This window comes from Niabella pedocola, from assembly GCF_021044425.1.
Lineage (GTDB): Bacteria > Bacteroidota > Bacteroidia > Chitinophagales > Chitinophagaceae > Niabella > Niabella pedocola.
In genome coordinates, this window is the sequence record NZ_JAJNEC010000005.1 from 2,537,178 (window position 1) to 2,594,848 (window position 57,671).

The window sequence follows — 57,671 nt, forward strand, 5'->3', positions numbered from 1 at the left end:
CAGATCTGGCGCGACTGCGTCCGGATGATATTGCCAGTTTTTCTATTATGAAAGATGCCGCATCAACTTCACTATACGGGGCAAGGGGTGCAAATGGAGTGATCCTGGTAACTACAAAACGAGGAAAAACAGGCGCTGCAAAAATTGCGGCAAACTATGAAACCTCCATTTCTCAACCTACTGAAAATTTAAAATTAGTAAGCCCGATAGATTATATGCGATACTACAATGAAGCGGTTTACACCCGGAATCCATTGGGTGATGCAACACTTTACCCTGACGACAAGATTGAAAATACGGCCAATGGAGGGAATCCTTATGTTTATCCGGCTAACGACTGGTTAAAATTGCTCTTTAAAAAACAGGCCGTCAACCAAAGAGGCAATTTGAATGTGAGCGGGGGGGGATCGGTAGCACGCTATTTTATCTCGGCTTCTTTTACACAGGATAATGGTATATTAAAGGTAGATCGAATTAATAACTTTAATAATAACATCAACCTGAAAAGCTACACATTACGTTCCAATATTGACGTGGATCTTACAAAAACGACGTTAATCCAGCTGAACTTTTCGGGGAACTTTGATGATTATACCGGCCCATTACAGGGTGCTACGGATGTATACCAGGATCTGATGCATTCGAACCCCGTTGCCTTTCCGGCATATTTCCCTACTCCGGCATCTATGTCATATCTGAAACACACCTTGTTTGGAAATGCGGGTCCGCCGTATTTATTAAATCCCTACGCAGACATGGTAAAGGGATATAAGAATGAATCTCGTTCCTTTATGTCTGCCCAGGGGCAAATTAAACAAAATCTGAACTTCCTTCTGAATGGTCTGAGCTTCAGGTCCATGGTTAACATTAACAGAACCTCGAATTTTAATGTTACGAGGCAGTTTATTCCTTTCTGGTACTCAGTTGCAGGGTATGATAAATCCACAGATACCTACCAGTTGGTAAATTTGAACCCTTCCGGAACAGGAGCCGGAACAGAATATTTAAACTATGTACCCGGACCAAGAACCTTAAGCGCTTCTTTTTATCTGGAAAACCAATTACTGTATAATCAACGGTTTGGCAGCAAGCATGATTTTAGCCAGATGCTGATCTACACCATGCGAAACAATATCAATGGAAGCAACGAGAATACTACATTGCAGGAATCTTTACCATCCCGGAACCTGGGATTATCCGGCAGGACTACCTATAATTATGATAGCAGGTATTCCTTTGAGTTTGACTTTGGTTACAACGGAACAGAGAAGTTTTATAAAAATGACCGTTTTGGATTTTTCCCTTCTGTAGGTGCAGCCTGGCAGGTCTCCAATGAAGCATTTATGAAAGGCCTGGAAAAGGTAATCAGCGGACTGAAATTGAGAGGTACCTATGGTCTGGTGGGCAATGATGCCATTGGTGATGCATCTGACCGTTTCTTTTATCTTTCTACCACCGATCCGAATAATACATCAAGGGGAGCTGTATTTGGCCGGGATAATACGTATTCAAGACCCGGGTATTTGGTAAGCAGGTATTCAAATCTGAATATCACCTGGGAGAAATCGTATCAAATGAACCTCGGGGTAGAGCTGGAGTTGTTTAATAAACTGAATATTGTTGGAGAGTATTACACAAATGATCGCACGGATATCTTAATGACCCGTCCTGATTTTTCTACAATGGGACTGTCTGCTGCTACCAGAGCGAACCTGGGAAGGGCAAAAAGTAATGGGGTGGATCTTTCAATGGATTACTCCGATCAGCTGAGTAAAGACTTTAGTATTTCAGGCCGTGCAAACTTTACATATGCCAAAAGCAAATTTGTTACCTACGAAGAACCGGATTACTTAGAGACGTATCGCTCGCATGTTGGATATTCCATCAGTCAGCAATGGGGCTATATTGCGGAGCGGCTGTTCGTAGATGACAACGAAGCGGCGAACGCTCCAAAACAGAGCTTTGGTTCTGTTTACGGCGGTGGCGACATCAAATATTTGGATGTGAACAGGGATGGGCAAATAACAGAAGCAGATCAGGTGCCCATAGGCTATCCCACGTCTCCCCAGATTGTTTATGGATTTGGCTTTACGCTCCGGTACAAGGCATTTGATATCGGTACCTTTTTCCAGGGACTGGCCCAGGAATCGTTTTGGTTAAATGTTACACGATACAATTCAAGCACCAACAAGGGATCTACCTTGCCCTTCTTGGATCAGGGCGCTTTTTTACAGGAGTATGCAGATAGTCACTGGTCGCTGGAAAATCAGAACGTATATGCCATTTGGCCCAGGCTTAGCCCCACGCTGATAGAGAACAATGCGGTCAGAAGCACCTGGTTTATGCGCGACGGGGCTTTTCTCCGGCTAAAACAGACAGAAATAGGATACTCCCTGCCTGCAAGTGTGTTACGGAGGATACACAGCTCTGCTTGCCGGGTATACGTGAACGGCTCTAATCTGCTTACATTTTCCAAGTTTAAAATGTGGGATGTGGAACAGGGTGGAAATGGATTTAACTATCCCATTCAGCGGGTGTTTAACATCGGATTGAGAATAAATTTTGACTAAGCGAGCGAATTTAAAACAGCATAGAATGAAAACAAGAAATTGTATTCTTATACTTACAGTGATGATGGTTATTTCTTCCTGTAAGAAATACCTGGATATTATTCCGGATAATATTGCCACACTTGAAAATGCATTTGCATTAAGGAATGAGGCGGAAAAATATTTGTTTACCTGTTACTCTTATCTTCCCAGTCATGGCATCATTACAGGTAATCCCGCCTTTACGGCCGGAGATGAATTGTCGTTAATATATCCTGTTCCGCCAGGTGCAAACTTTACTTCAAACGGATATGAAATTGCGAGAGGGAATCAGAATATAATAAACCCGCACATGAACTTTTGGGATGGTGCCAACCAGGGGAAGGATTTTTTTGGTGCACTGAGAGATTGTAATATCTTTTTGGATAATATAGAGCGGGTCCCGGATATGACACCGGATGAAAAAACACGTTGGAGGGCAGAAGTCAAAGTATTAAAGGCGTATTATCATTTTTATTTAGTGCGCATGTATGGGCCAATTCCCATAATAAAAACAAATTTACCGGTAGATGCTGGTGTGGATGCCGCTAAGGTATATAGAGATCCGGTAGATAGTTGTTTTACGTACATTACCCAACTGCTGGATGAGGCAAAAGACAGCCTGCCCTTAATTTTGGATAACCCAACAGATGAGTTGGGGCGCATTACCCAGCCGGTTGCATATATGCTAAAAGCAAAAGTGTTGGTTACTGCGGCTAGCCCGCTTTTTAATGGCAACCCGGATTATGCAAGTTTCAAAGATGCCCGTGGCACCGCATTATTTAACGCCGTTGTTGATAATGCTAAATGGGAAAAGGCAGCCAATGCCTGCAAGGAAGCCATCGATATTTGCACCGCTTCAGGTGCGCAGTTATATTACTTTGTGCCAGACATTACCCAGGGAAGTCTGTCGGCACAAACCAAAACCCAGATGAACATCCGCAATTCAATAAATTTAAAATGGAATCCTGAAATTGTTTGGGGCTTTACAAATAGTATGACCAGTGATCTGCAACGTTATTCTATCCCCCGGGGCCTGGACCCGGCGTTGCTTTCCAACACGTCTCCGGCGGGGCAGTTGGCACCACCTTTAAAAATGGCAGAATTGTTTTACTCCAAGAACGGAGTTCCGATTACAGAGGACAAAACCTGGGACTACAATAGCCGGTATAATCTCCGGACCGGTACGGCTAATGAGAAATATTTTATCAGCCAGGGATATACAACGGCACAACTTAACTTCGACCGTGAGCCACGCTACTATGCAGATCTGGGCTTTGACGGGGGCGTATGGTATGGTCAGGGCAAATATGATGACAATTCACCTTTAGTGGTAATGGCTAAATTGGGACAAGCTGCAAGCGCGGTAACCATTACTGCTTTTTCCACCACGGGATACTGGACAAAAAAATACGTTCATTATCAGGACGTAATTGGTTCGGGCAGCACCCTCACCATTACCAATTATCCCTGGCCTGAAATGCGATTGGCCGATCTTTACCTTTTATATGCCGAGGCTTTGAATGAAGCAAAGGGACCTGTTGATGAGGCTTTAACGTATATTAACATGGTGCGGCAAAGGGCCGGAATTCCTACGGTTCAAGATGCATGGACGCAGTTCTCAACAAGCCCGTCTGCATATACAACGAAAGAAGGACTAAGAACAATCATACACAGAGAGCGGTCAATTGAACTGGCATTTGAGGGATCACGTTTATGGGATTTGAAAAGATGGAAAGAGGCAGCCGTGGCTCTGAACCAGCCAATTTTGGGGTGGACCACCGACCAGCAATCTGCACAGGGATACTATCAGCCTCGCTTGATTTTTGTGCAACGGTTTAGTAACAAGGATTATCTATGGCCAATACGGGATAACAATATTGTTATAAACAGAAATCTGGTACAAAATCCTGGCTGGTAAGGCATGCTTTAACTTTAATAACATTCAACAAAAGAACTATGGCTCAGAATTTCATCCTTGCCCGGAATATAATCATTGTGATAGGTATTGCACTTGTTGCGGTGCAGTGTAAGCGTGAGGATATGTTGTTATTTTCCGATAGTAATACACCGCCACCTGCTACAGTCAGCGATCTTAAAGTAAATAATCAGCCGGGCGGGGCCATTATTACTTATAAACTCCCCAATGATGAACGCTTATTATATGTAAAAGCGGTTTATGAATTACAGCCCGGCCAAAAAGCTGAAACCAAAACCACCTACTATTCAGATACGCTGAAGGTTGAAGGGTTTGGAGATACCAGTGTGCACGATATTCAGATCATTTCGGTAGGGAAAAACGGAAAAGAATCATCGCCGCAAACGATTGCCATCCGCCCCCTTACGCCGCCGGTTTTAAAGACATTTCAGTCATTGAAACTTGCTGAAACATTTGGTGGTGCAGTGGTAAAATTTCATAATGACGCTAATGCAAATCTGGCCTTAGTACTTTTGGCTGATTCTACGGGAAGAAACGACTGGTATACGGTAAACACCTTTTTTACCAAGGCCGATTCAGGCAACTTCTCGGCAAGAGGCTTTCCGCCTGCCCCCAAGAATTTTGCTGTATACGTAAGGGATCGTTGGAACAATAAATCAGATACAATTTTAAGGAACCTGATTCCCCTGGAAGAATCCTTGTTACCCAAGCCGTTTACCGAAATCCGCCTGCCTACAGATAACTGGCAGGGTCATACATTTAGCAGCGTCTTGCATCCAATGCCGATGCTTTGGGATAATATCGTAAATAACTCTGCTAACTGCTTCCATACGGTTCCCGGTTCAGGAGTACCTTCCTGGTTTACTTTTGACCTTAAAAATAAATTTATATTGAGTCGCTTTAAGCTCTACCATAGAGGGGGATCGGGTTTGTATTATGCCAATGCAGATATAAAGACCTTCGAAATATGGGGAAGCAATAATCCCAACTCGGACGGGACCTGGGCCAGCTGGGATTCTATAGCAACGTTTAATTCGTATAAGCCGTCGGGTTTACCCCTGGGGCAGGTAAATACAGATGATAACCAGTTTGCCGTTGTAAATGGAGAGGACTTTGATATGCCACTGGGAATTTCGGGGTACCGATATCTGCGGTTCAAAATTGTACAGGTATGGGGCGCCGTTCAGATGATGTATATTTCTGAGTTAACCTTTTGGGGTAAACAAATACAATGATTTAATAGCAGTTTAAACAAAGGATATGTTGAACAAAAAAAAATCTTTTCTGATTGCATCGGCGATTGCCTTTTTAGCGGTTTTGGCAGCCTGTCAAAAAATGGATGACACCTACCGGCAGTTTGTAGTACCGGATGGCTTAGTTTACGTTGGTAAAGCAGATCCCATATTTTTAAATTCTGGTCAGCGCCGGGTAAAAATCAGCTGGTTAAGAGGGACTGATCAGAAGGCGGTTATGGCACGGATATACTGGAACAACAAAGCCGACTCCATTGATGTTCCCATCAATGTTACCAATGCACGGGATACAGTATCGGTTATAATCAACAATCTGGAGGAAGGCTCCTACACGTTTAACATTTATACCCGGGATGCCAATAACAATACATCTATAAGGGTGGATGCGCAAACTTCTTCTTACGACTCTACGTATACAAAATCGCTGCTGAACCGGGTAATTACCGGGATAAAGAAAAGTGTGGATACTGCTGTGGTTACCATGGTACCGGCCAGTATAACAGTAATCGGTACCCGGTTCTCTTATATTAATAAGCAGGGCGGGCGAACTGATACACTCGTTACCGGGGATGTGCTGGACGCAAAACTGTTAAACATGAATAAGGATACGGTATTCAGCTACATAACATTGTACAAACCTGACACAACCTGCCTGGATTTGTTTTATTCACCACTGAAAAATTATCCGCGTTAAATAGCCGCCTAGTACTCCAGGTCCTCATCCCCGGTTAAGCCTTCCTTCCACATAGGAGGTGGCAATAAGCCTAGCTTGAACCGTTCATATGATTTTTTGATATACTCGTGAAAGGTATAATCATTTACCCGGTTGGTAAAAAGATAGCTGGGCTGATACAGCGCCATAAAACTATTGATGACGCTGTCTTCTGTCATGCCCGTAATGCGGCGGATGAGCGCCTTGCTGAACCGGTAACGGATATAGGCATCCTGTTCGTCGGCAATTAGTTTATCGCGGAACCGGGTCAGCTTCCGGGTTCGCCCAAAGCGGAAGGCATTGATGATCCCATCCAGGTCAAAAGCTGCACCAAAGCCGTCCGTTACCGTCATGGTGGAAAGCCCCGGTTTCTGGAAATCGAAATACTTCCGGTAAGTCTCCCGGTTGTCCAGCGAATCCAGGCGATAGTCGCGGTTGCGGACCTTTACCTCCGGAAGGTCCGGGATGCTGATGCGCAGCGAAATATCAAACGCATAGGGGATGGTGATACCGGACACCGGAAATTTCCGGGTTGGCTTATTCAGGTAACTGAACCAAATAGAGTCCTGCGGACGTACCTGGATGCTGTAACTTCCGTCGGGGCCGGTCATGGTGCCGGTTCCGGAACTGGTCAATACAGAAACCAGCGGTACGGGAGTCCGGCCCAAACTGTCATAAACATTCCCTTTGATCTGTATCTGCGCTTCTGAGCTAAGAAATGCAGGTAACAGCCCCAATATAAATATGGCCCTTAAAGTATTCAATGCTTACATTTATGACAATTGTGACTACCGGTTGGTTGGACGGCAAAGCAAGGAAAGAATTTGCAAAAACTATGGTAAAGTCTTTTTGTGAACGAATGCTAAATAGCGGATAGTAAATAAGCGGCTGGTGCTGCGTTGCACGTTTAAGGATTGAACCCCGTTTACTGCTTTGGTGACTGTGAACTACTTTTCCCGGCTCCCTATTCCGCTGGCCCGTACTTTATAACTCTTTCAGGATCAAACGCTCCACCACCGGTGCAAAATGCTGGTGTTCCAGGAAATGAACTTTCTGCGCCAGGGACTCCGGAGTGTCAGACCCGGATATCAGGCAGGTGGTTTGAAAAATAGTGGCACCATGATCATAATGCTCATCTACAAAATGGATCGTGATCCCGCTTTCCTTTTCTTTGGCTGCAATAACGGCTTCGTGTACAAAATGGCCGTACATGCCCTTACCGCCGTATTTAGGTAAAAGCGCCGGGTGTATATTAATAATATGTTGCGGAAAGGCTTCGATCAGGGTTGTGGGTATTTTTAACAGAAAACCGGCCAAAACGATAAAATCAATGCCTTTTTCTCGCAATTTTTGCGGAAATTCCGCTGATTGGAGCGATAAACGGTCTGTGAGCAGCAGCTCGATCCCCTCGGCTCCGGCAATGTTGGTAACTCCTGCCCCGGGTTTATTACATACAATTAAGGAAACCCGGGCAAATGCATGATCCCGGAAATAGTCAATCAGCTTTTGTGCATTGGAACCCGCACCGCTGGCAAAAATGGCGATCTTCTTTTTCATATTAAAGGATCAAATATTTTACAATTTACGGAGTTCACCAAAAAACCTTTGCAAATAGCCGGCAACAGGTCGCAAATGCACGGATATTTTTAAAAATGAGTAAAAAAAGACCGGATGAGGACCTTTTTGTAAACGACGGTTGTTTACGACCGCCAAAACTGTTGCAAAACAGGAGGCTACGGGGAGCATGGCCTGTTCGTGCCGCTTAAACGGTTCTAAATCCGTAGATTAATTACAGTCGTTTGTATGTAAGGTTCAAAAGTTGATGCAGATCAAGAATGGTGCTAGACAGACTGGATGTGAACAACTCAGCTGCATGATAAACCGATGACTTTTTAATGACAAAGATTTTTTCAATTGAAAAAAATACACCTGAAAATCGGCTGAAACACAGTCTGGTAGCGGGTTTAAAAAATTTATAAAATGTTGTTGTTTTGTTAAGCACGACCCTTATTTTTGCAGTTGATCAGAGACATTTATCCACATTTTTAGATTTAATGCGTTTATGACTATTTCTAAGTATATAATTAACCGATTCTTCTTAATTATACTAACGCTTTTCACTCTTTCCTGGTTTAATTCAATTGCTGCACAAGACGCTGATGGTAAACAGTTGTTTCTCGCCAAGTGCGCCTCTTGTCATGCTCCTGATATGAAGTCAAATAGTACAGGTCCTGCGCTGTTTGGAATCGAAGGCCAGTGGGAAGATAAAGGCAAACTGCATGAATGGATCCGGAATAACCAGAAACTGATTGCTTCCGGCTATCCGAAGGCTGTAGAAACATCTAAATTGACGGCCAGTGTGATGCAGACGTTTCCGGATCTTACTGATCCTCAAATAGATGCGATCTTAAAATACATCGATGACAAAGGAAGTGGCAAACTGGATGCAGGAAAAGGCGAAGGCGCCGGTGCAGCAGGTGCTGCAGCCGGAGATAGCGGTTCCAGCCAGCACCCCTTATTATATGGTATCATTACCCTGATCCTTGCCCTGGCGGCACTCATCCTGATCTTTGTAAACAAGAACCTGAGAAAGATCTCTGATGATACTGAAGGCAAAAAGAGCCCTGAAGCCGTTCCGTTCCTGCAAAACAAGATCTACCTGGCCACTGCAGCGATCCTGTTGTTCATTGTTGGCGGTTACTTTACCACAAAAGCGATGATCAACATGAACCGGCAGAAAAATTACGAACCCCGGCAGCCGATCTTCTACTCGCATAAAGTACACGCCGGCATCAACCAGATCAACTGTTTATACTGTCATGGCAACGCATGGGAAAGCAAAACAGCGGCGGTGCCTTCGGTGAATGTGTGTATGAACTGTCATAAAACGATCCAGAAATACAACGGCCCTGAGCTGAAAGATAAATACGGCAATGCCATCGATGGTTCAGCAGAAATTGCAAAACTGTATGAGTATGCCGGTTTTAACCCTCAAAACCCGGATGCATGGGATCCCAATAAAGCAAAACCGATCGATTGGGTAAAGATCCATAACCTTCCTGACCACGTTTACTTTAACCACAGCCAACACGTAAGAGTGGGTAACGTACAGTGCCAGACCTGTCATGGGGAAATCAACCAGATGGACGAGGTACACCAGTTTGCTGAGCTGAGCATGGGATGGTGCGTAAACTGTCACCGTGAAACCAAAGTGAACTTTAACGTGGATTCTACCAGCGGTAACCAGTTTTACAGTATTTACGAGAAGTTCCATAACGACATCAAATCAGGTAAAATGGACAGCGTGACCGTGAAAGATATCGGTGGTCTGGAGTGTCAGAAGTGTCACTATTAAAAGAGTGCGGGAGCGCGTATCATACCACTCCCCAGCGAATGCGTAAATTTTCAAAATATTCAAACAGAGATAAATGAGCAATAAATACTGGCAGGGTTTCGGCGAATTAAATGATTCCGAAAAGTTTCAAAAGCGGGTTCAGGATGAGTTTCGTGATGAACTCCCTTTTGAAGATTTTGACAGTAAAGGTTTAATGGATGCGAAGGCACCCAGAAGAGATTTCTTAAAATACCTGGGTTTCAGTACTGCTGCAGCAACATTGGCAGCAAGCTGTAATACCAAAGTGCGGGAAGCCATTCCTTATGGAAATAAGCCCGATAACCTGATTCCTGGTGAAGCAAAATATTATGCTACCACCTTTACACAGGGTGGGGATGCGGTTCCGGTTATTGCCAAAGTACGTGATGGCCGCCCGATCAAAATAGAAGGGAACGACTATCTTTCTGCCACCAACGGCGGTACCTCTGCCCGGGTGCAGGCTTCGGTGTTGGATCTTTATGATATGCACCGGCTGCGTTTCCCTCAACGTAAAGTGGGCAATAAGTTTGAGGAAAGCATGTACGATGTGCTGGATAAGACCATTGCTGGGGAACTGGCTACAGCTAATTCGATTGTGCTGTTAACAAGCACCATCAACTCCCCGTCTACGTTGGAGCTGATTGCAAAAAATCCAAAGATCCGCCTTGTACAATACGATGCGGTGAGCTATAATGGTATCCTCCTGGCCAATGAAGTATCAGGCTTCGGACGGAAAATACCCTCTTACAAATTTGACCAGGCGTCCGTAATTGTGAGCCTGGGAGCCGATTTCCTGGGTACCTGGCTGAGCAGCGAGGAAAATGCCGCAGGTTATGCCAAAGGAAGAAGGATCGACGAAAAGAACCCGGCAATGAGTAAACATTACCAGTTTGAGTCGTTCCTGAGCTTAACCGGTTCCAATGCCGACGAGCGTTTTACACATCGTCCTTCTCAAACCGGTGCGGTAGCACTGGCATTGCTGGCAGCAGTAGGTGGCGGGGTTGCAGCTCCTGCAATAACCGACGCCAAACTGAATGCAGGCATTGCTAAAGTAGCCGGCGAGCTGAAAGCAGCTGCGGGTAAGGCCCTGGTGGTTTGCGGCAGCAATGATGTAAACATCCAGGTAGTTGTAAATGCGATCAATAATGCCATCGGCGCGTATGGTACCACGATCGATTGGTCCAGAGCCGATCAGTCCCGCAAAGGAACCGATAAAGAATTTGCAGATCTGCTGGCTCAGATGGAAGGCGGACAGGTAGATGCGCTGCTGATCCACGAAGCCAACCCTGTTTACGATTATTTCGACGGCAAACGCTTTGCCAGCGCTTTATCAAAAATTAAGACCACGGTTTCTTTCGGGTATCGCATGGACGAAACCACTGAACTGTGTAAATACATCCTGCCTGCTCCCCATTATTTGGAAAGCTGGGGCGATGCAGAACCTAAAACCGGTGTTTACAGCTTTATCCAACCTACTATTTTCCCGTTATTCAAAACCCGTCCTTTTCAAACTTCTTTATTGAAATGGAGCGGCAGTGCAGAAGATTATGACACGTATGTGAAGAACTACTGGCACCAGAAAGCGGGTAGTGAAACGGCGTATCACAAAGCACTGGAGAATGGCGTACTGGAAGATGCTGCCAGCGGTACAGGCTCCTTTAACGGAGGTGTGGTGGCTGCAGCGGCTACCGCTATTGCTGCACACCCGGCCGGTGGAAAAGATGAACTGGTACTTTATGAAAAAGTTTCCATCGGGCCTGGTTATGGTGCGGTGAACCCCTGGTTACAGGAATTACCGGATGCGGTTTCCAAGGCAAACTGGGGCAGCTATGCGCTGATATCCATACCCAAGGCTAAGGAACTGGGTATTGTAACCGATGTGGATTATGAATATTACCCGGATAAACCGGTGATCAAAATAAGCGACGGCAAGAACACTATTGAACTGCCGATCCTTGTTACACCGGGTATGAATGCCAATACCATTGCAGTGGCAATCGGTTATGGCCGCGGCGAAAAGCTGGGCAGAACTGCAGCCGGGGTAGGTGTGAATATGTTTCCTTTTGCCTCCATGGCAAAAGACGGAAGCGGCATCAACTACTTCGTTACCAATATAACGGTTTCAAATACCGGTAGAAAAGAAAAGATCGCACAAACACAGATCCATAATTCCTATGAAGGGCGTGTGGAAGTTGTGCGTGAAACCAGTCTGGCAACCTATCGCAAAAAACCCAACGAGATCCTGGATTTCCGCAATAAGCTGGTAGAGAACTACGCAAAAAATACCGGCGATTTCAGAAAAGAGGCAACCCTTTATGGGGATCATGAGAAGCCCGGTATCAAGTGGGGAATGAATATTGATATGAACGCCTGCACCGGCTGTAGCGCCTGTGTGGTGGCATGTCATGCAGAAAATAACGTACCGGTGGTAGGAAAGAGCGAGGTATTGCGTTACCACGATATGCACTGGCTGCGTATCGACCGCTATTTCGTAAGCGATGACAAAGATCCCGATAACCTGAAAGGGGTGGTATTCCAGCCAATGCTTTGCCAGCATTGCGACAATGCTCCCTGTGAGAACGTTTGTCCGGTAGCGGCTACCAACCACAGCTCAGAAGGGATCAACCAGATGGCATACAACCGTTGTATCGGTACCCGTTACTGCGCCAACAACTGTCCGTTTAAAGTACGTCGCTTTAACTGGGCCGACTATACCGGAGCGGATTCCTTCCCGAATAACCAGGATCAGAAACTGGTAGGCGTGCTGGATCCCGTGGTACACCAGATGAACGATGCCGTAAGCCGTATGGTGCTGAACCCGGATGTTACAGTGCGTTCCAGAGGGGTAATGGAAAAATGTTCTTTCTGTATCCAGCGTCTGCAACACGCAAAACTGGATGCGAAGAAAGAGAACCGTCCGCTGAAAGACGGCGAAGCAAAAACTGCTTGTCAGCAGGCTTGTTCTACCAATGCAATCGTATTTGGTGATGCAAGAGATATGCACAGCGCTATCAGCCAGGTGCGGTTAAATAATCCGCAGCGCCTGTTCTACTCGCTGGAGCAATTGCACGTATTGCCAAACGTAAGTTACTTCTCTAAGATCCGGAATACAGATGAGATCATCGGAGGCAATGAGCATGGAGCAGAAGGGCACGGTGCAGAAGGCGGTCATGGCGAAAATCATGGAGCAACAGTGCCGGCAGCAGAAAAGCATGAAGAAGCGGCACATCATTAATAGTAGAAAAGTATTAAAGTTAAAGGGTGGAAAAGTTTAGAGGAAACAACTTCAGACTTTAAACTTCAAACCTCAAACAAAATAAAAGTATGTCACTAAACAGATACGAATCGCAAGTACGGGGACCATTGGTGGAAGGAAGCAAGGACTATCACCAGATTACAGAAGATATATGTCGTCCTGTGGAGGCCACTCCAAGTAAACTCTGGTGGGTTGGGTTTATTATTTCCATTGGCTTATTGATCTTTGGTGTTGTTTCCGTTACAATGGAGGTTATGTATGGTACCGGCCAGTGGAACCTGAATAAAACCATCGGTTGGGGCTGGGATATCACCAACTTCGTATGGTGGGTAGGTATCGGTCACGCAGGAACCCTGATCTCGGCGATCCTCTTGCTGTTCCGCCAGGGATGGAGAACCGGTGTAAACCGTGCGGCGGAGGCGATGACCATCTTTGCGGTAATGTGCGCAGGACAGTTCCCCATCTGGCACATGGGCCGTGTGTGGAATGCCTTCTTCGTAATGCCTTATCCCAATACCCGTGGTCCGCTGTGGGTAAACTTTAACTCGCCCCTGCTTTGGGACGTATTCGCGATCTCTACTTACTTTACCGTTTCTTTACTCTTCTGGTATTGCGGTCTGTTACCTGACCTGGCCACATTAAGAGACCGGGCAAAATTAAAATGGCGTAAATTATTTTATGGTGCGGCCTCTTTCGGATGGACAGGAAGCACCAAACACTGGCAGCGTCATGAAGCATTATCGCTGGTACTGGCCGGATTAAGTACACCCCTGGTACTTTCGGTACATACCATTGTATCTTTTGACTTTGCTACCTCCGTAATTCCCGGATGGCATACAACAATCTTCCCGCCTTACTTCGTTGCGGGTGCGGTATTCTCCGGTTTTGCAATGGTGCAAACCCTGCTGCTCATTACCCGGAAGGTACTGGGCCTGGAAGAATACATTACGATGGAGCACATCGATGTAATGAACAAGGTAATTGTACTGACCGGTTCAATCGTGGGTATTGCCTACTTAACCGAGTTGTTTATTGCATGGTACAGCCATGTGGAATATGAGTGGTTCGCATTCCGCGAAAACCGGGTAAACCTCAGCAGCCCCTATGGCTGGAGCTATTACCTGATGATGGGTTGTAACGTATTATCGCCCCAGATCTTCTGGTTTAAGAAAATGCGCCGCAACCTACTGGTAACCTTCTTTATGAGTATCCTGGTAAATATCGGTATGTGGTTCGAGCGTTTTGTGATCATCGTTACCTCTATCTACCGCGATTACCTGCCCAGCTCCTGGAGTACGTATTATACACCTACCATCTGGGAAATCGGGTTCTATATGGGAACATTCGGATTGTTCTTTACCTGTTACTTCCTCTTCTCTAAATTCTTCCCGGTTATTGCCATTGCGGAGATCAAGCATATCCTGAAACGCAGCGGTGACAATTTCAAAGAGCAGATGGAGAAAGACGAGAACGAGTCGCTGGAGGCATTCGAACACGCGAACGCACACCATTAATAAAGGGTTTAAAGTTCAACGTTTAACGTTTAATGTTCAACGTTAACCGTTCAACAACTTGAAATAATAAACAGAAAGAAATAATAAGGGAAGGAGTTTGAACTTTTAAACTTTGAACCTGAAACAAATAGATAATATGGCCATCAAGAAGTTTATCACAGGCAATTTTTACGAAGAAGCGGTACTTTTTCCTGCGGTGAAGAAAGTGCGTCGCGCCGGTTATAAGGTACATGATGTGTATACCCCCTTCCCCATCCATGGTTTAGACAAGGAGCTGGGAATGAAGGATACAGACCTGCACATTGCCGGTTTTATATATGGGATTACCGGTACCACTACCGCAATCAGTTTTATTGGCTGGGCGCTGGCGCGTGACTGGCAGATCAATTTCGGGGGCAAGCCGTTCTTTTCGCTGCCTGCATGGATACCCATCATGTTTGAGCTGACCGTTCTGTTTTCAGCGGTTGGGATGGTACTTACGTTTTGCTGGCTTTGCCAATTGGCGCCTTTTGTAAAGAAGGATCATTTTAACCCGCGCAGCACCGACGATACATTTGTAATGGCTATTGAGTGTACCGACAAAACAAACGAAGCGGAAGCGATCGCATTCCTGAAAGAGGCCGGTGCCCAGGATGTACAGATCCAGAGCCGGGAAACCGGCTGGTGGTTTGGCCGTTACGACCGGGAGACGGTTCGCTTTGGTAAAAAAGTAGCAGCAGTATAAAAAGTTAATAGTTAATGGTTAATAGTTAGCTTATTAGCGGATAACAAATAACTTAAAAGAATAAAAGGAAACATGAATAAATATATAGTTATAGCAACGGTGGCTTTTAGCGCGATAGCGGCTGGTTGCGGAGCAGATAGTAACCCCGGTCATTCATATATGCCGGACATGACCTATAGCAGGGCTTATGAAACCTATGCTTCCACTGCCGATCTGGAAAAAGAAGGTGTTTTTTACAATCGCAAACCGGTGCCGGGTACGGTAGCAAGAGGAGAGGATGCGGAATTTGCGTTTAACCTGCCGCATGATTCGATAGGATATGCCCAGTCTGCAGGATTAAAAAATCCCCTGGATTCTACCAGCGCTAAAATTGATATGAAAGAAGCAGAGCGCTTATACCTGGTAAACTGCGGCATCTGCCACGGTGCCAAACTGGATGGTAACGGCCCGCTGTTCAACGGGGGTGACGGTCCTTATACCGCAGCTCCGAAGGATTTTATGGCCGCGGATATGAAAGCGCTTCCTGCCGGTACTATGTTTTATTCTGTTACGTATGGCAAAGGGCAGATGGGAAGTTATGCTTCCCAGCTGAGTCCTAAACAAAGATGGGAGATCATCAAGTTTATCAAGTCCAAGCAGGGCGTTGGTGCTGCAGCTCCGGGAGCCGCTACTGATAGCACTAAAACAGCCACAGCAGCAGTGGCAGCAGATGCTACAGCAAAAAAATAATAACTAATTCACAGAACTATTAATATAAGATTCGAATGTCAACGTCAACTACGGAAAAATTCATACCTGCAAAAAGATATAACACGATAGCGTTCGCGTTAATGGTGGTCGGTGTCATCGCAGCTATTTCCCTGTTTGTGACAACTGGAGGCGAGGGGGATCACGATAATCGTGCGCGCTTTTGGGCCAGTTTGCTCCAGAACAGCGTATACTTCCTGCTGGTGGTAAATGCGGCCATGTTTTTTATGTGTGCTACTACCCTGGCCTGGGGTGGATGGCAGATCGCCTTTACCCGTGTTACCGAAGCGATTGCCTCCTGTGTACCGGTAATTGGTGTGATTGCACTGGTGATTTTGCTGGCGTTGTGCTTTGGAGATCATCATACTATTTATCACTGGACAGATGCCGAACATGTAGCACACGATCCGGTATTGGAGCATAAAAGCGGCTTCTTAAGCAAAGGCTTTTTTGCTACCGTTACCATTCTTACCGTAGTATTATGGTCGTTCCTGGGATGGAAAATGCGCCAGATGTCGCTGAAAACAGATGAAGGCGAAGTGGTAAGCACGCTGGAGAAAAGAAAGAAATTTGTTTGGAACAACACCGTAATGGCGGCACTGTACATCGTGGTATTTGCATTAACCGTAATGTCTTCTGTTCCCTGGTTGTGGATCATGAGTATTGATGCACACTGGTACAGTACCATGTTCAGCTGGTATAACTTCGCCAGTACGTTTGTTGCTGGTTTGTCGCTGATTGCATTGTACGTGGTTTTCTTAAAGAACAATGGCTACCTGCCCCTGGTAAATAAAGAACACCTGCACGATCTGGGTAAATTCATTTTTGCCTTTTCGATCTTCTGGACCTATTTGTGGTTTGCCCAGTTCATGCTGATCTGGTATGCAAACATTCCCGAAGAAACCGTATACTTTAAGCCAAGAGCAGAAGGTATTTACAGCGCTATTTTCTGGATGATGCTGATCATCAACTTTGTGGCCCCCATCCTGATCTTCATGAGCCGGGACTCTAAAAGAAACTATACCATTGTTACAATTGTATCGGTGCTGGTTATTTTCGGGCACTGGCTGGATTTCTTCCAGATGGTATTCCCTGCCGTATCGCCCACTAAAGTGCCGATGATCCTGTTTGATATGGGAATTGGTCTGGGCTTTATCGGTATCATCATGTTTGTGACCGGTAGAACCTTAAGCAAACATGCTTTAACAGCGCGGAACCATCCGTTTGTAAAAGAAGCAGTGATTCACCATACTTAATCCGGAAAACAGAAATTTAAATATAGTAGTTGAAATAAATATTAGAACAACATCGTATGCAAAACTTTTTAATATTCGCCATTTTAATATTAGGTTTTATTATAACCTTTCAGATTGCAAGGGCAAGCGAATTTGTTTCTGTGATCCGGGGGGAAGAAAAAACCAGGAAACAAACCAATAAGATCAATGCCGCCCTGTTGCTGGTATTTCTGATCGTTGGATTGTTTGGGGTGTATTGGGCGCACCATACACTTGGCGATAAAATTTTGAAATTAGGTAGTTCGGCTTCGGATCACGGGATCCTGGTAGACCGGATGCTGAAATACACCATCATTACTACCGGTCTGGTATTCTTTGGAACGCAGATCCTGCTGTTCTGGTATTCTTTTAAATACCAGGAGTCGGACAAACGTACCGTGTACTATTTCCCGCATAACAATAAATTGGAGTTGTTGTGGACGGTGGTGCCTGCGATCGTATTAACGATCCTGATCGGTTTTGGTATTGTTTACTGGTACCGTATTACAGGGGCTGCACCGGAAAATGCCATGCAGATAGAGGTTACCGGTAGCCAGTTCAAATGGGAGTTCCGTTACCCGGGTAAGGACGGTGTTTTTGGAAAAAAATATTATAAGAACATTGACGAGGTACACGACAATCCTTTAGGACAGATCTGGGAGGATGCGGCTAACCATGATGATGTGTATGTAAGTGGCCAGATGCACCTGGTTGTAGGAAAGCCGGTGAGGCTGATCATCGGTGCTAAAGATGTGATACACAGTGTGGGACTTCCGCATTTCCGCTTAAAAATGGATGCGGTTCCGGGCACACCTACTACCTTGTGGTTTACGCCGATAAAAACCACGAAGGACATGATTAAAGAAACCGGAAACAGTAAATTTGTATACGAATTGGCCTGCGACCAGATGTGCGGTGCAGGGCATACAGGGATGAGGGGTGAAATCATTGTGGAAACGCAGGAGGAATTTGATCAGTGGATGGCTTCCCAGAAGCCCAAGTATGTACAAATGAAAGAAGCTGCGGCTCCCGCAGCACCGGCTGCTGGCGCAACGGCTTCCAAAGATTCCACTGCGGCACCGGCTGCAACAGATTCAGTTAAAGCAGTAACAGCTGACACAGCAACTGCAGTAAAGAAAGATTCAGCGGGCAAGAAGTAATTTTTTTGATAAAGAAAGATAGGTCAGTTTTTTAAACGTTAATTATGAGCGATACTTTACATATTCAGCATGGGGTTGCGAGTCATGGTCATTCCGGAGAGCCACATGTTCATCATCACAAGGAAACATTCATATCGAAGTATATCTTCAGTATGGATCACAAGATGATTGCCAAGCAATTTCTTGTAACAGGTATTATCTGGGCAATTATCGGCGGTTTATTCTCGGTACTGTTTCGTTTACAACTGGGTTTTCCTGATCAGTCTTTCCCCATCCTGGAAACCTTTTTCGGTCGCTGGGCCGAGGGTGGAAAGATCAAACCCGAATTTTATTATGCGCTGACCACCATGCACGGAACCGTGCTGATCTTCTTTGTATTAACAGCCGGATTGAGCGGAACCTTTGCCAACCTGCTGATTCCTTTACAGGTTGGTGCACGGGATATGGCGTCTCCGTTTATGAACATGCTGTCTTACTGGATGTTCTTTGCCGCCAGCATTGTAATGTTATCTTCTTTATTCACCCAAACAGGTCCTGCTGCAGGTGGCTGGACGGTATATCCGCCGTTAAGTGCGTTGGGACTGGCTTCGCAGGGTTCTAAAAGTGGTATGGATCTCTGGATCATTGCCATGACCCTGTTTGTAGCATCACAGCTGCTGGGTGGTTTGAACTATATTTCTACCATTTTGAACATGCGTACCAAGGGTATGTCGATGACACGCTTGCCGCTGACCATCTGGGCGCTGTTATTTACCGCCATCCTGGGCGTGCTGTCCTTCCCCGTACTGTTGTCTGGTCTGGTGCTGCTGATGTTCGACCGTCACCTGGGTACCAGCTTCTACCTCAGCGATATTTTTGTAGCAGGTCAGGCCCTGCCCAATGAAGGTGGTAGCGCCATTCTGTACCAGCACTTGTTCTGGTTCCTGGGGCACCCTGAGGTATATATCATTATTATGCCAACGATGGGACTGGCCTCCGAAATCCTGGCCATCAATTCCCGTAAGCCGATCTTTGGTTACATGGCCATGATCGCTTCGCTGATGGCGATCTGCGTACTGGCCTTCCTGGTATGGGCGCACCACATGTTTGTAACGGGTATGAATCCCTTCCTCGGATCGGTATTCGTATTGCTCACCCTGCTGATCGCGATCCCGTCTGCTATTAAAGTGTTTAACTGGATCACCACCATCTGGAGAGGTAATATCCGGTTCACCCCGGGCATGCTCTTCGCCATTGGTTTTGTAAGCATCTTTATCTCCGGTGGTCTTACCGGTATCTTCCTGGGTAACTCAACCATCGATATTCACCTGCATGACACCATGTTTGTGATCGCGCACTTCCATATTGTAATGGGAGTATCGGCCTTCTTCGGAATGTTTGCGGGTATTTATCACTGGTTCCCCAAAATGTTCGGGCGGTATATGAACAATACATTGGGTTATATCCACTTCTGGGTAACCATCGTTTGTGCCTACCTGATCTTCTGGCCCATGCACTACCAGGGATTTGCCGGGATGCCCAGACGTTACCTGGATAAGAGCAGCTGGGTAAGCTTTGGTCAGTTCCACAGCCTGGATGCCATGATCACTGTGGTAACCATCATCGTGTTTGCGGTACAGCTGATGTTCGTTTTCAACTATTTCTATTCGATGTATAAAGGAAGAAGGGTTCGTACACAGAATCCATGGGATGCCACTACCCTGGAGTGGACCACTCCTATTCATCCCGGACATGGTAACTGGGACGGAGAGATTCCTGAGGTACACCGTTGGGCATACGATTATGGTAAAGACGGAAGAGATTTTATTCCGCAAACCGAACCGGTTGGTGAGAATGAAAGCTCACATTAGAGGCGAATGGTGAGTAGTCAATAGGGAGTGCCATTGACCTTAACCATTGCCTATTGACTAAATATATAAAATTGAAAAAAGCAGCAGAGGGTGGAGTGAAGGATTTCCTCCAGTTGATGAAGCCCTCACTAAGTATAATGGTGGTTTTCAGCAGTGTGATCAGTTACCTGCTGGTACCGGATGTGATGTATGATTGGTGGAGGATCGTTTTGCTCTTTGTAGGTGGATTGCTGGTAACAGGTAGTGCCAACACCATCAACCAGGTTGTAGAAAGGGATACAGATGCGCAAATGAAACGGACGGCAAAACGTCCGATTGCGGCCGGGCGGTTAACACCCGAGCAGGGCTGGGGATTTGCCATTTTCAGCGGCGCGGTAGGAATCTTTATTTTAGGGTATTACTTTAACTGGACCGCAGGAGCACTGGCGGCGTTTAGCCTCTTCCTGTATGCCTTTGTATATACGCCTTTAAAAAAAGTAAACTCTGTAGCCGTTTTGGTAGGAGCGTTTCCCGGGGCGTTTCCCTGTTTGATCGGTTGGGTGGCCGGCTTTGTTCCCGGTCAGCAGATCAACTGGTTGGGTGGTATTGTGTTGTTTGGGATCCAGTTCCTGTGGCAGTTTCCCCATTTTTGGGCCATTGCCTGGGTAGCACATAAGGACTACAGCAGTGTGGGTTTTAAATTGCTGCCCAGCGATAAGGGACCAACCCGGTTTACAGCCTTGCAAACAGTGGTGTATTCATTGTTGATGCTGCCCATTACCGTTGCGCCCTTTTTTGTTGGGATCTGCGAGTATGGAACTGTAAAAGGCATGATCGGAGCCGTGTTGATCATTGCGGCAAATCTTTTCCTCATTGGAAGGTCCGTGACACTTTATAATAAAATGGATGTGCCTTCAGCAAGAAAAGTGATGTTTGGAAGTTATATTCATCTGCCGGTGGTTTTGCTGGCGCTTTTACTGGCGAAAGCCTGATTATTGACAGACCATTATTGATAAGAAATTATATATGAACACAAGTATCGTGAGTGAACAGCAACATAGAAAACTGCATCCGCATAAGTTTGCGCTGTGGGTGGCTATTGCAAGTATACTGATGATGTTTGCCGGGCTCACCAGTGCGTTTATCGTAAAAAGCAATCAGGCCGGTTGGAGAACCTTTGTATTACCCGGTATTTTCTGGGTATCTACGGTACTCATACTGGCAAGCAGTCTTACGATGCTGATGGCCATAAAAGCTTTCAAGAGCCGGGGAATGCGGCAGTACCGTGGATTACTGGGCATCACCTTCCTGCTGGGAGCCGCTTTTGTGATCTGCCAGGTGATCGGTTTTAACCAGCTCTGGAACAGCAATGTTCAGTTTAAAGGGGCTTCAGGTGCCGGACAGTTCTTTTACGCCATTGCCGGTTTACATGCGGTGCACGTGATTGGCGGGGTGATTGCGCTGCTGGTGATCTTTTTAAAGTCGATTGCAGGAAAAACAAAATCCTATGATGCCGTGCCCGTTGAAGTAATGGGAATGTACTGGCATTTTGTGGATCTGCTTTGGCTCTATTTAATGATATTTTTCATAATTCTGGGATAAACAACTTTTACAAAATTGATCGAATCAAATATGGAACAGACAGTAACACATAATACCAAGTGGTGGAGCGGGGGAAAGAGTCCGTTTAACATAGAGTATGGGAAGATAATGATGTGGTATTTCCTGCTGAGTGACTCTTTTACGTTCGGAGCCTTCCTCATCTCATTGGGTACCGTACGTTTTGGACTGAACTACTGGCCGGAGCCCAGCATTGTGTTTAATACATTTCCTTTTGCGGGACATGCAAACCTGCCGCTGGCATTTGTGAGTGTAATGACCTTTGTGCTGATCATCAGTTCCGTTACCATGGTGCTGGCGGTGCATGCAGGCCATAACCGCGATAGAAAGGGAGTGGAAAAATACCTCCTGCTTACCATTATCGGAGGGTTGATCTTCTTAAGTTGCCAGGCCTGGGAGTGGACGCACCTTTTAACCGCTAAGAATCCCGTTCTAGTGGGTGACCATATCGAGGTAATGGCACAGCGGAATGGCTTTAACCCCTGGGGTGAGATCGTACTGCCACAGGATGTAGCACCGGCGCTGGCAAAAACTTCACCGGAAACGCTGGCTACGCTGGTACATGAGCAACATCTTTCTCATGCAAGTCATGCCGAGTTGCTGCAAACGCCCAAAGATCAGCTGATTCAGTTACTTTCCAATAGTGAAATGGTGGTGCGTAAACCCGGACCTGCTGCCTTTGGCGGATTCTTCTACGGCATTACCGGTTTCCATGGTTTCCACGTATCGGTTGGGGTGATCCTGCTGATCATTATGCTGATCCAGACAAAAATGGGGGTATATGATCGCAGAGGCCATTACCTGATGATCGAAAAGATCGGTTTGTACTGGCACTTTGTAGACCTGGTTTGGGTATTTGTATTCCTTTGTTTTTATCTGGTATAAATACCGCCCGATTCCTTCCGGAAGCGGGGGAAGCTAGAATCGACTTTGTATTTTGGAATTTGATATTTGAAATTTAAGAAATTATGTCACAACATTACGATCCAACAAAAGATATATCACCGTCTGCAGCCTACCCGGAAGTAAGCTTTGCGCATCATACAGACGATGCTACCTTTAAACACCGGGTTAAGAAAACAACCCTTATTCTCACTATTCTGACCATTGCCGAGTTGGCCCTCGGGTTTACGATTTATGCCCTGCACAAAGGAGAACCCAGTCATACTGCGCTGCTTTTGATAAAAGGAGTCGTTTGTATCTTAACACTGGCAAAAGCATATTACATTGTTTCCGTGTTCATGCACCTTGGCGATGAGATCCGCAACTTTATCATGACCATCGTGGTTCCGTTGCTGCTGTTCATCTGGTTTATTATCGCGTTCCTGGCGGATGGTCATTCTTACAAGAATATGCGGAACAAGTACGATCGTTATTTCAAGGAGAGCACAACACCTTCCGGTCACCCGGTAATTCCTTCTGATGCACATAAATTCAGCAACCAGAAGGGGCAAAGACAATAAAATAGAAATTGTTTATACATACAGAAGGACCGCTATCTGGCGGTCCTTTGTTGTTGGTGGCCATGTGGTAGAAAACGGAACAAACTATAGGCCGGCCTGTTCACAAAGACCGCATTTTCAAATAAAACGGATATGACTGAAGATACCGGGGATACATATCAAAAGGAGCTGCTGATTATCGATTTGCAAAAAGCCAACCGGTATGCGTTTTTAACACTGTTGACAGCGGTGATTGCATTCGGTGTACCATATTATGCGATCTGGACCGAACAATTTACTGCAGCACATATAAAAGGAACGTTCCGGCAACTTACAACCCGGTATTCATACCTGCTGGGCATGATACCGCTGCTGGTGATTGGAGCAGGCATTGTGTTACATGAGCTCATCCACGGGCTTACCTGGTCGTTGTTTGCGCGCAATGGACACCGGTCTATGAGATATGGCATTCTGCGCAAATATGCAACGCCCTATTGCCATTGCAAAGAACCGCTGCAGGTGCGCCATTATGTACTGGGAGCCCTGATGCCTGCAATAATATTGGGGATACTGCCGGCAATAGCGGCTGTTATCACCGGTAATTTTTACCTGTTGGTAACGGGTATTTTTTTTATTATGGCCGCTACCGGCGATTTCATGATCATTCATTTATTGCGCAATGAGAAACGGGGCGACCAGGTATTGGATCATCCCAGTGAGGCCGGCTGTTATATTTACAGGAACGTCGAATGTTAGGAACCGCACCCGGAACAAGATATATATACGCACTTGTAAAAGAAAACAATCAAAAGCGGGTCCTTAACCCGAACGTTTTTTTGTCCGTACACGTTTATAAATACGGATGGCCAGCATCAGGATAAAGATCAGCAGGATCATGCCTACCAGGCCCCATATCACACTGATTTCTTTTTTTACCACCACCAGCATTACGATGGCAACAAGGAAGATGGTCGCCACCTCGTTCCACATGCGCAACTGGTCAGAACTGTATTTGTAAATACCCGCCATCTGTTGTTTAAAGATCCGGTGCAATGAATAGTGATAGGCGTACAGGAACAGCACCAGGATCAGTTTGAGTAAAAGCCAGAACCCCTCTGGTTTCAATAACAACGAACCCCATGGGCCGCTAAGAAGTACCGAAAGTCCCATAATGAGCGTAATAATTGCGGAGGGCCAGGTAATCCCATACCAAAGTGGCTTCATCATTTTAGCAAACTGGCGGTGTAAGAGATCCTGTGCCGGTTGCGGCTGTTCATTGGCCTCCACATTATAAATAAATAAACGCGGCATATAGAAGAGACCTGCGAACCAGGTAACCACAAAAATGATATGAACTGCTTTTAGGTATAAGTAAGCCAATGGAAATATATTTTAAGGATACAAATCCGCTTTTTAAACGACTAAGATACCAGCTTTCTGTATACCGGGAAACAGTTTTACCAAAAATGACGCTTTTTTTGCAGGGTGGTTCCGGAAATGCCTTCTAACGCAGGGAAACGCAATGCCTTTGATATCAGTCAGATACCTCCGTATATTCCGCTAAATACGACCGGTAATGAGGGTATGGCTTGTAAACCAGCCCGCAACTGCAACTGGAAATACCTGCCTTCTTTTTGAATTAGAATGAGAATATATATAATTTTGGACTCCCGAATTAAGAACGTACCATTGGGAAGTGAGGACGTCGCAGGCAGATGCTTATCCTGTGACCTTTAGTAAAATCAGTGCCTGGCACTTAAATAATATTATATGTAATTATGCAAAAAAGAAACTATAACTATTTTTTGCTTATTTTCTTTGCTTTTTTACTCGTTGCCAGCATCATCTTCACGCAAACACTTACTGATAAAGCTACACAGGCGCTGCAAAAAGGAAACATCGAGGCGGTTGAAACCTTTAAAACCAGCAATGAAATGCAACACCTGGTGAACATGTCGTTCACATTGCAATCCAGGTTCAGTCAGATTAGCGCTGTTACCCGGGCCGATTCTTCAGACGTACTGGGCGACTCCCTTACTTTGTTTGGATACAACGCCAATATTCTTAATGAAGCCATTGGACGAAAAGGGCATATACCCAACCTGAAAAGCCTGATGGATGCCGTTAATGCTCAGTTGAATTTATCCTATGCCGTTTTAGACGCCCGTCAGCAGAACGACGCACGACTGCTGAACAACCTCACGGATTCTCTCCGGAAATCAAAACCCGGGGAAGATGTATACCGTTATGGGGTATTGGTTGAAAAGTTCCTGGAGAACCAGTTACAACAAACACTGGTTACCAACTCAACACATGCCAGCCAGCTTTCGGCTTATAACCGGGTATTATCCATCGCCGCAGTTATTGTTGTACTCATCTTTACAACCATTATTGTGATCCGGCAGTGGCAGCAGCTGGTACTCATAAAGGAACTGCGCCTGGCTAGGGAGGCTGCTGTCAAAAGCAAAAATGCCAAGGACGATTTCCTGGCAAATATGAGCCATGAACTGCGAACGCCGTTAAACTCACTCATTGGTTTTGGCAACCTGTTATCCGATACGCCCCTCAGCAATACTCAAAAGGAATATACCAATACGATCATCTCCAACGGGTATAACCTCCTGCATATTGTAAATGATATCCTGGACTTTTCTTCTATTGAGGCGGGCAAGCTGCGCATCAAACGCATTCCTTTCAATCTCCCGGAATTGTTTGAAGACCTGAAACGCATGTTTTCGGCGCTTGTAAATGAAAAGAAATTAACTTACCACTGGGATATTGATCCGCAAACCCCCGAGTTTATAAAAGGAGATCCGGAACGGCTGAAGCAAGTACTGGTCAACCTGATCAATAACGCTATTAAGTTTACATCCTATGGTGGCGTACACATTCATGTGGCCCAATTGCCATTTGAAAAAGAGGATGCATATAAACTGGTGTTTAGTGTAAAAGACACCGGTGAAGGCATTCCAAAGGAAAAAGTGGATCTTATTTTCGATCGTTTTGAACAGCTGGAACAAATGACCACCCGTCAGCATGGCGGTACCGGCCTTGGGTTAAGCATCGTAAAAAGCCTGGTTGAAAATATGGGTGGAACGGTTTCGGTAAACAGCGAAATCGGGCTGGGCTCTAAATTTACGTTTACCGCAGTTTTTGAAAAAGTAACCGATGCTCCCGTTGTAACCGATAAAAAAGCCGGCAAGCCAAGCGCTGATTTTTCCGGGCATACCGCATTGGTGGTAGAAGACAATGCGGCAAACCGGGTGTTGCTTAAACACCTGCTGAGGAAATACCAGCTGCATATAGAGGTAGCTGAAAATGGCCTGGAAGCCCTGGAGCGGATACAGACCAAACATTATGATCTGATCCTGATGGACATTCAGATGCCGCATATGAATGGCTACAAAGCCATCTCCATCATCCGGGAAGAGCTGCACATTCACACGCCGGCTATTGCCATGACAGCCTATGTTATGGAAAATGAGATCAAGCGGTGCTTTGCTGCCGGGTTTAATGACTATATCTCAAAACCTATTGAGGAACCCGATATTATTAGCAAAATCTTAAAATGGATGCCGCTGCGGTCCGATGTGGTACGGCCTGCAGCGGCAGCAGATGCAGCCAGCGGGATGGAATTTTTTATAGAACTGGTTGGAGGCGATGAAACCGTTATGAATGAATTGCTGGTAGAGATACAAAAGCAGTGGGCACTTGATAAAGATGCCCTGCGCGCAGCTGCTGCCACAGGCAATGCTCATGAGGTGGCCCGTATCCTGCACCGCATCAAATCTACATTTTCGGCGTTTGGTCCCAACCATCCCATTTTGGAATTGTTAAAGAAACACACGATAACGGCAAACAGCGGTGCCGAAACGATGATTCGGGAATGTGAAGCGTTCATCCTCCAGATAGATAAAGCAGGCGCTGCATTTATATCATAAAAAAAGAACTCTAATGTAATGGCACTTCAGCAACGCATAAAAGATACGTTAACGCAGGGCCGGCTGCACAAGACCATATTGTCGATGCTGCTGGGATTATGGGGCGTTTCCATTGTGCTAATCCTTGGGTTGGTAATCAGCTGGCGGCTTCAGGAAAATTCAGAACGCAGCGCCGATGTATACCAGCATCCTTCTTTGGATGAAATGCTGTTGTCGTTTAGCGAATTAAAACTGGGTAACAATACCACGCTGATCAATTTACAGTTAAAGGAAATTGCACAGATATCCCAGAAAAAAAGCAATACTGATACAACGAATAAAGAAATAATAGCGGATTACCGGAAGAAAATTTACGACCGGATGCTGGAAGAAAAAATTAAGACCCGGCAACCGCGGCAACCGCTGAAACAAGAAGGCTTTACCATTAAGCCGGTACCTCAATAATTGACTATGAAGTTTTATCCCTTTGTTCTCACCCTGCTGATGTTGTTATCCTGTGGTTCGCAAAAGCAGCTGACAACCGCCAGAGCCACCAGTGAAAAAACCAAGAAAATGGTAAATACGGAATCTGATAAACTGGATTCTATAAAAATGATACTGGACGTTAAAGCGGGCAACCATACGATCGACAGTGTTTTAAATAATGATGTGCAGCGGATCCTCGATAAGCTTAACGGACGCCTGAACAGTGCCCAGGAACTGGCTTTGATTATGGATATGGCCACCAAAAGCCGGGCCACATTTAAAAAGGGGATCAATTCCTCTGATATCCTGGCCAAGCTGATCATACTGGATTCCTTCAACACCTCGCAAAAACGGCGTGAAGAAGTGTACCGGATGTTAAAGGAATCGGTAAGTACTGCCAAGTACCAGATGTTTCATTATGCGGCGTTCTTTGATCCGGGCGTATACCGGATCCCGGAGTCGGCCATGCCTTCCATCCGTTCGCATTTTACGCCCATCATCGATTCGTTGTCCTATCTTTCAAATAAATATGCCGGTATCGCGCGCGAAGCCCGTATTGTATTTGTTGGCTATTCAGATTCCACACCCGTGGCCCGGAGCGGGCAGCTTTATAAAGAGCTTACTGGGATCCTCAACGATGACAATCCGCCTCAAAAACTGATGAACCAGTTGTTATCGGATCTGCGGGCCAAAGAAATGGTGCGCAATATGAAAATCGTGCTGGGCAGCAATACCGAAAAATTCAGAAATTTTAACACGCTTAAAGTGGGATATGTAGCCTACGGAAAAGGAGAAGAATATCCCTCACCAAAGATCACTGATTACAAATCCACGGATGAACGCCGGCGCATTGTACTGAGTTACTGGACGGTACTACCGCAACTGGAAGATCTGTAAAACTTAAACCTTACTGTTCGATGGTTTCTTTCACCAGTTGCAGTACGGTATCCACCCAAAGTTCGCTGGTGTTCATACAGGGAATATACGTGTAACGTTCCCCGCCGTTTTCGATAAATTCTTCCTTGCCGCGCATTTCAATCTCTTCCAGCGTTTCAAGGCAATCGCTCACAAATGAGGGGCATACCACCACCAGCTTCTTAACCTGCTCTTTCGGAAGCTCCGGCAGGCGCACCTGCGTGTTGGGCAGCAGCCAGGGATCGCGTCCCAGTCGGCTTTGATAGCTTTGCTGCCATTGATCTTTACGCAATCCCAGTTTTTTAGCTACCAATTCACTGGTAATGGTTACCTGGTGCCGGTAGCAGGTGGGGTGGGAGGGACTCGATTTGAAGCAGCAGTTTTCAACCTGCATACAGTGCTTTTTGGTAGGATCGCTCTTCAGTATATGTCGTTCCGGTATGCCGTGATAGCTGAATAACAGCTGGTCAAAATCTTCCTGCAGGTACGGCCGCATACTTTCGGCCAGTGCATTGATATAGGAAGGATGTTTATAAAAAGGGGGAACCACTTTTAACGTAAAAGCATAATTCCTTTTTTTGTGAGCGTCTTTCATGTGTTCCACCGCCGTTTCAAAACTGCTCATAGCGTAATGCGGATATAAAGGCACCAGGATCACTTCTTCCACATCCGGCATGCGCTTCAACATTGCGTCATAAGCAGCCTCCGGCGTGGGCGTTCCATAACGCATGGAAAGCTCAACCGGAAGGTCGGTCTTTTTTTGAACGGCTTCCTGCAGCTGTTTTGATAATACAATCAGCGGTGAGCCATCTTCCCACCAGATCGCTTTGTAGGCTTCTGCTGATTTTGGGGCCCTGAACGGTACAATAATGCCCTTGATAAGCAGGAACCGTAACAGCCAGGGCTTATCAATTACCCGTTTATCCATCAGAAATTCATCCAGGTACCGTTTTACATCTTTTACTTCAGTGGAATCCGGGGATCCCAGATTCATTAATATTACTCCTGTTTTACGCATCTCTTTGTAGTATAAATTAGGATCCCTTTTGCAACCATCGTTACAGGAAAGGACCCGGTTTTGCACGCGCGGTGCAAAAGTATAACAACCGGCAAAGATACAGGTTACAGCAAGACAATCATACTGTCTGCGATAATGAAAAATCATGATAAAAATCATGATTTTTTTAAGGCCCGGTGACAAAAGTATGACGATACTACCACTTATCCTTTATACATTTGCGGCTGAATATGTCGCTAGAAGAATTTCATATTTCAAAACAGGTTTTAGATCGTTTTTGCATTGCGGGCATCAACTATCACAAGGCCGACGCAGCAACCAGAGGACTGTTTTCCATTACAAATGAGGCCTTTGCCACGTTGGGAAAAAGTGCAAAGGCGGCAGGGCTGAAAAGTGTGTTTGTAGTGTCTACCTGCAACCGGACGGAGATCTACGGGTTTGCCGAATCCGTGATGCAGCTGGTGGAGTTACTGGTGCCGCATACACACGGTGATAAAGCGGCTTTTTACGAGTGCGGCTATTTTAAGAATGGGGAAGAAGCATTACAACACCTGTTTAATGTATCTGCCGGGCTGGATTCGCAAATATTGGGCGACTATGAGATCCTGGGTCAATTAAAAAGAGCGGTAGACACAGCGCGCGGTCAGCATTTGATTGGCCCGGTGATGGACCGGATGCTGAACTTTGCATTCCAGGCTTCAAAAAAAATAAAAACAGACACCAATCTCAGCGACGGAACCGTTTCCGTTTCATTTGCAGCCATCGAATTATTGCAGAACATAAAAGAGATCACACAAAAGAAAGTGCTGATCATTGGTGCCGGAAAATTCGGGGTCAATGTTTGCAAAAATCTGAATACTTATTTACCGGATACTTCCGTTACGATTATGAACCGTACGGATGCTGTTGCAAAGCAGATTGCTTCCGATCATGGGATCCATTTTGCATCTTATGCGGAAAAGGCCGCGGCCATTCATGCATCCGATATTGTAATTGTATGTACCAATGCCGGCGAGCCGATGGTAGTGCCCGAGCATGTGGCACCCGGTACAAAAAAATTATTCCTGGATCTTTCTGTACCGGTAAATGTGCACCCGCACATCCGCCAAATGGATCAGGTAACCGTAATTGATGTGGATGAAATCTCCAATACCATACTGGACAAAACCCTTGCAAAACGCAAAGCGGAAATACCCCGTGCGCTCACCATCATTGCGCATTTCAAAGGAGAATTTCTGGGTTGGCTGAGAGATCATCATTATGCCCTCCACCTGAAAACCTGGAAGAACAAACTAAGCGAAATTGATTTAATGCAAACAGGCGTTTGCGAATTTTATAAGGATAAAGAACTGATCAGCGAAACAGAGCGGGTAATACGCGCCCAAAAGGCGGTAAAGCAACTGGCGGTAAACCTTAAAGTGCGGCATGATAAGGGCTGCCAGTTTATCAGCAGCATCAACGATTACCTGCAGCTTCTCTGACCCCGGATATTTTATTATGATCCGCATTGGTACCCGAGACAGTCAGCTGGCCGTTTGGCAGGCCACACAAGTAAAAAATCTCCTGGAAAGTTTAGGCACTCCTGCACAGCTGGAGTTGGTTAAAAGCGAGGGCGACTTAGACCTGGTTACACCGCTCTATGCCATGGGGGTGCAGGGTGTTTTTACAAGAGTGCTGGACACCGCCCTCCTCAATAATAAGATCGATGTAGCCGTACATAGTATGAAGGATGTGCCGGTGCAATTGCCCGAAGGCATTGTGGAAGCGGCCGTTTTAGAACGCGCATCCTATAACGATATTTTGGTTTTGAACCCCAACTGGCAGGCGCCGGACAACGGAGTCCAAATCTCAAATCTCAAATCTCAAATCTCAACCCCTGAAACTTTAAACGTTGAACCTGAAACATTTCCCCTAACTATCGCCACCAGCAGCGTGCGCCGCAAAGCGCAATGGCTGAACCGGTTTCCGGGGCATACGATCGAAAATATCCGAGGAAATGTAAATACACGGCTCCGCAAGCTTTCTGAAAGTAATTGGTTCGGGGCCATCTTTGCAGAAGCCGGTTTGGAGCGCATTGGCCTGAAACCCGCTAACAGCATTACGCTTAACTGGATGCTGCCGGCCCCGGCCCAGGGCGCTATAATGATCACGGCCCGTAAAGGAGATGCAGCGGTACTGCGTGCTTGCAGCCGCATCAATCATACAGCAACCGCCTACTGCGTAAAAGCAGAAAGAGATTTTTTAAGCGAACTCATGGGCGGCTGCGCCACGCCGATCAGCGCACTGGCCACCATTCATCAAAACAGCCTGCACTTCAAAGGAAGTATTGTTACACCGGAGGGCGGACAAAAGATAGCGGTGAATGAAACCTATGCGATCGATGCAAACATCCCGGCCGGAAAAGCCGCTGCCGCAGCCATCCTGGAAAAAGGCGCCGGGCCATTAATTGCGAAAATGAATCATGAGCAATAAGCCGCTTCATATTTTAAGTACAAAACTACTTGATGATGCGCTCATCCGCAAGGCCGGGAACCAGGTACAGCTCGATTGCAGGTCTTTCCTGCAAACACAGCCGGTGGCACCGGAACAGGTGGCTGCATTGCTCACCGATGTTCCGCTTTCGGATCAGGCCGTGATCTTTACCAGTGCCAACGCCGTAAAAGCAGTGGCTGCGGCACTCACAGACCGCCCTCTGTGGACGGTGTTTTGCATTGAAGCAGCTACCCGCAAAAAAGTGCAGGAGCTATTTCCGGGAACCAAAATCAGGGCATCGGCTCCCAACGGGGCACAACTGGTAAAACAGATCATTGAGCAGGCTCCGGACCAGGTGGTTTTTTTTTGCGGAAACCTGCGGCTGAACACCATTCCAGACGGACTGAAACAGCATGCCATTCCCTGCAGGGAAAAAGTGGTGTATGAAACCATCAAAACACCGGTGGCGATTAACCGGCAATATGACGGGATCCTTTTTTATAGCCCGAGTGGCGTTGAAAGTTTTTTTTCATTAAATGAGATCAGTCCGGCAACAAAAGCATTTTCGATAGGCCCGTCTACAACCGCGGCCTTAAAAAAATATACGTCAAATATAGAAGAAGCAATACAGCCCGATGTGGAACAGATGATCGGAATGATTGCCAACAGCAGGGGGTAGCCCGCTTGGTTTAAAGATTTTAACTATGCAACAGGAAATAAAAAACGACTTAATTTTAAGAACGCTTCGCGGAGAAGCCACGGAACGTACCCCGGTTTGGATGATGCGTCAGGCAGGACGGTACCTGCCGGAATACATACAGCTGAGAGAAAAGTATTCTTTTTTTGAAAGATGCCAGAACCCCGAGCTGGCTTGCGAGATTACCTTGCAGCCGGTAGATATTGTTGGTGTGGATGCCGCCATCCTGTTTTCAGATATCCTGGTAGTGCCGCAGGCCATGGGGATGGAAGTGCAGTTGGTAGAAAAACTGGGGCCGCTCCTGCCACAGCCCATAAAAAACCAGGCCGACCTTCAGCGCGTCAGGATGCCGGACGTGAATGAAACATTGAACTACGTATTTGAAGCAATAAAACTGATCAAACAGGAACTGAATGGACGTGTGCCCCTGATCGGGTTTGCGGGAGCACCCTGGACCCTGTTGTGTTATATGGTTCAGGGCAAGGGTAGCAAAACCTTTGATGAAGCAAAAGCCTTTTGTTACCAGCAGCCGGAAACGGCACATGCCCTGCTGCAAATGATCACCGATACAACCATCGCCTATCTCAAAGGACAGGTGGCGGCCGGTGCCGATGTATTGCAGGTATTTGACAGCTGGGGCGGATTGCTGAGCAAACATGATTTTGAAGAATTTTCGCTTCGTTATATCCGCCAGATTGTGGCTGCGTTAAAAGAAAGCGTTCCGGTGATCGTTTTTGCAAAAGGCGCCTGGGGATCACTTGCAGAAATGGCTGCAACCGGTGCCGCCGGCTTGGGTATCGACTGGTGTATAGAGCCACAGGTAGCGCGTCGTTTAGCCGGTGATCAGGTTACTTTGCAGGGTAACTTTGATCCTGCAAAATTACTGGCCCCCGTTTCCCGGATTGAAAAGGAAACAAAGGAAATGCTGCGCGCTTTTGGCCCGGGCCGGCATATTGCCAACCTGGGACATGGGATCCTGCCCAATGTGCCGGTAGATCATGCAAAAGCATTTGTAAATACCGTAAAGGAATTCAGATTTGAGGATCTTTAAAATAATAGCCTTGAATAAAGTACCTTTTTTAATTGCAGCCTTTGTGCTTCAATATACGGCTGTTGTGGCACAAGGCCTTTATATGCCCCGGAATATTCAGCATGCCGTTGAAAAAGGAACCCGTACCACCAATGGTTTGCCCGGCACCCATTACTGGCAGAACCGCGGTGTGTATGTTATAAACGCTACTGTGAATACGGCAGAGAAATCTGTTGCAGGCAGCGAGAAGATCACTTATTTCAACAACAGTCCGGATAGCCTTAAATCGGTAGTGATCCGTTTTGTAAATAATATTCATAAACCGGAGGCTCCAAGAGCCGGACAGGTACCCGGGGATTTTTTAACCCCGGGCTTAAAGATCCTTGGATTTGTAGTGAACGGTGAACGTTATACGGTCAATAGCGACGACTGGGGCACGGCAAATACCGTAGACCTGAATACACCATTGCCGCCGCGTTCAAAAGCCGAATTTGAGATCGAATGGTCCTACTCGTTATCAAAACTCAGCGGCCGCGAAGGCCAGATTGACCCCAATACATTTTTCTGCGCCTATTTCTATCCCAGGATTTCGGTGTATGACGACTATAACGGTTGGGACCTGTTGCCACATACAGATGGTGGTGAATTTTATAACGATTTTAATGACTACACGGTTTCCATAAAGGTGCCCACGAATTATGTAGTTTGGGCAACAGGAACCCTGGAAAATGCAAAGGAAGTACTGCAACCGGCGGCATTCAGGCGTTTCCGGGAATCGATGAGCAGTAATAAGGTCATTCATGTGGCAACGGCCAAAGACATGGAACAGGGAGCGGTTACCAGTTTCAGCGAATGGAACGAATGGAAATTCACGGCCCGGAACATTACCGACTTTACATTTGCCACCAGCAACCATTTTGTATGGGATGCGGGCAGCGTGACGCTCGCCGACGGGGAAGGGTTAAAAAGAGTGAGTGTGCAGGCCGCCTATAAGGATACGGCTGCCGATTTTAAAAATTATGTAGAGTGGACCAAATATGCCATCCGGTGGTACTCGGATAACCTGCCGGGTGTAAACTACCCCTATTCAACCATGACGGCCATCCAGGGATATGCCGACATGGAGTATCCGATGATGGTAAATGATGCCTCATTAAGAGACCTGATGGATTCCCGGCTGACCGTGGATCATGAAGTGGCACATACTTACTTCCCCTTTTATATGGGCATCAATGAAACCCGTTATGCATTTATGGATGAAGGATGGGCCACTACCTTCGAATATCTGATCGGTATTTCTGAGAATGGGAAACATGCAGCAGACAGTGCATATAAAAGTTTCCGGATCAAGAACTGGATCTCCAACCCGGCTACAGAAATGGACCAGCCCCTGATTACAATGTCGTCCCAGTTGTCGGGTGCCGGATATGGAAGAAACTCCTATGGAAAGGCCTCGCTTTCTTACCTGGCGTTGAAAGACCTGCTGGGTGATGTGCCCTTTAAAAAGGCCCTGCTTCATTATATGAACACCTGGAGCGGAAAACATCCAACGCCCTGGGATTATTTCTATTCCATGAATGCCGGTGCCGGAACGGATCTTACCTGGTTTTGGAAGAACTGGTTCTTTAGCAATCACTACATCGATCTTAAAATAAAAGGGGCCCGGCAGGGGGTTAATAATACAACCATTACACTGGAAAATACCGGCGGGTTTGCAGTGCCTTTTGATGTGATCATAAAACCGGCAGATGGAAAGGAAAAAAGATTCCATTATACACCGGAGATCTGGAAAAATAAAGAAAAGACCGTTACGTTTTCTGTACCCAGTAGCGGAAAAATAGAACAGGTTACTATTGACGGAGGCATTTTTATGGATGCTACTCCGGCGGACAATACTTATCGGTTATGAAAAAAGAAGCAACAAACGCATTCCGCCAGCAGTGGATCGAATACGTTTACGGATTACAGGACCGCATCTGCAAGGCATTGGAAGCGGAAGATGGCCGTGCCGTTTTTAAAGAAGACAACTGGCAGCGCGGTGAAAATGGCAAAGGCGGTGGCGGGCATTCCCGTATCATGGAGAATGGTGCTGTTTTTGAAAAGGCCGGCGTAAATGTTTCCGTCGTATACGGACATATTACCGAAAAAATGAAACAGGTGTTGCCGGTAAACGAAGGTACCTGGTTTGCCTGTGGCATCAGCCTGGTACTGCATCCGGAAAATCCCTTCGTACCCACCACACATGCCAACTGGCGTTATTTTGAAGCACATGATGAAGAAGGTACCGTTACCCATCGCTGGTTTGGCGGCGGCGCGGATCTGACACCATATTATTTATTCGAGGAAGATGTGACCCACTTTCATACAACGTTAAAGGAGGCCATCGATCCGTTTGGGTTGGAGTTATATCCGAAGTATAAACAACAATGCGATGCCTACTTTTCCAATAAACACCGCGAAAATGAAATGCGCGGGGTAGGTGGTGTATTTTATGATCATCTCTATCTGAATAACGAAGAAGAGGCGGCGCGTTTACTGGCTTTTCAAAAAGCCAACGGAGATGCGTTCCTCGATGCATATCTTCCCCTGGTACGAAAAAGAAGAAACACTTCTTACGATGCCGAGAATAAAAAGTGGCAGGAGATCCGGCGGGGGCGTTATGTAGAGTTTAACCTGATCCACGACCGGGGAACAATCTTCGGACTGAAAACAAACGGCCGCACAGAAAGTATATTAATGAGTTTACCGCCCACGGTACGGTTTATTTATAATTACGAGCCGGAGCCCGGCAGTCTGGAGGATAAATTATTACAGGCCTGTAAACATCCGAGGGACTGGGTGGTATAACGCTCAAATCTTAAATTCTAAATCTCAAATCTCAAGTCTCGTATCTCAACGTTCCAAATCTCAATCCGGTGAAGTTCCTTTTTCTTACATACTGTTTTTTGATGCCGGCAATGGTGAGCGCTCAAACCGCACGCTATTACAACTGGAGCGGTTTCCCGCTGGAGATCTATGAAACGCCTTCTGTAAAAGCAAAAACACTGGAAAAAATACCGGTCGGTCAGGCGGTTAAGATCATTCCTGGCTCAAACGATCCGGCATATACCATCTACCTCAGCTACTATGGAGATACCACGTCACCCAAAAAGGAAGTGGCAGATGAAATCAATAATGCCGGTAGTTTTTATCCGTTAAAGACCTCCTGGGTAAAAGTGGCCGGCAAACAGGCTACCGGCTATACGCTTCAGGGTTTTCTGTCGCGCATTCCTTACAAAAGATTGCGTAAGGATAATGAGGCGGATAACTATGTGGAAATTCCAGTAGCGGCAGCATTGCGTACTTTTTTTGGCAAGCCGGTGTTTTACCGGAAACAGGAGCTGGAAAAGGAAACAAAAGAGGAAATTCATTTTGTGGAACAGTACCGGTTTGCAGGGGGTGTTACGTACAACGCCCTGCAGCAGTATGTAGAAAAGGATGGCCCGGGGGGAGAAGAACACCGGATCTTTTTACCCAATGCATCCCTGCATGAAGCTGTTCTCTTCCTTTTAGAAATCACCAATGCCTCCGCTTTCCGGTCAGAGGGGAAAAAAACTGTTAATAAGATAAAAAGCCGCTACGATTTTTTCTCCTGGTGGTACCAGCCCAACCAATATGATGAAAAAGGCAATAATGTAAAAGATAAAAACCGGGTAGATTTTGAATACTACGCCGAGGGCGGATCCAGCAGTGCCTCGTTCGTCAAAAAAAACGGTGGCATTGAAATCATATACGCCTATGGCGGATGCTGATACCTGCGCCGGAATATTAGAATTAAAATACATCGATTATGATCTTACAACATAGAAACAGGATTTTAAGAAGAAATGCCGCTATCCGTGATATGGTTGCGGAAACACAATTGCGGTCCGCAGATTTTATTTTGCCGGTCTTTGTTACAGAGGGAAAGGATGTGGTGGAAGCCATTAGTTCCATGCCGGGCTATTTCCGGCGATCCCTGGATAAAACCGTTGAAGAAGTAAAAGAACTCTGGAGCCTGGGCATCAAAAGCGTACTGCTGTTTGTGAAATGTGATGACGCGCTTAAAGATAACACCGGCAAGGAAAGCTGGAATCCCAACGGATTGATGCAGCAGGCGGTAAAAGCCATCAAAGATGCGGTTCCGGAAATGATCGTAATGACCGATGTGGCATTGGATCCTTATTCGGAATACGGGCATGATGGTATTGTGGATGTAAAGAGTGGTTACATCCTGAATGATGAAACGGTGGAGGCCCTTATAAAAATGAGTCTTTCGCATGCCGCTGCCGGTGCCGACTTTATTGCACCCAGCGATATGATGGACGGGCGTATCGGAATGTTCCGGAAAGCGCTGGAGGAAAGCGGGCATACTCATGTAGGTATCATGAGCTATTCGGCAAAATACGCCAGTTGCTTTTACGGCCCCTTCCGGGATGCGTTGGACAGCGCACCGGGCTTCGGCGATAAAAAAACCTACCAGATGAATTATGCTAACCGGATAGAAGCGATCAACGAAACACTGAAGGATGTGGCAGAAGGGGCAGACATCGTAATGGTAAAGCCGGCGATGGCATACCTGGATATCATCCGGGAAGTAAAAAATGCGGTTACCGTTCCGGTAAGCGCCTATCATGTAAGCGGCGAATATGCCATGATTAAGGCGGCGGCAGAACGGGGCTGGCTGGATGAGGAAAAAGCCATCCTGGAAAGTTTAACGGCTATAAAAAGATCCGGTGCCGACCTGATTGCCACTTATTTTGCCAAAGACGCCGTTCGGTTATTACAATCCTGATGTGATGCAGCTGAACCTGATCCAGAAGTATAATATCCAGGGCCCGCGGTATACCAGTTATCCCACTGTGCCGTACTGGGAGCCGGAGCTTTTTACGGCTGAAGGATGGAAGAACGCACTGGTACGCAGTTTCAGCGAAACAAATGCGCAGCAGGGCATCAGTGTATACATCCACCTGCCGTTCTGTGAAAGCCTGTGTACTTTTTGTGCCTGTCATAAGCGCATCACCCGGCGGCATGATGTGGAGTTGCCCTATATAGAAACTGTTTTGAAGGAATGGAGTTTGTATTGTGCGTTGCTCCCGGAACCGCCGGTCATTCAGGAGTTGCACCTGGGCGGCGGTACACCTACGTTTTTCAGTCCGGACAACCTGGCGCTTTTACTAAACGGCATTTTCTCAAAAGCCGTTATCGCGACGTCACCTGAGTTTAGTTTTGAAGGACATCCGAACAATACCACCACAGCCCATCTGCAAACCTTATCGAAGCTCGGCTTCCGGAGGGTGAGTTTTGGCGTGCAGGATTATGACCCGGCGGTGCAGAAGGCCATACACCGGATCCAGCCATTTGAGCGGGTAGCCGCTGCAACGGCCGGTGCGCGGAGTGCTGGTTATGAAAGCATCAGTCATGACCTGGTTTTCGGGCTGCCCTTTCAAACCTGGGAATCCATGCAGGCAACAATCGAGCGTACCATCGAACTGAAGCCGGACCGTATCGCCTTTTATTCGTATGCACATGTGCCCTGGGTGAAAGGCGTAGGGCAGCGGGGATTCAGGGATACGGATCTGCCTTCACCGGAACTGAAACGGAAATTATATGAAGACGGCAAGGCATTGCTGGAACGATCCGGATATATCGAAATCGGCATGGATCATTTTGCATGGCCCGGCGACAGGCTGCACCAATCATTACATAACGGCCGGCTGCACCGGAATTTTATGGGATACTCTTCATCGGCCACCCAGGTAATGATCGGGTTGGGTATGTCGGCCATCTCCGATTCCTGGTATGCATTTGCACAAAATGAAAAATCGGTCGAGGCATATACCGATGCCGTGCACGCGGGTCGTTTGCCGGTGGTTAAAGGACACCTGCTGGATGAAGAAGATCTGAAGATCCGGAAACATATCCTGAACCTTATGTGCCGGCTTCGCACCTCCTGGGCCGAACCGGAAATGCAATTGAACGCACTGCCGGAAATCACCGCCCGTTTGCAGGAGATGGAACAGGATGGATTGCTGGAGATGTTTGATACGGAGTTACATGTTACAGATAAGGGCCGCGCATTTGTACGTAATATTGCAATGGCATTTGATCTGCGTTTGATCCGGAAGCAGCCGGATACACAGATATTCTCCATGACCGTATAGGTTTCCGCTCGGCTAGTAGTGTGTTACTGTTTTGTGCGGATCGGTACATTTCAATGGATGTCTTGCTGAACTTGTTTCCGCAACTGCTACAGTTGACGGATTATGATTGAATAAAATTAGTGCAACTTCGATATGATGCAAACGACAACCATAGCGATAAACAAAAAAAAGACCCTGCGTAACCTGGTGATAGCGGTATTGTTGCTGCTGTTGGGGATACTATTTGTGCTAAAACCCTTTTTGTTCATCAGAAGTGATGATCCGGGAGTAATTAAGATCATCGGATACATTTGTACCGCCTTATCCGGGATAGGGATCATTGTGTTTGTTCAAAGACTAAGAGATAAAAAAGAAGTACTGGTCATTGATGCAGAGGGCATCCTGGATCATTCCAGTGGCATTGCTGCCGGAAGGATATGGTGGAAGGATGTAAAAAGTATCCGCGTAGAACAGGTGGCGGATCAGCCATTCATTATGCTTGAAGTAAAGAACCCACTGGTATACCTTCAGCAACAGCAGAACCCCGTGAAAAAGCGGGCCATGGAATTGAATTTGCAGCTTTACAAAACACCGGTGGGCATCTCCGCACAGTTTTTAAATATCGGGTTTGAACAACTGTTGCAATTGCTGGAAACAGCATTCAGGGAGTTCAGAGGTAAATAAACGGCCAGGATCATGAGTCGGGTATTCAGCATTCAGGATCGAGATCAGAGCAACGAGATTCAATACCGGCTACTTAAGCGATTTTTTTTATAATTGCTGGAGATACGCCGATGGTGCCTGCGGTACTTTCGTTGTGGGATTTTTGAGTACGATTAAAGCCTGTACCCGATCTGCGCATCTGCCGCCTTATCGAAATGACATTGAAACGAGATGCCGATTCCGGCATCGGGCGCCCGGACCGTACACCAGGTATCAAACCGGCTCCGGAACCTGCAATACCATATGCCCGCAATCCTTTAGCAGCAAACCGTTTTCGGAGTCCTCCTATTCGGGTTTAGCAGCGCATTACATAACCCTGAACAAACATACGAACCCCTCGCTTCTGAACTCCCGCTTCCGGATTCCCGATTCTGATTTCTGGTTTCTCAAATCTGACATCTGAATGCTGAAATCTGACATCTCAAATCCCAAAGCTCGCCGCAAATCCCTTATTTTTATACAAACAAACTCCATGCAAACGGCTTCTAAGAAAGTGATCAACGGATGGGCAATGTACGATTGGGCCAACTCCGTGTACAACCTGGTTATTACCACTACTTTTTTCCCGATTTATTTTTTGACGGTTACGGAAAACAGTTCCAAAGATCATAAAGTGCAATTCCTGGGAAGGCAGTTTGTAAACTCAAGCCTGTACGATTATGTGCTGGCTGCGGCATACCTGTTTGTGGCCATCCTTTATCCGATCCTTACTTCCATTGCCGATACCCGGGGAAACAAGAAAAATTTTATGCGTTTTTTCTGTTATATGGGTGCACTGGGTTCTGCAATCCTGTTCTTTTTTACAAGCGATACGCTGGGCCTGGGTGTGGCCGCCTTTATGCTGGCAGCAATGGGATATGTGGGCAGCCTGGTATTTTACAATGCCTATCTGCCGGAGATAGCGGCTCCTGCAGACCAGGACCGGGTGAGTGCACGTGGGTTTTCCTATGGATATATAGGCAGCGTCATTATGCAGGTAGTCGGTTTTTTACTGATCGTTTTAATGGAGGACAAAGGACTGGCTACCCGGCTTACTTTTTTGCTGGTGGGTATCTGGTGGTTCGGCTTTGCGCAGATTACCTTTTCCCGCTTGCCGCAATCCACGCAAACAGGTAAGATCGGCGGCCGGGTATTGCGGGACGGGTTCGTTGAAATAAAAAAAGTATATCAGCAGGTAAAGCTAATGCCGGTGCTGAAACGGTACCTGCGCGGCTTCTTTTTTTACAGTATGGGCGTGCAAACCGTAATGCTGGCGGCTACCCTGTTTGGCAGCAAGCTCCTGGGGCTGCCGGATGACCGGCTGATCATATCGGTTGTAATGATACAGCTGGTGGCGGTCGCCGGTGCCTGGTATATGTCCCGGCTTTCGGCCCGTTATGGAAACATCCGGGTATTAATGGGGGTGGTTATTTTTTGGATATTGATCTGTATTGCAGCCTATCTTACAGCGGTGGTGGCAGAAGGTGGTGACAACGGGGAATTCCTGTTTTACGGGCTGGCCATTGCCGTGGGCCTGGTGATGGGCGGTATTCAGTCGCTCAGCAGGTCTACCTACGCCAAGTTAATGCCGCATACAAAAGATACGGCTTCTTTCTTCAGCTATTACGACTTTACAGAAAAGCTGGCCATTGTAATCGGTATCTTTGCTTTCGGCTTTATTGAAGAGCAAACCGGCAGCATGAAGAATTCTATATTGTCATTGATTGTTTTCTTTGCCATTGGTTTTTTCTGGCTGTATTCCGCGCTGGTAAAACAACGGAAGGCATAAGAAACCGGCCGTTAGCGATTAGCCATCAAATCTCAAATCTCAATTCTGAAATCTGAAATCTCGATTCTGAAATCTCAAATCTGACCATGAACCTATACACAATCAATTGCGGACATTTCAAGTTAGACGGCGGTGCCATGTTTGGGGTAGTACCCAAAAGCATCTGGAACCGGTTAAACCCGGCGGATGAAAATAATATGTGCAGCTGGGCCACCCGCAGCTTACTGATAGAAACAGAGAACCGGTTGGTATTGGTGGATTGTGGGATGGGCGATAAGCAAAATGAAAAGTTCTTCAGCTATTATTACCTCCATGGAGATGATGACCTGGATCGATCGCTGGCGCAATATGGTTTTAACCGGGAGGATATCACTGATGTATTTTTAACGCATCTGCACTTTGATCATTGCGGAGGTGCCATAAAAAAAGCCGGCGAACAGTTGGTGCCGGCCTTTAAGAACGCTGTTTACTGGAGTAATGAAGCGCATTGGGAATGGGCGATACATCCCAACCCGAGAGAAAAGGCTTCATTTCTGAAGGAGAACATTCTTCCCATACAGGAAAGTGGGCAGTTGAAATTTATTTCGGATAGGGAAGAGGCCGGAAAGGGCCTGGCGCTGGCACCGTTCCTGGAGCAGGTGGATATCCGTTTTGCCAATGGGCATACCGAAGCGATGATGTTGCCCCAGGTGCAGTATAAAGGAAAATCGATTGTATTTATGGCCGATCTGCTGCCTTCTCCGGGACATATTCCCCTGCCTTATGTGATGGCATATGATACCCGCCCGCTGATAACCATGACGGAAAAAGAAGCCTTTTTACAGGAAGCACTGGAAAGGGAGTATGTGTTGTTTTTTGAGCACGACCCGCAACAGGAATGTTGTACCTTAAAACAAACAGAGAGAGGCATCCGGCCGGATCAGTTCTTTAAGTTGAGTGAGCTTTAGCGCCTTTTGGGGTGAATTTGCAGATTGGAAATGGTCAATAGCTAATGATGAATGGCCAATGGACCCACGAGTAAAGAGGATCTAACGTGAAACATTGAACCAGAACCTTGAACAAAATGCTGATGGCTTAATTCTTCTTCACCAGTGCGGTCATCGGGTTTTTAAGTCCGTCAAAGCTGGTCATTTCAATCTTCACCTTACCTACAATAATGGGGCTTTCCACGCGGATGGGAACCCGGTTGGCATCATCGGTTATCCAAACCGTCATTTTTTCCCCTCCCTCAAAAATAGTTCCCTTAATGGTAAGCGGTTTGATCTTTATGGCTTTGAACTTGCCATACTTGGTGGTAATGGTTTCTTTACCCATATACCGGATATACATACCGAAGATCTCGTTATCTAAAAACACACTGAAGGGTACCTTATCACCGGGTTTCAGGCTGTTATAGTCTACATTACGCGCATAAAATACAGAGCTAACCACATCATGCACACAGGCCGGCACTTTAAATACGCCTTCATTGCTGATAGCGGTATTGGCCGACTTGTTAAAGCTTACATTCTGGTATTTTTTATAACCACCCTCATTGATGTTGCGGATGAACCGCAGCGGCTGAAAGGTTTCCACGTCCACGTACGTTTCATAGGTATCGTAGGCCTTATAGGCCCACTCGTAAGATGAAAGCGTGCGGCCGGTGCCTGTGATATGGTATACGGTGCGGCCGTTCATTTTTTCCAGGGTTGTAAAAAAGGATCCCGTGCCTGCCGGTACAAAGGCGCCGGCCACGCTATAGCCAACCGTAAACCCTACTTTTTCACCAGCCTGGAAGGCCGTATTGGGAATGGAACAGGCAGGTGCAGCAACTGCTTCAGGTGTGGCAGGGGCAGCCGCCTTTTTGTTACCATCCGCAACGAACATAAAGAACGGAACCAGAAATAAACTAAGCGTTTTCATTTTTGCTTTTAAATATGCTTTTAATACCCAGTACCAGCACACTTCCGATCAGTGCCGGTATAACCAGGTTAATTAACCAAATGCTTGCCGAAGTTAAGCTAATACCCAATTGATTAGCGTTAAATAATCCTAATATTGTCAGGCTCAAACTCCCCCGTACGCTCAGATCTGTAAAAAGCGCAATCGTTGGAATAATGGCCAGGATCAAAAATAATACACTTACTCCCGTCCAGGCCTGCCAAAAAGAAACCGTTACTTCAAACAACTGAAATAGTAAAAAATATTGCAATATAAAGATAAAAAACCGTGTTACAGATAAAGACAATAATCGGAGCAGTACCGTTGCATTAAAATGCTTCAGGGCTTCTATCGACCAGGAAAATTTTTTGCCGGAAGGAATACGGCTGATCCATTTTGCCATCCAGGAAATGCGGAAATAAAAAAGCAGCAGCAGCAGGGCACAGAATGCCACAATATAAAACAGGGCATCAAACCATAAAACCGAAATGATGCGCGCCGTAACGATCGGTTCTTTTAAGAAATAAAGGGATAAAAGGCCCATCCACACGGTAACCAGCAACTGACTGATATTGCTGACCACGGTAAGCGTTGCCGCCTTAATACGTTTGCCTTCATCGATATACAAAACCCGTCCCACATAATCGCCGATGCTGTTGGGGGTGGAAACAGAAAAGGAAACACCTGATAAAGTAGCTTTTAACGCACGGATAAAGGATAACTGCTGTACGCTTTTAACCGCCAGGCGCCATTTACAGGCCTCCACCATCCAGTTAACCGCCATTAAAACGATCACAGCCAACAGGTACATGATCTTTGAGCTGTTCAGCGAGGCTTTGATCTGCGTCCAGGACTCGGTTAAGCCTTCCTGCCGGCTTACCTGGTTATAAATAGACCAGCATAACCAGATAAACAGCAGCGGACCTAAAAAATAATTGAAGAATATTTTGATATTTTTGTTGATCTTCATGAATCCTTGTAAAAATAGCATCCCCTTTGCAAACAGCCACCAAAATAATCCTCGGTATTGATCCCGGTACAGTCATTATGGGTTACAGCATTATTGAATGTACCCGTCAACGCATACAGATGCGCGAAATGCATGCCATAAAATTTTCTGCCCGGCTGGATGGTTATGAGCGGCTGAGCCGGATCCATGAGAAAGTGACCGAACTGATCCGGATATACCAGCCACATGAGTTTGCGATTGAGGCTCCTTTTTTTGGCAAGAACGTGCAAAGTATGCTCAAACTGGGACGGGCGCAGGGGGTGGCCATTGCCGCGGCCATGCATTTTAATATTCCCGTTACGGAATATTCGCCCCGGAAAATAAAGCAGGCCGTAACCGGTAATGGGAACGCAGCCAAGGAGCAGGTATGGAAAATGCTGCAGCAGATCCTTTCTTTAAAAGAAGCCCCGGAATATTTTGATGCCACGGATGCGCTGGCCGTGGCCCTCTGCCATCACTACCAGATCAGCAGCCCGGTAAAAATCTCTGCCGGCTTTAAAGGCTGGGAAGACTTTATAAAGAAGAACCCGGATAAGATAAAGAAGTAGCCGGATTATGTAGCCGGCTACCGTGCAGGTGGCAGCTTCCTTGCTACGCTCAGTTTGGCTGCAGTGCATACATCCTGCCCGTTAATCATAACACTTCATTCCCCAAAAAACTGATCGTCTTCCAGGTGTCCTTCTTCTGAAAACGGCAAGCAGCAATGCGCTGTTTGAGCCGGTATCGTTCAAATTTTTTTAGTATAAAGAATCAATAAAAACTCCTGACATACAGCTGTCACCCGCTGTGTTTTACTTTGTATCAAAGGCGGGAAAGCCCTTTATATGATGATGAAAACGTCCATAGAAATTTTTAAAACCAATGTACTCAACCGGCCCGTAGCGGCAAAACTGGTGAAATGCCTGGAGGGGCTTTTGGCGCAGGCAAAAGTGAATTTTGACCTGGAGGATTGTGATCACATACTGCGTGTAGAAGCCCCGCAAGCAATAGATGTAGCACTGGTCCGGAACTGTGTCTTATACCATGGATATGAAGCAGAACGGCTGCCGTAGATGATAAGCAAACAATCTGAAGATTATTTTTTAACTCCAATAAACATCAAATCATGACAAGATTAGAAATTTTAAAAAAGGATTTTGAAAATGAAGTACTAACTACAAGGAAATTCCTGAACATTATCCCTGAAGATAAATGGGACTGGAAGCCACACCCCAAAAGTATGAGCCTCATGCAACTGACCATTCATATTGCCGAGTTGCCCGGCTGGCCGGCAATGGTGTTTGATACATCAGAACTGGATTTTGCTGCATTTCCTTACCAACCAACCGTAGTAAAAGACCGGAAGGAGTTGCTGGATATTTTTGAAAGAGAAGTGGAAAAAGCGGGTAAGTACCTGAACGATCCTGAAAATGAAAAGAAACTGGATGATAACTGGACGCTCCGCGAAGGCGATGCCATTTATGGTGTAAACCCTAAACTGGATGTAGTACGGATGAGCATCAACCAAACCATTCATCACCGTGCACAGTTAGGGGTGTTTCTGCGCCTGCTGGATATTCCCATTCCGGGCAGCTATGGCCCCAGTGCCGATGAATCGTTTTAAGTTGGGCAGACCCGTTAGGTTTTAAAAACATAACGGGTCTTTTTTTTTACAGGAATTTTCCTAATATTGTGTATGCTTCCACTTTGGCAAAAAGTAATAAAAAGTCCTACTTAGCGCTCCGCATTCCTGCGGGGAGCATTGCCTGTTTTGGGGTGCTTCCATGTATTGCATCTTTCATTTTTTATTGATCATTCCCAAAAACAGTGTATGGCAACCACCATTATTGAACCCTTCCGTATTAAGTCGGTGGAACCGCTGCGGTTCACCACAAAGGCACAACGTGCCGGTATTTTAGCGCAAGCCTTTTATAATCCTTTTTTGATCCATGCAGATGATGTACTGATCGATCTGCTTACCGACAGCGGCACTTCGGCCATGAGCAGCCGGCAATGGGCGGCCATGATGGAAGGGGACGAATCCTATGCCGGCAGCAGCAGTTTTTATCGCTTTGAAGCGGCGGTTAAAAAGATCACCGGGATGAAAAACATCATTCCCACCCACCAGGGAAGGGCATCGGAGAAGATCCTGTTTACCATTACCGGGGGCGGGGGCAAGTACTTCTTAAGTAATACCCTTTTTGATACCACCCGGGCAAATATTGAGTTTTCGGGCGCAGAGGGGATCGACCTGCTGACAGAGGAGGGGCGGCAGCCGGCCGCGGTGGCGCCCTTTAAAGGCAATATCGACCTGGTGGCACTGGAAGCCACGATCCGGGAAAAGGGCGCCGCACAGATCGCGATGTGCATCATTACTACAACCAACAATTCCGGTGGCGGGCAGCCGGTGAGTATGGACAATATCCGAAGGGCAAGCGGTATCTGCAAAAAATACGGGATTGCTTTTTTTATTGATGCCTGCCGGTTTGCAGAGAACTGCTATTTTATAAAACAACGGGAGGAGGGGTATGCTTCCAAAACAATGCTGGACATTGCCAACGAACTTTTTTCTTACGCGGATGGGTGTACCATGAGCGCCAAAAAAGATGCGTTTGCCAATATCGGGGGCTTCCTGGCGCTGAACGACGATGCCTTAACCCAGGAATGCCGGAACCTGCTGGTGATTACCGAGGGCTTTCCTACGTACGGAGGGCTTGCGGGGCGCGACCTGGAGGCCATTGCGGTGGGGCTGGAAGAGATTGTGGATGAACACTACCTCAAATACCGCATCCGCAGTATGGAGTACATCGGGGAACAACTGGAAGCCGAGGGCATTCCTTTTGTAAAACCGGTGGGGGGGCATGCCGTATACCTGGATGCAAAGGCTTTTCTGCCACAGGTACCGTTACATCAGTATCCGGGCCTGGCACTAAGTAACGCGTTATATTTAGAAGGCGGCATCCGCAGTGTGGAGATCGGTTCCCTGATGTTTGGAAAATATGCAGCAGACGGCAAGCTGGTTCCTGCGCAGATGGAGCTGGTACGCCTGGCGGTGCCCCGCCGTGTGTACACACAAAGTCATATTGACTATGTAGCCGAAATTATCATTGATGTATTTAAAAAAAGGCAGCAACTGAAGGGGTATGAGATCGTTTATGAGGCGCCGTTGTTACGGCATTTTACGGCAAAAATGAAACCTGTTGGTTAACCCTAAAAGATCATGTTCCGGGTGTACTGTAGGGAACCCGGAACAATCGACTATTGTTGCCTGTTATAAATTAGATACGATCAGTTCCTGTACGGCCTTCATTTCTTCGGGAGCTAATGTTAGCTTGGGTTGTAAAAAATTAACATCGCTGGCATCATTGAGCGGAATCAGGTGCACATGCGCATGCGGGACTTCAATGCCTATCACGCTCAGTCCACAGCGGTTGCAATCGAAACTTTTTTCAATGGCTTTTGCAACCGGTTTTGCAAATACCAACAATTCCGAAAGATAGTCATCGGGTACATCAAACAATTTGTCTACTTCAATCTTAGGCACTACCAGGGTATGGCCTCTGCGCAGGGGCATAATGTCGAGGAACGCAATGAATTTATCGCTTTCTGCAATTTTGTAGGATGGAATTTCACCAGCGATGATTTTTGAAAAAATGGTCATGCCAAGATGATTTATGATGAATTGTTTGAAGTTCCTTTAGTTTGAGGCCGAGCGCACCGGCTCGAACCCGTTGTTCAAAGCTACAAAAAAAACCACCCCGGTTGAACCGGAGCGGCTTAAAAGCGGATAGTAGTACTGCTGTACAAGTGAGTGACACAAGAAAAGCCCGGACATGCACCGCAGCAGGCTAAAAAACTATATCGAAATTTCTTCAATTTTAAACTGGATCACACCGGCCGGGGCCAATACATCGGCTACATCACCGGGCTCTTTGCCCAGGATACCTTTTCCGATGGGTGAGGTGATGGATATTTTTCCGGCTTTTAAATCAGCTTCCTGCTCGCTTACGAGTTGGTAAATGACTTGCTTTTTTGTTTTGAGATTGGTGAGTTTTACTTTGGTGAGAATGGATACTTTACTTGTATCAATCGTAGATTCATCTAACACCCGGGCACTGGCCAATGCTCCCTCTAATGCTGCAATCTTGGCTTCCAGGATGCCCTGGGCCTCCTTGGCGGCATCATACTCTGCATTTTCTTTCAGGTCTCCTTTTTCACGTGCTTCGGCAATGGCCTTGCTGGCTGCCGGCCGCTCCACACCCTTCATGTGCTGCAGCTCTTCCTTCATTTGCTCTAATGTTTCCTTTGTTACATATTGTATCGTCATATGCGTTACTTTAGAATAAACAGAAAAAAATAACAACGCCTCAGACGTTACTGAAGCGTTGCATTACCTATATAAACAAATATAATTAAAAAGGATTACAATTCCTTTATACCCAGCTTTTTTAACAGAACTGTAGCCATTTTTAAAAACGCCTCATGACTGTACCCGGCAATATGCGGGGTAATGATTACATTCGGTTGATCCAGAAGCCATTGTAAGGTTTCTTTTTCTTCAGGGGTATAGGTATCGAGTTTTTCGTTTTCCAACACGTCCAGGCAGGCGCCGGAAATCAATCCCTGTTTAAGACCTTCAGACAGGGTGGGCAAATGAATGACCTTACCCCGGCTGGCGTTAAGGATAACGGGTTTTTGCTGCATGCTTTGCATCAGCTCCAATGTCAGCATGCCCCTGGTATCAGAAGTGAGCGGCACATTAAAACTGATGACATCGGAGTAGCGGCAAACCTGTTCCAGCGAGGCTTCTTTTACATGATCATGTGCAAAATCATTCTTGAATTTATCGTAGGCCAGTACGGTTACATTAAAGGGTTGTAACAGGCGTGCAAAGGCCCAGCCGGTATTGCCATAACCGATAATGCCCACGGTTTTTCCGGTAAGTTCGGTACCCCGGTTCTCTTCCCGTTTCCAGATAAGTTGTTTTACTTCGGGAACGGCAATGTTCATTTTGTTGAGCAGCATGAGCAGCATGCCCAGGCTTTGTTCGGCAACGGCATTGCGATTCCCTTCGGGACTGCTGGCACAAAGAATGTTCTTGCTTTGGGCATAGGGTACATCAATCAGTTCCATGCCGCTTCCCAAACGCCCGATCCATTTAAGGGAAGGGGCCGCATCGATCAGCGCTTTATCTACAGTAATGCGGGTTGTTAATACCAGGCCGGTAATATCCTGTGCCTGTGCCATCAGTTCCTCATAGGTGATTTTGGGCAGGTAGGCTACCTCAAATCCTTTTTCAGCAAGGGTTTCCTGCAGTATGGGATGCGCGTTTCCTGTAATGATCACTTTTTCTTTCATCGATATTTTTTAAGATAAATGTAAATAAAACCCCGGGCGGTTATTTCATTTTAAAACTGAGCGTGGCAAAATCGCTGACCGATAACTGTTCGGCGCGTTTATTAAAGATATCGTCTTTGAGCGCCGCTTCATCGAACAGGGATTTTACGGCGTTGCGTAATGTTTTCCTTCTCTGATTGAATGCCGTTTTCACCAGTACGGTAAACGCTCTGTCTGACTTTTTGGGTACTGTTGTTTCCTTTCTGCGGAGCCGGATCACCCCGCTTTTTACTTTGGGGGGCGGGTTAAAGGATTGCTCACTTACATCGAACAGGTAATCTACTTCATAAAACGCCTGCATCAATACGCTGATGACCCCGTAAATTTTTGAACCAGGTGCGGCGGCCACCCGTTGTGCCACTTCTTTTTGAAACATGCCGGTAATGACCGGAACCTGTTCTTTCCAATCGAGGATCTTAAAAAGGATCTGTGTGGAAATATTATACGGGAAATTACCTACTATATGAAAACTGCCTTCAAAAGGGGCTGCTGTATCCAGGATGCTTTCATGAATGATTTTATCCTTTAGGTCCGGGTATGTAGCAGCGAGGTATTGTACTTTTTCGGCGTCCAGCTCAACGGCCTTGAACGACACTTCCGGCAGCTGCACCAGGTAACGGGTAATGGCCCCACCACCGGGTCCTACTTCCAGGAGTTGCGCTGGTTTTTCGCCGGCAACGGCGTCTACAATTTTCCTGCAGATATTATCATCTTTCAGGAAATGCTGACCCAATGATTTTTTTAAGGTATACATATTGCAAAATTAGGCGCCCCGGGCTTAATCCGTTTTTTTGGGGGGCAGGGCAAAGGCAACGGCCTCATGCTCAAAGTGTCCTTTATGGCTGCCATCGCAAAACGGTTTATTCACCGATTTTCCGCAACGGCAAAGGGATACCACGGTTCTTCCGCCCAGGTCGTAAGGATTACCTTCCTTATCTACAATTTCAAAATCGCCTTCGATCCGCAATGAACCGTTATTGTTTACTGTAATTTTTGTTGTAGCCATAATTTTTTGTTAGGCGGCAAATTTAATGTGATAAGGCGGTAATATGCGAATGTGCAGTGTAAAAATGAAGGAATAATACCGAGGTATCACAAATTGCCCTGCGTTGCGCAGACTTTAAGTTCTCCACGGCTTTTAAAACGGCGATTTGTTGTGTGCCGGACCCGGTTTTAAAATTTATTATTTTACATTCTATATTTCTTATTCTTTCCCCGGCCTATCTTTGAACCATGATTAAAAATGTAATTTTTGATTTTGGGGGTGTATTACTGAACCTCGATTTTAAAAGATCTTTTGCCGCATTTAAGGCCCTGGGTTTTGACGATTTTGAAGATAAGTTTTCACAATATACGGCCGCACCGATCTTCCAGGAGCTGGAGAAGGGCCTGATTGCTGCCCCGGCATTTTATGAGGGACTCCGGGAGCTGTTAGGAAAGCCCATTCCGGATGCGCAGCTGGAGCATGCCTGGAATGCCATGCTGCTGGATTACCGCAAACCCAGCCTTGATTTTTTGGTGCCGCTTGGCAGCAAATACAACCTGTTTTTGCTTAGCAACACCAACCAGATCCATTATGATCATTTTTCAAAAACGCTGAAGGAAGAAACGGCGTATCCCTCGCTGGAGTCTTTTTTCAAAAAGGCCTATTACTCCCATGATATCAAACGCCGGAAACCGGATGCTGATACTTATGCTTTTGTATTGAAAGATGCCGGCATTGAGGCTTCTGAAACACTGTTCGTTGACGATAGTTTTCCCAACCTGCCTACGGCACAGGAGCTGGGGATACAAACCCATTTATTATTACCGGAAGAGCGGATAGAGTATTTGGAGCAGTTGCAGTAACTACCATACCTGTTATTGCCTTTGGGCAAAGATCAGTACATTTCCCAGGCTGTCTTTCAGCCAGATCCCTGAGTTGCTTACAGCATAGTGTCTGAGCTTTCGCATGGCTTCCCACAATGCTTTGTCATTGTCCGCATTTCCCATACACCCTAGTGCTGACATTTGGGTATGGAACGGTTGCAATGAACCGTTTAAAAGTGTAAAGCGTACCAACATGTAATTACATCCGGCCCGGGCTGCTATATCGCTTCCTGAATTAGAGATGGCAATATAGTTTGGATGGTAAATGAATTTTTCTCCGGCTATATAATTGATGCTCCACTGTCCATCTAATAAAGCGGTGTTTGTTGTGCTTCCGGATTCGGGCAAAAGCAGGCTTGGTTTTGCCTGATAACCGACTTTTTTTGAAAGTTCAGGCTTGGGCGCTGTTTCTTTTTCTGATTTACTGCAGGATAAACAAAATAGAAGAGTGAACAATAAGGGAAATGTACTTTTCATACTTTTAGTTTGGTGATCATAAAAAATCAAACGATATAACGACAGCTGCTATTGTGCATTGTGGTTACAAACAAAGATATGATGTTTTATTTATATTCAATTGTAACATACGGGAACGTATAAGCACTTTGATTGCTATCGGGGGGTGCTGCCTGGATCATAAGCCGCTGGTGCTTTTTTCAGTAGCGGCTAAAGTCCAAAAGAAAAGCCCCGTTCTTTTGGAACAGGGCGTTATTATTTTTAAGAGGGATGCTTACCGCACCTTATAAATAAAGTCATTATTCTTAAACTGCTTGGCGATCGCCTTCAGGTCATAGCTGATGCTGGCGTCTACCATCTTATCACCCATTTCCAGCACAAATCCACCAATAATATCGGGATTCACTGTAGCTTCCAGCTCAATACGCTGCTGGCCAGATGCCTGTTTCACCTGCTCAATGATATTGGCTTTTACTGCATCACTAACCGGAACCGCTGTAGTTAACTTTACCGTATGAATATTGTTCAGCACTTTATATTGCTCAATAAAAGCCGGCAGGATCTCCGGAAGGATGGCTTCCCGGTTTTTTGAAACCAGCAGGTTGGCAAAGCCTTTGGTAAGGCTCCCGATATGGTTGCCGGTAATGGCGTTTACAATGCTCTTTTTCTTATCGGCCTTGATAATGGGACTGCGCAGCAGGTTAACAAAGTCCCTGCTTTCTTTGCATACCGCCTGCAGCCACTGTACATCAGCAAATACAGCTGCCACCTGGTCTTTTTCTTTTGCCAGGTCTAACAGGGCTTTTGCATATCTGGAGGCTAAACGAGGATTGGGCATAACTTAAATGTAGAATAACGATATAATGTGAAATGTAAAACGATTCCGGAACCGGTTTAGTTCAGTTTGATAGAGTGAACCAGGCTGTTGATATATTCTTCCTGTTTGTCCTGACCTGCCAGTTGTTGCTTCAGTACTTTTTCGCTTACCTCGATCACCATTTTACCCACTTCGTTCTTCACATCGGTAAGGGCCGCCATTTTTTGTGCGTTGATGGCCTGCTGGGCATCGGCAATGATTTTGCTGGCTTCCGCTTTCGCTTGTTCCTTGGCTTCGTTAACGATCTTATCTTTTGTTTCGCGTGCTTCTTTCAGCAGTTGGGCCCGCTCTTCACGTGCTTTTGCCAGCAACGCTTCGTTCTCGTTTTGCAACTGGGCCATTTCTGCTTTTACTTTTTCAGCAGAAGCAATGGCGCCGGCTATATTTTGTTCCCGCTCATTTAAGGATTTGATGATGGGCTTCCAGGCAAACTTTTTCAGTATAAGAAATACTACAATGAAGGCAACCAGTGCCCATACAAAATAACCGAGATTGGGAGTTAATAATTCCATTTTGATCTATTTATTGTTTTTGGTTTCTTGTCTGACGTTTGCACCTCAAACTAAAAACTTCCCCCCGAATCTTCGGGGCCCGAAACGAATAATTTTTTTAAATTTACTGTACCCATTGCCCTTTGCGCCGGGTACAGTAATGTTTTGTTTGTGAACGCTGATCTTACTTCAGTACGGCCAATAAACCGGCGATTACCGCAAACAGGGCAACACCCTCGATAAACGCAGCAGTTAAGATCATAGCGCCACGGATGTCGTTAGCAGCTTCAGGCTGACGGGCGATACCTTCAGTAGCGCCTTTACCAATTTGACCGATACCGATACCAGCACCGATTGCAGCAAGGCCAGCGCCTACGGCACCACCAAAGTGAGACCAGCTTCCGCTTACTTCCAACAAAGTGTTCATTAAACTCATGACTCTGATTTTATAGTTGATTTAAAATAAAAACGTATTAATGATGGGTAACGATATCTTCTTCATAGTGATGATCACCAATAGCGCCGCCAATGAATACAGCGGTAAGATTGGTGAAGATATATGCCTGGATAAACGCTACCAGAATTTCAATTAAATAAATGAATACCGCAAAGGCAATCGAAACCGGGGTGAACAGTACACCGGCTGTTTTCGACATTTCGGTAAAAATGAAAATTAAGCTTACAAAACTCAGGATGATGATGTGTCCTGCTGTCATATTGGCAAACAAACGGATGATGAGGGCAAAAGGCTTGGTAAAAACACCCAGCAGCTCCACGGGCATCATCAGCAGTTTCACTGGCAGGGGTACACCCGGAAACCAGAAAATATGCTGCCAGTAATGACCATTTGTATTAAACAGGATCACAAAGAAGGAAATGATTCCCAGCATGGCCGTAAAGGCGATGTTTCCGGTTACGTTGGCAGCGCCAGGCAGTAATCCGAAAATATTGTTGATCAGGATAAAGAAGAAAATCGTTAATAAATAAGGCAGGAACTTCTGGTACTTAGGTCCCAGGTTGGGCTTGGCTACATCATCCCGTACAAAAGTGATTACCGGCTCAATGGCATTTTGCATGCCTTTGGGAGCTGAGGTAACGCCCTGGCCGGTTTTGTATTTCTTAGCCATTGCAGTAAGCAGCCAAACCAGTACAATGAGCGCAATCAGCATCTGTACCACGTTCTTGGTCATAGAGAAATCATATACTTTAACGGTTTCATCCGGGGTTCCTGCTTCGTCTACCGCTACTACCTTGCCGTGCTCCAGCTTGTACCCGTTATGGGCTTCTGTTCCATGATGAAAGGCAGAAGACATAAACGTGCTAAATCCGCGCTGGGGGGAATAAAGGATCACCGGCAGGGGAATAGTACCATGAAATTCAGTACCATCTGCGTTTTTCAGAGAGAAAAAATGCCACTCATGCGCATCGGCAATGTGGTGCAGGATGGCTTCACCGGGATTAAATTTTTCTTCAGTGGCAGCACCCGCTGCATGCTCCTCATGTTGTGCAAAAACGGATTGTGCCGAAGACACTAAAAAAAGGCCTAAAGCCGCTACCATAAAGGATTTGAACCATTTAAAACCCATACTGCTCTGAAATTTGCGGCAAAGATAAGGCTGAAATGGATAAAAAAGGGAATTTACGAGCGGGTATTTAAAGTTTTTAGCGGTAACCGGATTCGGTTTCCGGGATTTTTTTGAACTGTTCCGGTTCGCTCACATCAATATGGTCCTTGAGACGGTTTACCGCTTTTTTGTTGGGATGAGGTGGTTGATATGGAGAAAAGAGACGCCATCCCGCTTAGGCCGGTAAGGGGCAGCACCCTGCTGCCCCGATAAAATATTGAAGATGAAGGACAAGACCTACTACCATTATTATATATAGTCTATTGCGTGTGGTGTATTTTTTGGAATTTTAGGCTACTTCGGGTAATTTTTGTCTGTCACGCCGCAATTTACCAATTTCCGGCGCACTGCCTCGTGGCTAAAATGAATAAAGCCGCCCTCAATTTTTTTAGAAGACGGCTTTCATATAAACCTATCGAACCTCAGCGTAATTGTCTATGGTGCAGGAGCTACGTCCCTGCTTCTTACCACTACCGGCCATTTGGGATAGGCAACAGATACGCCTTTATTGAGCCCCATGGTCATGTTATCTGACACATAATAATAAAGGGGCCAGCCATTATAAGCGAGCTGTTTGCTTCCGGAAGGATGGGTGATCACGGTAAATTTTGCCTTCTCCAGGTAGGAGGGAACAACGATTTTGTCCATTACATAAACCGGCCAGGTAGTGGCGCACCCCCCGGTACAGCTGCTGGTGCCATTTTTGTCGTTGGTAAATGCATACAAGGTTATGCCGCGCGCGTCGGTCAGGTAGCGGGTTTTTTTGTAATCTGTGATCACGTTTAGTGCAGAGTCGTATTTACTGCCATTGGCACCTACTAATTGTGCGTTGGTAAGCGTGATGGTGTAGTCGGGTTTTGCCACAAACCAGTTATTGCCCACGCCTTCTCCCAAAACCTGGCCGGCAGCCTCGGGCGTATTGGTGCCGTTGGTAACAGGCGCATAATAATATAAGGGCCGTCCTTTATAAGCCAACTGCATGGAGGCACCCGTGCCGATAGTGTCAAAATCGTTGATATCCAACCCCTTTCCAAGTGTTTGGGCGTTGATGCCAGCAAAAAAAGTAGGCCACAGGGCCTTACAGCCTGCGGAAACGCAGGTATTTACAGTGGCGGAGTCATTGGCAAAAAAGTAAAGCGTACGACCGTCTTTATCTACCAGGTAGTCTCCAAGTGTGGTATTCGTGGCCAGTTTCACCTGCATCACTGGCGCCGGGGGAGTATAACTATCATCGCTGGAGCAACTTCCGGCCGCCAGCAAAACAATAAATGCAATGAAGCCGGGAATAAGGATCCGCTTCCATGGATGTGTGTAAGAATAAGAGTGCATAATTTTTTTGTTTTAGGGTTTTAAGAAACGGGGTGGATTAAGAACCGGGGGTGTTTTTCTTTTTTCCGATGGTGAAGACCCGCGACAGGTTAAATCCA

General features: G+C 46.3%; 55 protein-coding genes (2 of these 55 cut by a window edge). 37 read left to right on the top strand and 18 right to left on the bottom strand.

Translation table 11 applies throughout. The annotated features are described in order from the left end of the window. The 4 genes in view from LQ567_RS17960 to LQ567_RS17975 are tightly spaced (at most 38 nt apart) and all read left to right on the top strand, a layout consistent with a single transcriptional unit that may run on beyond the window. Window positions 1-2,570: the 3' portion of a SusC/RagA family TonB-linked outer membrane protein gene (locus LQ567_RS17960; RefSeq protein WP_231006883.1), read on the top strand. 610 nt of this gene lie to the left of the window's left edge; the window shows 2,570 of its 3,180 coding nt (coding positions 611-3,180); its start codon lies off the left edge, out of view; its stop codon occupies window positions 2,568-2,570. A gap of 25 nt (window positions 2,571-2,595) precedes the next feature. Then, window positions 2,596-4,509 (top strand): RagB/SusD family nutrient uptake outer membrane protein, encoded by a 1,914-nt coding sequence (locus LQ567_RS17965; protein WP_231006884.1) that lies wholly within the window; start codon window positions 2,596-2,598, stop codon window positions 4,507-4,509. Window positions 4,510-4,547: 38 nt separating this feature from the next. Continuing rightward, window positions 4,548-5,762 (top strand): DUF5000 domain-containing lipoprotein, encoded by a 1,215-nt coding sequence (locus tag LQ567_RS17970; protein ID WP_231006885.1) that lies wholly within the window; start codon window positions 4,548-4,550, stop codon window positions 5,760-5,762. Between the two features lie 25 nt (window positions 5,763-5,787). Continuing rightward, window positions 5,788-6,474: a DUF4998 domain-containing protein gene (locus LQ567_RS17975; RefSeq protein ID WP_231006886.1), complete on the top strand. Its 687-nt coding sequence runs from the start codon at window positions 5,788-5,790 to the stop codon at window positions 6,472-6,474. Between the two features lie 8 nt (window positions 6,475-6,482). Here LQ567_RS17975 and LQ567_RS17980 read toward each other — a convergent pair whose 3' ends face one another. Together LQ567_RS17980 and purN are read right to left on the bottom strand one after the other, a co-directional pair. Then, window positions 6,483-7,256 (bottom strand): carboxypeptidase-like regulatory domain-containing protein, encoded by a 774-nt coding sequence (locus LQ567_RS17980; protein WP_231006887.1) that lies wholly within the window; start codon window positions 7,254-7,256, stop codon window positions 6,483-6,485. A gap of 220 nt (window positions 7,257-7,476) precedes the next feature. Then, on the bottom strand, window positions 7,477-8,049 hold the full coding sequence (gene purN, locus LQ567_RS17985; RefSeq protein ID WP_231006888.1) for a phosphoribosylglycinamide formyltransferase: 573 nt from the start codon (window positions 8,047-8,049) through the stop codon (window positions 7,477-7,479). Between the two features lie 505 nt (window positions 8,050-8,554). On the opposite strand from purN, the gene LQ567_RS17990 reads away from it, so the two are divergent. The 13 genes from LQ567_RS17990 (at window position 8,555) to LQ567_RS18050 (ending at window position 24,187) form a co-directional block, all read left to right on the top strand. Continuing rightward, window positions 8,555-9,847, top strand: a complete 1,293-nt coding sequence (locus LQ567_RS17990; protein WP_262909626.1) for a c-type cytochrome — start codon at window positions 8,555-8,557, stop codon at window positions 9,845-9,847. A gap of 73 nt (window positions 9,848-9,920) precedes the next feature. Next, window positions 9,921-13,100, top strand: a complete 3,180-nt coding sequence (locus LQ567_RS17995) for a TAT-variant-translocated molybdopterin oxidoreductase (RefSeq protein ID WP_231006890.1) — start codon at window positions 9,921-9,923, stop codon at window positions 13,098-13,100. Between the two features lie 89 nt (window positions 13,101-13,189). Then, window positions 13,190-14,635 (top strand): NrfD/PsrC family molybdoenzyme membrane anchor subunit, encoded by a 1,446-nt coding sequence (nrfD, locus tag LQ567_RS18000; RefSeq protein WP_231006891.1) that lies wholly within the window; start codon window positions 13,190-13,192, stop codon window positions 14,633-14,635. A gap of 136 nt (window positions 14,636-14,771) precedes the next feature. Continuing rightward, entirely contained in the window at window positions 14,772-15,359 is a 588-nt protein-coding gene (locus tag LQ567_RS18005; protein ID WP_231006892.1) for a DUF3341 domain-containing protein, read from the top strand. Window positions 15,360-15,431: 72 nt separating this feature from the next. After that, a complete protein-coding gene (locus LQ567_RS18010; protein WP_231006893.1) occupies window positions 15,432-16,088 on the top strand; it encodes a c-type cytochrome in 657 nt (218 codons plus the stop codon). A 35-nt stretch (window positions 16,089-16,123) separates the two neighbouring features. After that, the gene (locus LQ567_RS18015) at window positions 16,124-17,362 is read left to right on the top strand and encodes a quinol:cytochrome C oxidoreductase (RefSeq protein WP_231006894.1); all 1,239 of its coding nucleotides are present in this window, start codon (window positions 16,124-16,126) and stop codon (window positions 17,360-17,362) included. A gap of 56 nt (window positions 17,363-17,418) precedes the next feature. Continuing rightward, complete coding sequence (locus LQ567_RS18020; protein ID WP_231006895.1) at window positions 17,419-18,540, top strand: cytochrome c oxidase subunit II; 1,122 nt, start codon at window positions 17,419-17,421, stop codon at window positions 18,538-18,540. 44 nt (window positions 18,541-18,584) lie between these two features. Further along, window positions 18,585-20,390 (top strand): cytochrome c oxidase subunit I, encoded by a 1,806-nt coding sequence (locus LQ567_RS18025; protein ID WP_231006896.1) that lies wholly within the window; start codon window positions 18,585-18,587, stop codon window positions 20,388-20,390. 71 nt (window positions 20,391-20,461) lie between these two features. Continuing rightward, window positions 20,462-21,361: a heme o synthase gene (gene cyoE, locus LQ567_RS18030; protein WP_231006897.1), complete on the top strand. Its 900-nt coding sequence runs from the start codon at window positions 20,462-20,464 to the stop codon at window positions 21,359-21,361. A gap of 34 nt (window positions 21,362-21,395) precedes the next feature. Then, the gene (locus LQ567_RS18035; RefSeq protein ID WP_231006898.1) at window positions 21,396-21,971 is read left to right on the top strand and encodes a cytochrome c oxidase subunit 3; all 576 of its coding nucleotides are present in this window, start codon (window positions 21,396-21,398) and stop codon (window positions 21,969-21,971) included. Between the two features lie 30 nt (window positions 21,972-22,001). After that, the gene (locus LQ567_RS18040; protein ID WP_231006899.1) at window positions 22,002-22,874 is read left to right on the top strand and encodes a cytochrome c oxidase subunit 3; all 873 of its coding nucleotides are present in this window, start codon (window positions 22,002-22,004) and stop codon (window positions 22,872-22,874) included. A gap of 83 nt (window positions 22,875-22,957) precedes the next feature. Beyond that, window positions 22,958-23,452, top strand: a complete 495-nt coding sequence (locus LQ567_RS18045) for a cytochrome C oxidase subunit IV family protein (RefSeq protein ID WP_231006900.1) — start codon at window positions 22,958-22,960, stop codon at window positions 23,450-23,452. 132 nt (window positions 23,453-23,584) lie between these two features. After that, on the top strand, window positions 23,585-24,187 hold the full coding sequence (locus LQ567_RS18050; protein ID WP_231006901.1) for a DUF3267 domain-containing protein: 603 nt from the start codon (window positions 23,585-23,587) through the stop codon (window positions 24,185-24,187). Between the two features lie 63 nt (window positions 24,188-24,250). Here the strand turns inward: LQ567_RS18050 and LQ567_RS18055 are convergent, their stop codons facing one another. Continuing rightward, entirely contained in the window at window positions 24,251-24,811 is a 561-nt protein-coding gene (locus LQ567_RS18055) for a CopD family protein (protein WP_231006902.1), read from the bottom strand. A gap of 398 nt (window positions 24,812-25,209) precedes the next feature. On the opposite strand from LQ567_RS18055, the gene LQ567_RS18060 reads away from it, so the two are divergent. Genes LQ567_RS18060 through LQ567_RS18070 form a run of 3 tightly spaced genes read left to right on the top strand, consistent with a single transcriptional unit; the run spans window position 25,210 to window position 28,734 of the window. Continuing rightward, the gene (locus LQ567_RS18060; protein ID WP_231006903.1) at window positions 25,210-27,372 is read left to right on the top strand and encodes an ATP-binding protein; all 2,163 of its coding nucleotides are present in this window, start codon (window positions 25,210-25,212) and stop codon (window positions 27,370-27,372) included. 18 nt (window positions 27,373-27,390) lie between these two features. Beyond that, the gene (locus LQ567_RS18065) at window positions 27,391-27,816 is read left to right on the top strand and encodes a hypothetical protein (RefSeq protein ID WP_231006904.1); all 426 of its coding nucleotides are present in this window, start codon (window positions 27,391-27,393) and stop codon (window positions 27,814-27,816) included. Window positions 27,817-27,822: 6 nt separating this feature from the next. Then, the gene (locus LQ567_RS18070) at window positions 27,823-28,734 is read left to right on the top strand and encodes a hypothetical protein (RefSeq protein ID WP_231006905.1); all 912 of its coding nucleotides are present in this window, start codon (window positions 27,823-27,825) and stop codon (window positions 28,732-28,734) included. Between the two features lie 10 nt (window positions 28,735-28,744). On the opposite strand, the gene hemH is transcribed toward LQ567_RS18070, so the two are convergent. Next, window positions 28,745-29,770 (bottom strand): ferrochelatase, encoded by a 1,026-nt coding sequence (gene hemH, locus LQ567_RS18075; RefSeq protein ID WP_262909627.1) that lies wholly within the window; start codon window positions 29,768-29,770, stop codon window positions 28,745-28,747. Window positions 29,771-30,000: 230 nt separating this feature from the next. Between hemH and hemA the strand changes: the two genes are divergently transcribed. The 12 genes from hemA (at window position 30,001) to LQ567_RS18135 (ending at window position 43,568) form a co-directional block, all read left to right on the top strand. Beyond that, window positions 30,001-31,251: a glutamyl-tRNA reductase gene (gene hemA / locus LQ567_RS18080; protein ID WP_231006907.1), complete on the top strand. Its 1,251-nt coding sequence runs from the start codon at window positions 30,001-30,003 to the stop codon at window positions 31,249-31,251. A 16-nt stretch (window positions 31,252-31,267) separates the two neighbouring features. Beyond that, window positions 31,268-32,242 (top strand): hydroxymethylbilane synthase, encoded by a 975-nt coding sequence (locus tag LQ567_RS18085; RefSeq protein ID WP_231006908.1) that lies wholly within the window; start codon window positions 31,268-31,270, stop codon window positions 32,240-32,242. Continuing rightward, a complete protein-coding gene (locus LQ567_RS18090) occupies window positions 32,232-32,921 on the top strand; it encodes a uroporphyrinogen-III synthase (protein ID WP_231006909.1) in 690 nt (229 codons plus the stop codon). The genes LQ567_RS18085 and LQ567_RS18090 overlap by 11 nt, the downstream gene beginning before the upstream one ends. A 25-nt stretch (window positions 32,922-32,946) precedes the next feature. Beyond that, entirely contained in the window at window positions 32,947-33,990 is a 1,044-nt protein-coding gene (hemE, locus tag LQ567_RS18095) for a uroporphyrinogen decarboxylase (protein WP_231006910.1), read from the top strand. A gap of 10 nt (window positions 33,991-34,000) precedes the next feature. Further along, window positions 34,001-35,878, top strand: coding sequence for a M1 family metallopeptidase (locus LQ567_RS18100; RefSeq protein WP_231006911.1), 1,878 nt, complete (start codon window positions 34,001-34,003; stop codon window positions 35,876-35,878). Further along, complete coding sequence (hemF, locus tag LQ567_RS18105) at window positions 35,875-36,816, top strand: oxygen-dependent coproporphyrinogen oxidase (RefSeq protein WP_231006912.1); 942 nt, start codon at window positions 35,875-35,877, stop codon at window positions 36,814-36,816. Before LQ567_RS18100 ends, hemF begins: the two co-directional genes overlap by 4 nt. Before the next feature lie 68 nt (window positions 36,817-36,884). Continuing rightward, a complete protein-coding gene (locus tag LQ567_RS18110; protein ID WP_231006913.1) occupies window positions 36,885-37,760 on the top strand; it encodes a hypothetical protein in 876 nt (291 codons plus the stop codon). A 38-nt stretch (window positions 37,761-37,798) separates the two neighbouring features. Further along, complete coding sequence (gene hemB, locus LQ567_RS18115) at window positions 37,799-38,782, top strand: porphobilinogen synthase (protein WP_231006914.1); 984 nt, start codon at window positions 37,799-37,801, stop codon at window positions 38,780-38,782. A 4-nt stretch (window positions 38,783-38,786) separates the two neighbouring features. After that, window positions 38,787-40,151, top strand: a complete 1,365-nt coding sequence (gene hemN, locus LQ567_RS18120) for an oxygen-independent coproporphyrinogen III oxidase (protein ID WP_231006915.1) — start codon at window positions 38,787-38,789, stop codon at window positions 40,149-40,151. Between the two features lie 132 nt (window positions 40,152-40,283). Then, complete coding sequence (locus LQ567_RS18125; RefSeq protein WP_231006916.1) at window positions 40,284-40,814, top strand: STM3941 family protein; 531 nt, start codon at window positions 40,284-40,286, stop codon at window positions 40,812-40,814. 511 nt (window positions 40,815-41,325) lie between these two features. After that, window positions 41,326-42,621, top strand: coding sequence for an MFS transporter (locus tag LQ567_RS18130; RefSeq protein ID WP_231006917.1), 1,296 nt, complete (start codon window positions 41,326-41,328; stop codon window positions 42,619-42,621). Window positions 42,622-42,707: 86 nt separating this feature from the next. Then, window positions 42,708-43,568, top strand: a complete 861-nt coding sequence (locus LQ567_RS18135; protein WP_231006918.1) for an MBL fold metallo-hydrolase — start codon at window positions 42,708-42,710, stop codon at window positions 43,566-43,568. 127 nt (window positions 43,569-43,695) lie between these two features. Here the strand turns inward: LQ567_RS18135 and LQ567_RS18140 are convergent, their stop codons facing one another. Both LQ567_RS18140 and LQ567_RS18145 read right to left on the bottom strand, forming a co-directional pair. Then, the gene (locus tag LQ567_RS18140; protein ID WP_231006919.1) at window positions 43,696-44,523 is read right to left on the bottom strand and encodes a DUF3108 domain-containing protein; all 828 of its coding nucleotides are present in this window, start codon (window positions 44,521-44,523) and stop codon (window positions 43,696-43,698) included. Further along, window positions 44,510-45,511 carry a lysylphosphatidylglycerol synthase domain-containing protein gene (locus LQ567_RS18145; RefSeq protein WP_231006920.1) on the bottom strand — a complete coding sequence of 334 codons (1,002 nt, stop codon included), beginning with the start codon at window positions 45,509-45,511 and terminating at the stop codon, window positions 44,510-44,512. Before LQ567_RS18145 ends, LQ567_RS18140 begins: the two co-directional genes overlap by 14 nt. Window positions 45,512-45,537: 26 nt before the next feature. Here LQ567_RS18145 and ruvC point away from each other — a divergent pair, with 26 nt between their 5' ends. The 4 genes from ruvC to LQ567_RS18165 all read left to right on the top strand — a co-directional run bounded on the left by ruvC (window position 45,538) and on the right by LQ567_RS18165 (window position 48,737). Further along, window positions 45,538-46,098, top strand: a complete 561-nt coding sequence (gene ruvC / locus LQ567_RS18150) for a crossover junction endodeoxyribonuclease RuvC (RefSeq protein WP_231006921.1) — start codon at window positions 45,538-45,540, stop codon at window positions 46,096-46,098. Between the two features lie 276 nt (window positions 46,099-46,374). Further along, window positions 46,375-46,602 (top strand): hypothetical protein, encoded by a 228-nt coding sequence (locus LQ567_RS18155; RefSeq protein ID WP_231006922.1) that lies wholly within the window; start codon window positions 46,375-46,377, stop codon window positions 46,600-46,602. 53 nt (window positions 46,603-46,655) lie between these two features. Further along, window positions 46,656-47,153, top strand: a complete 498-nt coding sequence (locus tag LQ567_RS18160) for a DinB family protein (protein ID WP_231006923.1) — start codon at window positions 46,656-46,658, stop codon at window positions 47,151-47,153. A gap of 207 nt (window positions 47,154-47,360) precedes the next feature. Then, window positions 47,361-48,737 (top strand): tryptophanase, encoded by a 1,377-nt coding sequence (locus tag LQ567_RS18165; RefSeq protein ID WP_231006924.1) that lies wholly within the window; start codon window positions 47,361-47,363, stop codon window positions 48,735-48,737. Window positions 48,738-48,800: 63 nt separating this feature from the next. On the opposite strand, the gene LQ567_RS18170 is transcribed toward LQ567_RS18165, so the two are convergent. The 5 genes from LQ567_RS18170 to LQ567_RS18190 all read right to left on the bottom strand — a co-directional run bounded on the left by LQ567_RS18170 (window position 48,801) and on the right by LQ567_RS18190 (window position 51,932). Continuing rightward, on the bottom strand, window positions 48,801-49,190 hold the full coding sequence (locus LQ567_RS18170; RefSeq protein WP_231006925.1) for an HIT family protein: 390 nt from the start codon (window positions 49,188-49,190) through the stop codon (window positions 48,801-48,803). A 195-nt stretch (window positions 49,191-49,385) separates the two neighbouring features. After that, window positions 49,386-49,856, bottom strand: coding sequence for a transcription elongation factor GreA (gene greA / locus LQ567_RS18175; RefSeq protein WP_231006926.1), 471 nt, complete (start codon window positions 49,854-49,856; stop codon window positions 49,386-49,388). Between the two features lie 95 nt (window positions 49,857-49,951). Further along, window positions 49,952-50,887 carry an NAD(P)-dependent oxidoreductase gene (locus LQ567_RS18180; protein WP_231006927.1) on the bottom strand — a complete coding sequence of 312 codons (936 nt, stop codon included), beginning with the start codon at window positions 50,885-50,887 and terminating at the stop codon, window positions 49,952-49,954. Window positions 50,888-50,927: 40 nt separating this feature from the next. Continuing rightward, window positions 50,928-51,680 carry a 16S rRNA (adenine(1518)-N(6)/adenine(1519)-N(6))-dimethyltransferase RsmA gene (rsmA, locus tag LQ567_RS18185; RefSeq protein ID WP_231006928.1) on the bottom strand — a complete coding sequence of 251 codons (753 nt, stop codon included), beginning with the start codon at window positions 51,678-51,680 and terminating at the stop codon, window positions 50,928-50,930. A gap of 24 nt (window positions 51,681-51,704) precedes the next feature. Then, window positions 51,705-51,932 carry a CDGSH iron-sulfur domain-containing protein gene (locus LQ567_RS18190; protein WP_231006929.1) on the bottom strand — a complete coding sequence of 76 codons (228 nt, stop codon included), beginning with the start codon at window positions 51,930-51,932 and terminating at the stop codon, window positions 51,705-51,707. A 227-nt stretch (window positions 51,933-52,159) separates the two neighbouring features. Here LQ567_RS18190 and LQ567_RS18195 point away from each other — a divergent pair, with 227 nt between their 5' ends. Then, window positions 52,160-52,774, top strand: coding sequence for an HAD family hydrolase (locus LQ567_RS18195; protein ID WP_231006930.1), 615 nt, complete (start codon window positions 52,160-52,162; stop codon window positions 52,772-52,774). Between the two features lie 12 nt (window positions 52,775-52,786). Here the strand turns inward: LQ567_RS18195 and LQ567_RS18200 are convergent, their stop codons facing one another. The 7 genes from LQ567_RS18200 to LQ567_RS18230 form a co-directional block, all read right to left on the bottom strand. After that, complete coding sequence (locus LQ567_RS18200) at window positions 52,787-53,272, bottom strand: META domain-containing protein (protein ID WP_231006931.1); 486 nt, start codon at window positions 53,270-53,272, stop codon at window positions 52,787-52,789. Window positions 53,273-53,525: 253 nt separating this feature from the next. After that, a complete protein-coding gene (gene atpH, locus LQ567_RS18205) occupies window positions 53,526-54,089 on the bottom strand; it encodes an ATP synthase F1 subunit delta (RefSeq protein ID WP_231006932.1) in 564 nt (187 codons plus the stop codon). A 56-nt stretch (window positions 54,090-54,145) separates the two neighbouring features. Further along, window positions 54,146-54,640, bottom strand: coding sequence for a F0F1 ATP synthase subunit B (gene atpF, locus LQ567_RS18210; protein WP_231006933.1), 495 nt, complete (start codon window positions 54,638-54,640; stop codon window positions 54,146-54,148). A 163-nt stretch (window positions 54,641-54,803) separates the two neighbouring features. Further along, the gene (gene atpE / locus LQ567_RS18215; RefSeq protein ID WP_067761131.1) at window positions 54,804-55,055 is read right to left on the bottom strand and encodes an ATP synthase F0 subunit C; all 252 of its coding nucleotides are present in this window, start codon (window positions 55,053-55,055) and stop codon (window positions 54,804-54,806) included. A gap of 37 nt (window positions 55,056-55,092) precedes the next feature. Next, window positions 55,093-56,205 carry a F0F1 ATP synthase subunit A gene (gene atpB / locus LQ567_RS18220; protein WP_231006934.1) on the bottom strand — a complete coding sequence of 371 codons (1,113 nt, stop codon included), beginning with the start codon at window positions 56,203-56,205 and terminating at the stop codon, window positions 55,093-55,095. 474 nt (window positions 56,206-56,679) lie between these two features. Beyond that, window positions 56,680-57,573 (bottom strand): hypothetical protein, encoded by an 894-nt coding sequence (locus tag LQ567_RS18225; RefSeq protein ID WP_231006935.1) that lies wholly within the window; start codon window positions 57,571-57,573, stop codon window positions 56,680-56,682. 37 nt (window positions 57,574-57,610) lie between these two features. Beyond that, on the bottom strand, window positions 57,611-57,671 hold the 3' portion of the coding sequence (locus LQ567_RS18230; RefSeq protein ID WP_231006936.1) for a DUF5777 family beta-barrel protein. It continues 833 nt past the right edge of the window; only the last 61 of its 894 coding nucleotides appear in the window; its start codon lies off the right edge, out of view — the gene reads right to left on this strand; the stop codon is at window positions 57,611-57,613.

Bases quoted from the DNA above. Each gene is read 5' to 3' on its own strand.
- LQ567_RS17965 (WP_231006884.1), top strand. From the start codon at position 2,596: ATGAAAACAAGAAATTGTATTCTTATACTTACAGTGATGATGGTTATT.
- LQ567_RS17970 (WP_231006885.1), top strand. From the start codon at position 4,548: ATGGCTCAGAATTTCATCCTTGCCCGGAATATAATCATTGTGATAGGT.
- LQ567_RS17975 (WP_231006886.1), top strand. From the start codon at position 5,788: ATGTTGAACAAAAAAAAATCTTTTCTGATTGCATCGGCGATTGCCTTT.
- purN (WP_231006888.1), bottom strand. From the start codon at position 8,049: ATGAAAAAGAAGATCGCCATTTTTGCCAGCGGTGCGGGTTCCAATGCA.
- LQ567_RS17990 (WP_262909626.1), top strand. From the start codon at position 8,555: ATGACTATTTCTAAGTATATAATTAACCGATTCTTCTTAATTATACTA.
- LQ567_RS17995 (WP_231006890.1), top strand. From the start codon at position 9,921: ATGAGCAATAAATACTGGCAGGGTTTCGGCGAATTAAATGATTCCGAA.
- nrfD (WP_231006891.1), top strand. From the start codon at position 13,190: ATGTCACTAAACAGATACGAATCGCAAGTACGGGGACCATTGGTGGAA.
- LQ567_RS18005 (WP_231006892.1), top strand. From the start codon at position 14,772: ATGGCCATCAAGAAGTTTATCACAGGCAATTTTTACGAAGAAGCGGTA.
- LQ567_RS18010 (WP_231006893.1), top strand. From the start codon at position 15,432: ATGAATAAATATATAGTTATAGCAACGGTGGCTTTTAGCGCGATAGCG.
- LQ567_RS18015 (WP_231006894.1), top strand. From the start codon at position 16,124: ATGTCAACGTCAACTACGGAAAAATTCATACCTGCAAAAAGATATAAC.
- LQ567_RS18020 (WP_231006895.1), top strand. From the start codon at position 17,419: ATGCAAAACTTTTTAATATTCGCCATTTTAATATTAGGTTTTATTATA.
- LQ567_RS18025 (WP_231006896.1), top strand. From the start codon at position 18,585: ATGAGCGATACTTTACATATTCAGCATGGGGTTGCGAGTCATGGTCAT.
- LQ567_RS18035 (WP_231006898.1), top strand. From the start codon at position 21,396: ATGAACACAAGTATCGTGAGTGAACAGCAACATAGAAAACTGCATCCG.
- LQ567_RS18040 (WP_231006899.1), top strand. From the start codon at position 22,002: ATGGAACAGACAGTAACACATAATACCAAGTGGTGGAGCGGGGGAAAG.
- LQ567_RS18045 (WP_231006900.1), top strand. From the start codon at position 22,958: ATGTCACAACATTACGATCCAACAAAAGATATATCACCGTCTGCAGCC.
- LQ567_RS18050 (WP_231006901.1), top strand. From the start codon at position 23,585: ATGACTGAAGATACCGGGGATACATATCAAAAGGAGCTGCTGATTATC.
- LQ567_RS18060 (WP_231006903.1), top strand. From the start codon at position 25,210: ATGCAAAAAAGAAACTATAACTATTTTTTGCTTATTTTCTTTGCTTTT.
- LQ567_RS18065 (WP_231006904.1), top strand. From the start codon at position 27,391: ATGGCACTTCAGCAACGCATAAAAGATACGTTAACGCAGGGCCGGCTG.
- LQ567_RS18070 (WP_231006905.1), top strand. From the start codon at position 27,823: ATGAAGTTTTATCCCTTTGTTCTCACCCTGCTGATGTTGTTATCCTGT.
- hemH (WP_262909627.1), bottom strand. From the start codon at position 29,770: ATGCGTAAAACAGGAGTAATATTAATGAATCTGGGATCCCCGGATTCC.
- hemA (WP_231006907.1), top strand. From the start codon at position 30,001: ATGTCGCTAGAAGAATTTCATATTTCAAAACAGGTTTTAGATCGTTTT.
- LQ567_RS18085 (WP_231006908.1), top strand. From the start codon at position 31,268: ATGATCCGCATTGGTACCCGAGACAGTCAGCTGGCCGTTTGGCAGGCC.
- LQ567_RS18090 (WP_231006909.1), top strand. From the start codon at position 32,232: ATGAGCAATAAGCCGCTTCATATTTTAAGTACAAAACTACTTGATGAT.
- hemE (WP_231006910.1), top strand. From the start codon at position 32,947: ATGCAACAGGAAATAAAAAACGACTTAATTTTAAGAACGCTTCGCGGA.
- hemF (WP_231006912.1), top strand. From the start codon at position 35,875: ATGAAAAAAGAAGCAACAAACGCATTCCGCCAGCAGTGGATCGAATAC.
- hemB (WP_231006914.1), top strand. From the start codon at position 37,799: ATGATCTTACAACATAGAAACAGGATTTTAAGAAGAAATGCCGCTATC.
- hemN (WP_231006915.1), top strand. From the start codon at position 38,787: ATGCAGCTGAACCTGATCCAGAAGTATAATATCCAGGGCCCGCGGTAT.
- LQ567_RS18125 (WP_231006916.1), top strand. From the start codon at position 40,284: ATGATGCAAACGACAACCATAGCGATAAACAAAAAAAAGACCCTGCGT.
- LQ567_RS18130 (WP_231006917.1), top strand. From the start codon at position 41,326: ATGCAAACGGCTTCTAAGAAAGTGATCAACGGATGGGCAATGTACGAT.
- LQ567_RS18135 (WP_231006918.1), top strand. From the start codon at position 42,708: ATGAACCTATACACAATCAATTGCGGACATTTCAAGTTAGACGGCGGT.
- LQ567_RS18140 (WP_231006919.1), bottom strand. From the start codon at position 44,523: ATGAAAACGCTTAGTTTATTTCTGGTTCCGTTCTTTATGTTCGTTGCG.
- LQ567_RS18145 (WP_231006920.1), bottom strand. From the start codon at position 45,511: ATGAAGATCAACAAAAATATCAAAATATTCTTCAATTATTTTTTAGGT.
- LQ567_RS18155 (WP_231006922.1), top strand. From the start codon at position 46,375: ATGATGATGAAAACGTCCATAGAAATTTTTAAAACCAATGTACTCAAC.
- LQ567_RS18160 (WP_231006923.1), top strand. From the start codon at position 46,656: ATGACAAGATTAGAAATTTTAAAAAAGGATTTTGAAAATGAAGTACTA.
- LQ567_RS18165 (WP_231006924.1), top strand. From the start codon at position 47,361: ATGGCAACCACCATTATTGAACCCTTCCGTATTAAGTCGGTGGAACCG.
- LQ567_RS18170 (WP_231006925.1), bottom strand. From the start codon at position 49,190: ATGACCATTTTTTCAAAAATCATCGCTGGTGAAATTCCATCCTACAAA.
- greA (WP_231006926.1), bottom strand. From the start codon at position 49,856: ATGACGATACAATATGTAACAAAGGAAACATTAGAGCAAATGAAGGAA.
- LQ567_RS18180 (WP_231006927.1), bottom strand. From the start codon at position 50,887: ATGAAAGAAAAAGTGATCATTACAGGAAACGCGCATCCCATACTGCAG.
- rsmA (WP_231006928.1), bottom strand. From the start codon at position 51,680: ATGTATACCTTAAAAAAATCATTGGGTCAGCATTTCCTGAAAGATGAT.
- LQ567_RS18190 (WP_231006929.1), bottom strand. From the start codon at position 51,932: ATGGCTACAACAAAAATTACAGTAAACAATAACGGTTCATTGCGGATC.
- LQ567_RS18195 (WP_231006930.1), top strand. From the start codon at position 52,160: ATGATTAAAAATGTAATTTTTGATTTTGGGGGTGTATTACTGAACCTC.
- LQ567_RS18200 (WP_231006931.1), bottom strand. From the start codon at position 53,272: ATGAAAAGTACATTTCCCTTATTGTTCACTCTTCTATTTTGTTTATCC.
- atpH (WP_231006932.1), bottom strand. From the start codon at position 54,089: ATGCCCAATCCTCGTTTAGCCTCCAGATATGCAAAAGCCCTGTTAGAC.
- atpF (WP_231006933.1), bottom strand. From the start codon at position 54,640: ATGGAATTATTAACTCCCAATCTCGGTTATTTTGTATGGGCACTGGTT.
- atpE (WP_067761131.1), bottom strand. From the start codon at position 55,055: ATGAGTTTAATGAACACTTTGTTGGAAGTAAGCGGAAGCTGGTCTCAC.
- atpB (WP_231006934.1), bottom strand. From the start codon at position 56,205: ATGGGTTTTAAATGGTTCAAATCCTTTATGGTAGCGGCTTTAGGCCTT.
- LQ567_RS18225 (WP_231006935.1), bottom strand. From the start codon at position 57,573: ATGCACTCTTATTCTTACACACATCCATGGAAGCGGATCCTTATTCCC.